This is a genomic window from Burkholderia sp. LK4 (assembly GCF_001043615.1).
In the GTDB taxonomy this organism is placed as follows: Bacteria; Pseudomonadota; Gammaproteobacteria; order Burkholderiales; family Burkholderiaceae; genus Burkholderia; species Burkholderia cepacia.
This window is the reverse complement of record NZ_LDUL01000061.1, coordinates 1-57671: the sequence shown is the minus strand read 5'-3', so window position 1 is coordinate 57671 and position 57671 is coordinate 1. Positions and strand designations below refer to the sequence as shown.

Genomic DNA, 57671 nt, shown 5'->3' with positions numbered 1-57671 from the left:
CGTCGCCGTCGCAGGCGACGGCATCGAGATCATCGACTCGACCGGCAAACGCTATATCGACGCGTGCGGCGGCGCGGCCGTTTCGTGTCTCGGCCACAGCAACCAGCGCGTGATCGATGCGATCAAGCGGCAGGCGCAGCAACTGGCCTACGCGCACACGTCGTTCTTCACGACCGACGTGGCCGAGGAACTCGCCGACCGGCTCGTCGAAGCCGCGCCGGCCGGCCTCGAACACGTGTATTTCGTGTCGGGCGGCTCCGAGGCGGTCGAGGCCGCGCTGAAGCTCGCGCGCCAGTATTTCGTCGAGAAGGGCGAGCCGCAGCGCCGCCATTTCATCGCGCGACGCCAGAGCTATCACGGCAACACGCTCGGCGCGCTTGCGATCGGCGGGAATGCGTGGCGGCGCGAGCCGTTCCTGCCGCTGCTGATCGAGGCGCACCACGTGAGCCCGTGCTTTGCCTATCGCGACCGGCAGGCGGGCGAAACCGACGAAGCGTATGCGCAGCGCCTCGCGGACGAGCTCGAGCAGAAGATCGTCGAACTCGGCGCGGACAACGTCGCGGCATTCGTCGCGGAGACGGTGGTGGGTGCAACGGCCGGCGCGGTGCCGCCGGTGCGCACGTACCTGAAGAAGATTCGCGCGGTGTGCGACAAGTACGGCGTGCTGCTGATCCTCGACGAGATCATGTCGGGGATGGGCCGCACGGGTTACCTGTACGCGTGCGACGAAGACGGCGTCGCGCCCGATCTGCTGACGATCGCGAAAGGGCTCGGCGCCGGCTACCAGCCGATCGGCGCGACGCTGGTGAGCGACCGCATCTACCGGACGATCGTCGACGGCTCGGGTTTCTTCCAGCACGGCCACACGTACCTCGGCCATGCGACCGCGTGCGCGGCCGCGCTCGAAGTACAGCGCGTGATTGCCGAAGAGAAGCTGCTCGACAACGTGAAGGCGCGCGGCGAGCAGTTGCGTGCGTCGCTGCGCGAGCATTACGGCGCGCATCCGCATGTGGGTGACGTGCGCGGCCGCGGGCTGTTCGTCGGCGTCGAGCTCGTGCGCGATCGCGACACCAAGGCGACGTTCGATCCCGCGCTGAAGCTGCATGCGGCGGTCAAGCGCGAAGCGATGCAGCGCGGGTTGATGGTGTATCCGATGGGCGGGACGATCGACGGCGTTCACGGCGATCACATCCTCGTTGCGCCGCCTTTCATTTGCACCGCGCAGCAGATCGACACGATCGTCGAGCGGCTGTCGGGCGCGATCGACGCGGCGCTCGCGTCGGCCGGCGCGTAAGTGCATTCGTTGAACGTTCTCCGGAGATCGCCATGACCAACAGATTGCCTCCGTTCGATCCCGCATCGGCCACCGATGAGCAGAAGGCCGTGCTGGCCGACATCCTCAGTGGCCCGCGCGGCAACCTGAACGGGCCGTTTCTCGGCTGGATCGCGAGCCCCGAGCTGGCCCAGCACGCGCAGAAGCTCGGCGCGTTCTGCCGTTATCGCACGGGCCTGCCGCTGCGCCTGTCGGAACTCGCGATTCTCGTGACGGCCGCGCGCTGGCGCTCGCAGGCCGAGTGGCACATCCACCATCCGATCGCGCTCGAAGCGGGGGTGCCGGCCGCGACGGCCGACGCCATTCGGCTCGGCGTCGCGCCGGCATTCGAATCGGACGACGATGCACTGATTCATGCGTTCGCGAGCGAGTTGTACGACACGCGGCGCGTGAGCGACGCGACGTTCGCGCGGGCGCAGGCACGCTTCGGCCACGAAACCGTCGTGAATCTCGTTGCATTGCTCGGCTACTACGCGCTCGTCGCGATGACGCTCAACACGTTCGGCATGCGTGCGGACGGGCAGACCGAATTGCCGTTTCCGGAGTAGGGGCGGCGTTCCGGCCGTGCCGGAGCGGGGCGGCGATACGTCTGACGAACATCGTGACGACCTGCTCCCGGCACAATGCAACCAAATGTATTCGTGCGGGATCGACGGCCGATCGCCGCGTATGATGGCTTGTTCACGTCGACATGATCGGTGAGCAAGCATGACGAGTACCCGCAAGACCTTGATGATCGCCGGTGGGCTCCTGGTAGCCGCGGCCGGCACTGCCTACGTGATGCTCCTGCGCGCGGACCACCGTGCGATCGAAGATTCGGGCATCGGCGATTCCGCCGCGCCGGTTGCCGTCGCACCCGCGAACAACGATCACGCGGTGCAGGGCGCCATCGCGCCGCCGGCCCCGGCGGCCCGGGCCGATACGGCATCGAAGCAGGCAGCCGTTTCCCCGCAGCCGCCCGCCCCGGCCCCGGCAACGCCCGCACCCGCACCTGCACCTGCACCTGCACCCGCGCGTGTCGGTGCCGCACCCGCATCCGTCCCCGCCGTTCCTGTCGTGAGCGAGAAAGCGCAGCCGAGCGCACCGGCGCCGAAGGTCAACGTCGTGACCGTCGATGCGCAGGATTCGACCCCGCCGGCCCCGGCGCCGGCTGCGAAGCTTGCCCAGCCAGTCGCCCCCGCGCAGGTCACGCAACGCGCACCGCGCAAGCGCGACGGTCTCGAACGCCACGCGGCCGCTGCGCCTTCCGCCACGAAATCCGAAACGCCGGAGACGGCCGCGCTCGTGAGGGAATCGGCGAAGCTCGACCCGTCGTTGCCGCCGCCGCCGATGTCGTCGACATCATCGATATCGTCGAGCGCCGGTTCGTACCGGCAGGGGAGTTCGTCGTCGGGCGCGAACCCGGTTGCCGCTGCGATGACCGAGCAACTGGTCAGGCAGTCGAGCAGTGTCAAGGCGTCGCCCTCGGCAAATGGCGATTCGACTGCGACCAAGTAAGCCGCGCAACTCGAGCGTGATGCTTGCGAACCTGATCGAACGGACGTGCCATGACGCGCAATGCCAATACACGATGACGTTTGACGCGAAAGCCGCGAAGGTTGCGGGAATGCGATTCGTCAGTTAAGGGCAATTCGCTGTTCGTCTGCGCCTCCAGGCGTCGACACAAAAAAAGGGCCCCGCACGCCGACCAAAGCATGCGGGGCCAAGAGAGACAAACTGTTGTGCCGATGTGCGACGCGCGTTACGCGGCGACCGCTTCCTCGGCCTGCGGTTGCGCGGCGGCCACCGGTGCGACGTCCTGCCGGATCAGGTGGTCGAACGCGCCGAGCGACGCCTTCGCGCCTTCACCCACCGCGATCACGATCTGCTTGAACGGCACCGTCGTCACGTCGCCGGCCGCGAACACGCCCGGCACCGACGTCGCGCCGCGCGCATCGACGACGATCTCGCCGTGCTTCGACAGTTCGACCGTACCCTTCAGCCATTCGGTGTTCGGCACGAGGCCGATCTGCACGAACACGCCTTCCAGATCGATGCGCTGCGTGTCGCCCGAGCGCAGATCCTTGTAGACGAGGCCGTTCAGCTTGCTGCCGTCGCCGGTCAGCTCGATCGTTTGCGCCTGCGTGACGACCGTGACGTTCGGCAGGCTGCGCAGCTTGCGCTGCAGCACTTCGTCCGCGCGCAGTTGCGCACCGTATTCGATCAGCGTGACGGCCTTCACGATACCGGCGAGGTCGATCGCGGCCTCGACGCCCGAGTTGCCGCCGCCGACCACCGCGACACGCTTGCCCTTGAACAGCGGGCCGTCGCAGTGCGGGCAGTACGCGACGCCACGGTTGCGGTATTCACGCTCGCCGGGCACGTTGATTTCGCGCCAGCGTGCGCCGGTCGCGAGGACGATCGTCTTCGCCTTCAGCACCGCGCCGTTCGCGAGGCGGATCTGGTGCACGTCGCCCGGAATCAGCGCGTCGGCACGCTGCACGTCCATGATGTCGACGTCGTACTGCTTCACGTGCTGCTCGAGCGCGGTCGCGAACTTCGGCCCTTCGGTTTCCTGCACCGACACGAAGTTTTCGATTGCCATCGTGTCGAGCACCTGGCCGCCGAAACGCTCGGCGACCACGCCCGTCGCGATGCCCTTGCGTGCCGAGTAGATGGCGGCTGCCGCGCCCGCCGGGCCGCCGCCGACGATCAGCGTATCGAACACCGGCTTGTTCTCGAGCGACTTCGCGGCACGTGCGCTGGCGCCCGTGTCGAGCTTCGCGAGGATTTCCTTCACGCTGCTGCGGCCCTGGCCGAACGAGGCGCCGTTCAGGAACATCGTCGGCACGGCCATGATCTGGCGCGACTCGACTTCATCCTGGAACAGCGCGCCGTCGATCGCGACGTGGCGGATGCGCGGGTTGATCAGCGACATCACGTTCAGCGCCTGCACGACTTCCGGGCAGTTCTGGCACGACAGCGAGAAGTACGTTTCGAACGCATAGTCGCCGTCGAGCGCGCGGATCTGTTCGACCACGTCGTCATCGAGCTTGATCGGGTGGCCGCCCGTCTGCAGCAGCGCGAGCACGAGCGACGTGAATTCGTGGCCCATCGGGATGCCGGCGAAGCGGATGCCGGCCGGCTTGCCGGGCTCGCCGATCGAGAACGACGGCTTGCGCTCGGCGTCGTCGCGGCGTTCGGTCACGGTTACGCGATCCGTCAGCGACGCAATCTCGTTCAGCAGCGCCAGCAGTTCCTGCGATTTCGCGCCGTCGTCGAGCGAAGCGACGAGTTCGATCGGGCGCGTGATTTTTTCGAGGTACGCTTTCAGTTGGTTCTTGAGATTGGCGTCGAGCATGGCGTTTCGGATTCCGTATTGATGATTCTGGTCGGGCACGTCGTGCCGGAGGAGGGCGCGGGCCGCATGCGGCGGCGGCCCGTCTTCGTGTGTCTCGCGCGCCTCGGGCGAGGCGCGCGGAGCGATCGTCAGATCTTGCCGATCAGGTCGAGCGACGGGGTCAGCGTTTCCGCGCCCGGCGTCCACTTGGCCGGGCACACTTCACCCGGGTGCGCCGCGATGTATTGCGCAGCCTGCACCTTGCGCAGCAGTTCGCCTGCGTCGCGGCCGATGCCGTTGTCGTGGATTTCGCACAGCTTGATCTCGCCTTCCGGGTTGATCACGAACGTGCCGCGCAGTGCCATCCCTTCTTCCTCGATCAGCACGTCGAAGTTGCGCGACAGCGTGAGCGTCGGGTCGCCGATCATCGGGTACTTGATCTTGCCGATCGTGTCCGACGTGTCGTGCCATGCCTTGTGCGTGAAGTGCGTGTCGGTCGACACGCCGTAGATTTCGACACCCAGCTTCTGGAATTCCGCGTAACGGTCGGCGAGGTCGCCCAGCTCGGTCGGGCAGACGAACGTGAAGTCGGCCGGGTAGAACACGACGACGGACCACTTGCCCTTGAAGTTCTCTTCCGAGACGGGCACGAAGTCGCCGTTGTGGTAAGCGGTTGCCTTGAACGGCTTGATTTGGGTGTTGATGATCGGCATCTGGTGAGTTCCTTTGCTTCAGTGGTGAGTGGAGTGTTGCCAGTATCCGGGTTCACCCTGAGCTTGTGAAATTGCTTGTTTCAATCCGGGGCATCGGGAATTTCTATCTGCTTCCGGCCCTTGATTGGGTGGGGGCGCCGGGCGATGGGCATCCATTCGAAGCAAGCGTGAGGGGGAAGATGTGCAGTCGCGTGGATCGATACCTTCACGATCCCGATGCAAAGCAGGGTGACGAGCGATTCGGCTGCGCCGTGCTCGGCGATCTCGCCGATTTTCCGTCGACGAACACGCGATGCTTGTTGCAGAAGCGCTTGAGGGCAAATGCGTCGCGCTGACGCATCTGCATGATTACCGCGCGTATTGGCTCAGATCCGATACGGCATTCGAATGCCGGGTTCGGTGGCGGGGAAGTCCTTTGTGTTGCGCGACACAAGCAGCAGGCCGTTGACTTGCGCCGATGCCCAGACGATCGCGTCGGGCAGGCGGATGCGGCGCTCCTGGCGAATGGTCACGGCGCGATTCGCAATCGTGCTGTCGAGCGCGATGACATCGAATGACGAGAGCCACGCGCGAGTCGTGTTTTCGTCATGTGCGGACGTGCCGACAAGAACCTCCATCCACGAGATGATGCTGATCGCACGATAGGAGTAGCGGGCCAGTTCGACGCGGGCCGATTCCACGCCGCCCAGGTAGTCGATCAGGATGTTGGTGTCGAACAGGGCTTTTACCATTCCGAGCGCATTTCCTCCTGATACGCCAGGCCGTCGACCGTGCGATCTTTCCAGAGACCGAATGCGTCGTCGGCGAGCGGGCGTTTGTGCAGGGCAATGTAGGCATCAATCGCGTCGCGAATGATCGCGGCGCGGGGACGACGTTCAGTCTCGACGATGGCGGCCAACTCGTCGAGCTGGCCATCTGACAGATCCACCAGAATCCGGCTCATGATAGCCTCCGATATATGATATAGATATCATATATACCTGATCCGGCGCTTGCAAGACTCGGGCGGGTGCGGTGGGTGCTGCGTTCGCGTCAACCGTTGCCCGGTAACGCGAGCAGGCACGTCGCTCACATCCCCGCCATCTTCCTCAGCCACTCCGCCAGCCGCCGCGCCCCGTCCGGCATGTCCGCGTCCTCGCGCGTGCACAGGTAGTAGTCGCGCCCGTCGTCGAGCGCGTGATCGAACAGTTTCACGAGCTCGCCATTCGCCAGTTCGCGTTCGACCAGCGGTGCGCGCAGCAATGCCGCGCCGAGATCCGCGCGCGCGGCGCTCAGCGTCAACTGGCCGTCCTCGAACATCGGCCCCACCGCGTGCGACACATGCCGCACCCCGGCGCCCTGCAGCCAGTTGACCCACGTGCTGCGATCCTCGTCGTGCACGAGCGGCGCGCGCGCGAGATCGGCCGGCGTGCGGAACGGCCCGTGGCGCTTCAGGAAAGACGGGCTGCACATCGGCACCATCGCGCCCGGCAGCAGGCGTTCACAGCGATAGCCGGGCCAGTCGCCGGTGCCGAAGCGGATCGACAGGTCCGACGCATCGCTGCGGTAGTTGCGGTGATGCGCGTACAACACCGTGACGTCGACGTCCGTGTTATCGGCCAGGAACGCATGCAGCCTCGGAATGAACCAGCCGATGCCGAGCAACGGAATCAGGCTGACGGTGATCTGCCGTAGCGACGAGCGGTCGCGCACGAAGCGCGTCGCGCTGCGCAGCACCGAGAACGCGGCGCTGATCGAGCGGTAGTAATCGCGGCCTTCGTCGGTGAGCGCGAGCAGCCGGCCCTCGCGCACCGTCAGCGGCGTCTGGATGAACGCCTCGAGCAGCTGCAGCTGATGGCTGACCGCCGACGGCGTGATGTCGAGCTCGCCCGCGGCTGCGGTCACCGACCCGAGGCGCGCGAAAGCTTCGAACGCACGCACCGCGCGCAGCGGTGGATCGTGCGGCAATTGTTCGATATTTTTCATGTGTCGAATTTTATCGAAAAATCAGGGTAAGCGACAACACAAAAATATCCTGTATTTACAGTGATATAGGTTAATGTGTGGCCAGCGATATAAGCATCCAACAATTGGGTATTTGGGGTTTGGGTGCTCAATATTTAATATTTTTCATGTTTTGATTCGATCCACCCATCCCCGCACATGAAAATCGCTTTCCTCCACGCCAGCCTCGCATTCTCGGCGGCCGCCCTGGTCGCTTCCGTTCCCGCCTTCGCGCAATCTGCGCCGCAGACGGTCCTGATCGGTCTCGCCGCGCCGCTCACCGGCCCGTCCGCGCGGATCGGCAAGGACTTGCAGAACGGCGCGCAACTCGCGATCGACGATGCGAACGCGAAGCATCCGACCATCGGCGGCAAGCCGGTCGTCTACAAGCTCGTCGCGGCCGACGATCAATCGGATCCGCGCACGGCCGTCGCGGTCGCGCAGCAGCTCGTCGACCAGCACGTGATCGGCGTCGTCGGCCACTGGAACACGGGTTGCAGCGTGCCGGCATCGCGCGTCTACCGCGATGCGGGCATCCCGCAGATCGCGCCGGCGTCCACCGGCCATCAATACACGCAGCAGGGTTATGCGACGGCGTTCCGCATCATGGGTCACGACGATGCGGGCGGCAACTTCACGGGCGCGTATGCGGTGAAGACGCTGAAGGCGAAGCGTATCGCGGTGATCGACGATCGCACGTCGTTCGGCGCGGGGCTTGCCGACCAGTTCATCAAGGGCGTGCAGGCGAACGGCGGGGCGATCGTCGATCGCCAGTACGTGAACGACAAGACGACCGATTTCAGCGGCGTGCTGACCGCGATCAAGGGCAAGCGCGCGGATCTCGTGTTCTTCGGCGGCCTCGATGCACAAGCCGCGCCGATCGCACGCCGGATGCGCCAGCTCGGTGTGAACGCGCCGTTGCTCGGCGCGGGCGGCTTCGTGAGCCAGACCTTCCTGTCGCTCGCGGGCAAGGACGGCGACGGCGTGACGGCGCTCGAACCGGGCCTGCCGCTCGACCGGATGCCGGGCGGCAAGGCATTCGACACGCAATACCAGGCGCGCTTCCGTGCGCCGATCGAACTGCATGCGCCGTTCGCGTACGACGCGGCGGCCACGCTGATCGCGGCCGCGCAGAAGGCCGGCACGACGCAGCCGGCGAAGCTGGTCGCGGCGGTGCGTGCGATCGACCGGCCCGGCGTGACGGGGCGGATCGCGTTCGACGGCGAAGGCAACCTGAAGGACCCGGCCTTCACGATCTACCAGGTGCGCGGCGGCAAGTGGACCGTCGTCGACGTGCTCGGCGGCTCGCGCACCGCAACCAAGTAAGCGAAACGACACGGCGCAACACAGCGCAATACATCGATAAAACGACCCGGACGATCCCCATGACCGAAGCGACCCAGACATCCGCCGCCGCACCCGAGGACACACGCCTCGGGATCCTCGCGCGGCGCCGCATCGAAGCGGAAATCATCAAGCCGATCTACGAGATCATGAAGCGCGAGTTCGGCGCCGAGCGCGCACAGGCCGTGATCGCGGAAGCCGTGCGCGGCGCGGCCGTCGACGCCGGCCGCACGTTCGCCGCGCAGGAGCCGGGCGGCACGAGCGTGAAGTCGTTCATCGCGCTGCAGGTGCTGTGGGAGAAGGACGATGCGCTCGACGTCGAGGTGCGGCGCGCGGACGACGCGCACTACGACTACGACGTGCATCGCTGCAGCTACGCGGAGATGTATCACGCGATGGGGCTCGGCGAGATCGGGCATCTGCTGAGCTGCGCGCGCGACAGCCATTTCATCCAGGGTTATGCGCCGGACATCGCGCTCACGCGCACGAGCACGATCATGCAGGGCGGCAAGCGCTGCGATTTCCGTTACGCACTGCAATCCGCGCCGGAGAACGGCGATGCGTGACGATCGCGGCAACGTGGATAACGAAAGCGCGCCGCGCGTCGACGGCGACCGCCTGTGGGCGTCGCTCGAACGGATGGCGCAGATCGGCGCGACGCCGAAGGGCGGCGTCTGCCGCCTTGCGCTGACCGACCTCGATCGCGAGTCGCGCGACCTGTTCGTGCAATGGGCGCAGGACGCCGGCTGCACGGTGCGCGTGGACCGGATGGGCAACGTGTTCGCACGCCGCCCGGGGCGCAATCCCGACGCCGCGCCGGTCATGACGGGCTCGCACGCCGATTCGCAGCCGACGGGCGGCCGCTACGACGGCATCTACGGCGTGCTAGGCGGGCTCGAGGTCGTGCGTGCGCTGAACGACGCGGGCGTCGAGACCGAGCGCCCGATCGACGTCGTGATCTGGACCAACGAGGAAGGCTCGCGCTTCGCGCCGGCGATGGTGTCCGCCGGCGTGTTCTCGGGTGTCTATACGCTCGAATACGGGCTGTCGCGCACCGACGGCGCGGGCAGGACGATCGGCGAGGAACTGGCGCGGATCGGCTACGCGGGCACCGAGCCCGTCGGCGGTTATCCGGTGCACGCGGCGTATGAACTGCATATCGAGCAGGGCCCGATTCTCGAACGGGCCGGCAAGACGATCGGTGTCGTGACGGGCGGGCAGGGGCAGCGCTGGTACGAAGTGACGCTCACCGGCGTCGACGCGCACGCGGGCACGACGCCGATGGAGGTCCGCCGTGATGCGCTGGTCGGCGCCGCGCGGATGATCGCGTTCATCGAGGTGCTCGGCCGTCGTTACGCGCCGGACGCACGCGCGACGGTCGGGATGATCGAGGCGCGGCCGAACTCGCGCAACACGGTGCCGGGCGGCTGCTTCTTCACGGTCGAGTTTCGTCATCCGGACGATGCGGTGCTCGACGAACTGGACGCGGCGCTGCGCGCCGAACTGGCGCGTGTGGCCGATGAAACGGGCCTCGGTGCGCAGATCGAGCAGATTTTCACGTATGCGCCGATCCCGTTCGCGCCGCGCTGCATCGACGCGGTGCGTGACGCGGCACGCTCGCTCGGGCTGTCGCACCTGGACATCGTGTCCGGCGCGGGTCATGACGCATGTTATGTCGCGCGCGTTGCGCCGACCGGGATGATCTTCGTGCCGTGCGTCGACGGGCTGAGCCACAACGAGGCCGAAGCGATTACGCCCGAGTGGGCGGCGGCGGGGGCGGATGTGCTGTTGCGTGCGGTGTTGCGGAGCGCGCAAGAGGCCTGAGCCCGAGCGTGACGGCAGCGGCCGGCGCCACGGTGTGCGCCGGGCCGTGCCGGTCTCGGCCTGGCGCCGCGAACGCGAAATTCGCGTCAGGCCGCCGGCGAATGCCGATCGATGTATCGGCGCATCACGTAAAACGCCGTATCGGTGCGCCCCGGCATCGTTACCATCTCACCATCGGCCGTAAAACCGAGCTTTTCATAGAACCGGTACGCCACTTCGCGTGCCGTACACCACACGAGCGCGGCCCCGTGCGCTTGCGCATGCCGCACGCATACCTGCACCAGCACGCGCCCGAAGCCCATGCCGCGCACGGCAGGGTCGACGGCCATTCCGCGAAGCCGCCATGCGGGCCGTGCCGGATCGTCGTCGCGCGGCTCCTCGCAGAGCGACGCGACCGCCACGATGTTCGACCGGCCGTCGCGCACGCCGACATGCAGCGTCGTCGGCGCATGGTCGCCAGCCAGTTCGCAGGCGTTCAGGTCGCCGTTCAGCAGGATCGCTGCCCGGAGCGGGTGCGTCTGCGCGGCGTCGATCGACGCGATGGTGAACAGCGGGTCGCCTGAAGTCATCAACGTTCCTCGTGCAATCGGCCCGCGCGTTATCGAGCGGCCTTGTGCCGTGCCATATACGCAAGATACGCAACGATCTGGTCGAGTTCCCGGTCGCTCAACTGGTCGGGCGGAAACGACGGCATGACGCGGCCCGGCCAGTCGCGCACCGATGCCGGGTTGCGGATGTAGCGGCGCAGCGCGGCCGGCTGGAAGTAGTCGACCGGGTTCATCGGCGTGTTCAGGTCGGGGCCGGCATGGCTGCTGCCCGCGCCGTCGAGCCGGTGGCACGCGAGGCATTGCGTGACGAACAGGTGCTGCCCCGCGCGGGCCGGGTCGTCGGCAGGCAACGCGGCATCCACGGCAAGCGACGGCCAGCGCGCGAGCGGCGACGATTCGATCGTGACGCGCACGATCTGGTACGGCCACTGCTCGCCGCGCACCGACGCGGCGTCCGGCCCGAGCCACACCAGATAGAACGGCCCCGCGCTGACCTGCTTGCCGGGCAGCTTCGGCCACGGATGGGCCGGGTCCTCGATCGCGAGCCACGGAACGGCGCGGGCCGGCGCACGGCGGCGCACGAGATCCAGCGGCAGTTGCGCGGCGAAGCCGTCGGCGGCGCGCGTTTCGAGCACGCCGTCGGCGGGCAGCGGCGTGTCGCCGAGCAGCGCGGCGAACGGCACCGCACGGAACGTCATCGGCCGGCCATACGCGATGTCGCGCGGCACACGGATGTCCGTCGCGTCGGGGCGTGCGAGCAGCGTCTGCCGGGTGAGGGGGCGGGCCGTGCCGTCGGTGTCGAGTTCGAGCGTGGACTGGGCCGACGCGCTTTGTCCGAGCAGGCAAACCGTCAGCAGCACGAGCGAAAACCACTGGCGCTTCAGCATTCGTTCTCCGGGAAGGGGCGTTCCGGCGGCGGCAGGAGGCGGGCGCCGCGGCCGATGGAAGGAATCGGGCGACAGTCTATCCGGTACGCGCGGCGCTGGCGACTGCGGCGCGGGGCGGGTGACCGGTTCCGCGCGACGGTGTATCGTGCTTCGTCACGCACCGGGTGCGGCCGGCCGCAACCGACGTCGGGCCGCGGGCCCGAGGATACCGTCGGCGCCGCGCGGCCGGGCGGCATTCAACGAGACCGGACAACACGCATGGACTCCCCGGCAGAGCGGGCGCTTGCCCATATCCGACGATCGTGGCCGCCGGCGCGGCAAGGCCAGGCATTTCCCGTCACGCTCAATTTTCATCCGGACATGCCGTTCGACGGTATGGGCACGCTCGAGCGGATCGTCCTCGATGGCATCTACCGGTCCCAGTTCGAGACGGCGACGAGCAACGGCGGCCTCACCGCGTATCCCGGCGGCGATCGCTGGCTGTGGGAAAGCCGGATGTTCGGGCAGGCGTACGATGCCGCCGACCCCGCGCTGCGGCCGAAGTACGGCGCGCTGAACCATCTGGGCGATCCCGTCGGCGGGTCGCGCCGCTTCGGGTCCTGTCATTTGCGCCTGCACGGCGACGCGCATCGGCGCACGACCTTCTGTTACCCCGACAGCCATTACCGGCCCGAGCATTTCGCGATTCACGATTGCACGGCGCTGATCGCGCTCGCAGCCGAAAACCGCGCCGGCCTCGATCCGCTGCTCGACAACTACATCGAGGCGCAGGTGCATGGCGTGGTCAGTCTGGAGGACGACGTCGACGCGATCGTGCTCGATCCGAGCTATCGCGATACGCCGGTCGAGGCCGCGGCGACGCGGTCGGGCTGCCGGATCGAGTGGCACGACGGCTTCCGGCTGTCGCTCGACCGGCTGGCCGAGTGCGCGCAATTCCGCGGGCAGGCGGCCGCCGACGCGATCGAACGCATCGCCGTCGACCGCATCGTGACGCCGGCCGTGCTCGGCCGCGCGCGCGACGGCACACTCGACTATCAGACGGCCAAATGGGTGTGGCATTGCATGGCGCGGTTTGGACTGGCGCGCGAAAACACGGACTGACCGCACTCATCCGGCATGCGCCGCGCGACACTTGTGCGTCGTCGTTTCAATGACTCGAACAAGGCACTGCGCTTTTCGGCATCGGCGTGTCACGCGCAGGCTCGAAATCGGCTTCGCGCGTGCCCGACGGCGTCAGCGACACGAAATGCATCGCGTTGCCGCGCGCCGGGAAACCGGCGATGCCCGTCATGCCCCACGGAATCGGCGAACGCTGCACACCGCCGACCGCGATGTCCGCCGGCCCGAGTGCCAGCGTCAGCAGCCGGCCGTCGCGGATCGGCACGTACGCATGCGTGCCGGACACCCCGATGCCGGATTCGCGCACCGACGCCGGCAGGCAGTCGAGCGTCGCCGTGCGGCGGCCGTCCGGCGCGATCAGCATCGCGATGCCGCGATCGTCCGCCGTCGTCGTGACGACGATGAAGCGGTCGATCTCCGGCACATACGCCGACGCGTAGACGTAGTACTGGATCGCGTCGTTCAGCGTTCCCAGCTTGTCCAGCTTCGCGGTGACCGGGTCGAACATCGCGTATTCGAGCGTCGCATCCGTGCTGCCTTCGATGAATTTCTGCCACACGAGCAGCGCGGCATGCGGCGAGCCCGCGACCATGGGCCACCACTCACGGCGGTGCGGCGCGACCGCGACGTGGTTCAGCACGCGCCCGGCCGCGTCGTAGGTCTTCACGTAGACGCCGTTGCCGGTGCCGAGGTTGTCGACGCCGCCGCCGTCGATCCAGTCGGCGGAATAGAACACGACGAAGCGGTCGGCAGCCGTGGCGACGTGCCCCGAGTGGCCGCCCGATTCGACGTCGTTCGGGTAGGGCTTGACCGGTTTCAGGTCGCGGCGGTACACGCCGTAGCGCTGGCTGACTTCCTGCGGCGCGTTCCAGCCGTCCTCGAACGTGACGAAGATGTCGCCGCGCGCGTTCTGCGCGATCGACACCGGTTCCTGCGCCTCGGGGCGGCTGATGAACGTATGGACGCGCAGCAGGTGCGACGCGCCGGGCAGCCATTCTCCGACGTACACGTCATGCGGCCAGTTGCCGTTGCGCATCGCGCCGCGCGGCACGATGCCCGAGCTGCTGAAGAACACCCAGCGCTTGCCGTTGCCGGCGTCGGCCACGCCGATGCCGTGCATGAAGCTGCGCGGATCGGCGGCCGGGTGGGGGGCCGGGGCGGCCGGCACGGCGACCGTATGCACGGCCGGCGTGGCGGCGACGGCCGGCGGCGCCGTGACGATGCCGCATGCGCCGCACAGCGCGGCCGCGACGCACCGCGCGACCGCCTGCGCCGGGCGCGCTCGCCACCTCATTCGACGGTCACCGATTTCGCGAGGTTGCGCGGCTTGTCGACGTCGGCGCCGCGCGCGCAGCCGACGTGATACGCGAGCAGTTGCAGCGGGATCACGTTGACGATCGGCGACAGCAGGTCGCTCGATTCGCGCACGCGGATCAGGTGCGTGTCGCGGTCGGCGTCGATGTCGAGTGCGCTGCCCGCCAGCACGTAGAGCCGCCCGCCGCGCGCGCGCACTTCGGCCATGTTGGACTTCAGCTTCTGGAACAGGCGGTCGTCCGGCGCGATCGTGACGACCGGCATCGCGCTCGTGACGAGCGCGAGCGGGCCGTGCTTCAGTTCGCCGGCCGCGTAGCCTTCGGCGTGGATGTACGACACCTCCTTGAGCTTCAGTGCGCCTTCCAGCGCGATCGGAAAATGAATGCCGCGCCCGAGGAACAGCGCGTTTTCGGTACGCGCGAACTTCGCGGCCCAGCCCATGATCTGCGTTTCGAGCGCGAGCGCGTGGCCGATGCGCTCGGGCAGCGCACGCAACTGCTTCAGGTGCAGCGCGACCTGCGCCGCGTCGAGCCGGCCGCGCAGCTGCGCGAGCGTCAGCGTCAGCACGAACAGCGCGACGAGCTGCGTCGTGAACGCCTTGGTCGACGCGACGCCGAGCTCGATGCCGGCCCGTGTCAGGAACCGCAGCGGCGCGTTGCGCGCGATCGTGCTGGTCGCCACGTTGCAGATCGCCATCGACAGTTCCTGGCCCATGTCGCGCGCACGCTCGATCGCGCCGATCGTGTCGGCGGTTTCGCCCGATTGCGAAATGCCGACGACGAGCGTGCGCGGATCGGCCACCGTGTCGCGGTAGCGGAACTCGCTGGCGATCTCGACCTGGGCAGGCACGCCCGCGATCGACTCGAGCCAGTATTTCGCGGTCAGGCCCGCGTAGTAGCTGGTGCCGCAGCCGAGCAGCAGAACGCTCCTGACTCTCGACAGTCGCGCGCGCGCGTCGTCGGTCGTGTCGAACAGCGCCGGCGAGATCGTGTCGATGCCGTCGAGCGTGTTGTCGATCGCCTTCGGCTGCTCGAAGATCTCCTTCTGCATGAAGTGCTGGTACGGGCCGAGCGCGGCGTCGCCTTCGCGCGCCTTCACCTGGCACAGCGGGCGCTGGGCGTCGTGTCCGCCCGAGTCGACCACGGCGATGCGCTCCGGCGTGATCAGCGCGACGTCGCCGTCCTCCAGGTAAACGAAGCGGTCGGTCAGGTCGCCGAGCGCCGCGCAATCCGACGCGAGGTAGTTCTGTTCGGCCCCGATGCCGATCACGAGCGGCGAGCCCGCGCGCGCGGCGACGAGGCGCTGCGGCTCGCGCGCGCTGAGCACGGCGATCGCGTATGCGCCGTGCAGCCGCTTCACCGCGCGCACGACCGCGTCGAACAGGTCGTCGCGATAGAGGCTGTGGATCAGGTGCGCGATCACCTCGGTGTCGGTCTGGCCGCGAAACGTGTAGCCGCGCTCGCGCAGCTCCGCGCGCAGCGCGTCGTGGTTCTCGATGATGCCGTTGTGCACGACCGCGATCGTGTCGCCGGACATGATCGGATGCGCGTTCATTTCCGACGGTGCGCCGTGTGTCGCCCAGCGCGTATGCGCGATGCAGGTCTGCGCCTCGAGGCCCAGCGTCAGCACGCGGGCCTGCAGGTCGGTCACGCGCCGCAGCGTGCGCTCGCTGCGCAGGCGGCCGTCGTCCTGCACGGCGATGCCGCACGAATCGTAGCCGCGATACTCGAGCCGGCTCAGCGCATTGACCAGTTGCGGCACCTGATTGTTCAGGCCGCTTGCTCCGACGATTCCGCACATGATTCACCTCGTCCGCAAAAACTGCAAAAGGTTGCCGGCCTGCCGGCACAGCGCGGCAGTGCGGCTTCAGGAGTGGCGCCGCGCGGCACCGATGCGGTCCCGTGCGCGGCGGCGCGGCTCCGCTGACCTACTCGCGGGGCGGCGGCCCCGCGTGGGCGACCCATTCGATGCCTGAAATCGAGCCGTTCGCGTCGTGCGACGCGACGAGAATGCGCGTCGTGCGGCGCGCGCCGCGCCGACGGGCGCCGGCCAGCACGGTCGGCGGCACCGAGCGCACCTTCGCGCTGGCCGAACGCCGCAGCATCTTCGACACGCGCAGCCGGAACGCCAGCGGATGCACGACGCGCCCGGCGATCAGCCACATGACGATGGTGCCCGCGATGATCGCGATGCTGGTCGCGTAGAACACCATCTGTTCGATCGGCATCTCGGCCGGGTTAAACGGCAGCAGGTAGCGATACGTATAGATGCAGATCGACGCCCATACGGCGCCCACCAGCGCGGGCCGCAGGAGCCGGAACCAGACGACCAGCGCGAGCCCGGCGACGCGGCCGCGTTCGGCGAGCATTTCGCGCGGCGTGCGCAGGGAGAGGTCAATAATCGGCGCGTTCTTCATGTTGAATGCCTCGGTCGGGGCTGACCCACACGGCCCGCTTGCCGCGGCCCCGCAGCACGACGGCCGGCAGGGCGACGACGGTAGTGATCATGCTGATCAGCCAGAAAGCAACGGGGTACCAGATGGTGTCCAGGAAGTACATCAGGAGTTTTTCGTCATACTGACGATCGATCATGCTGCCGATGATCAGTTGCAGGATGCAGGTCGCAACCAGCAACATCCCGTGCCAGTGCGGCACGACCGATACGTGCCAGCTCAGCGGCAGCGGATGGACGACGTTCACCAGCGCGAGCAGCAGGATGAACGACATCGAATAGGCCCACGCGATGCCGATCAGGTACTCGGCGAACAGCGGCCACATCATCATCTGCGTCGGCCGGGCGAGCGTGCTCGCGTATTTCAGCAGCACCTGGATGCCGCCTTTCGACCAGCGCAGCCGCTGCCGGTAGAGCCCCATCAGCGTCTCGGGCATCAGGATCCAGCTGAGCGCGTGCGGCTCGTATACGACGCGCCAGTCGCGGCATTGCAGCTTCCAGCTGATGTCGATGTCCTCGGTCAGCATGTCCGAGCTCCAGTAGCCGACGTCGGCGAGCGCGGTCTTGCGGAACATCGTGACGACGCCCGACACCGTGAAGATGCGGCCGTACACCTGCTGCGTGCGCTTGATCAGCCCGACGATCGACGAGAATTCGCCGACCTGCATGCGGCCGAGCAGCGACGTGCGTGTGCGGATGCGCGGGTTGCCGGTCACGGCGCCGACGCCCGGGTCGGTCAGGAAGTGCTCGAGCATCCAGCCGATCGCATCGTGCGCGAGCAGCGAATCGCCGTCGATGCACAGCAGGTATTCCGCGTTCGACACCGCGGCCGCGGTCGTGAGCCCGACCGCCTTGCCTTCGTTGCGCGCGTGATGGATCACGAGCAGCCGCGGGATCTCGACGGCCAGTTCGTTGAGAATCTCGCCGGTGCGATCCCGGCTGCCGTCGTTGACCGCGATGATGTCGTAGTTCGGATACTGCATCCCGTCCAGGTGTTGGATCACGCTGCGCGCGTTCGCGGCTTCGTTGAAGCAGGGCACGACGATCGAGATCTTCGGGATGCCGCTCGCCGCGATCGTGCGCGTCGACAGCACGCGCCCTTCCTCGAGCAGGAAGTAATGGACGACACCGCCGATCATCCACAGATACGACATGAAGAACGGGTAGTAGAAGACGAAATCCTGCAGGCGCTGGATGATGCTGTGGCTGGTCATGGCGTCTTCGTCCCCTGTGTCTTCTGCATCTGCATCAGCGCGTTGATCGAGGTCGGATCGAGGCGCGACTTCAGCGACATCACGTCGCGCATCGTGTCGAGATCCGGCTGGTTGTTCAGGAAGTTGTCCGGGTAGTAGCCGAAGTTCACCGCGCCCTTGCTGCGCAGGCGCCGCATCTGCGCGAGCAGCGCGGTGCCGCCGATGTCCTTGCGCGCGTGCCAGTCGTACGACTGCAGCTCGAACACGGTGCGCCTGGTGCCGAGCTGTTTCGCGCGGACGGCGTCGACGAGCTGGTCCATCCAGCGTTCGGGGTCCTGCGCCTGTTCCATGTACGGCATCGCCATCAGCGCGACGAAGTCGTAGGTGGCGAGGAAATCGTCGTAGTTCTGCGCGAACCACGCTTCCGATTCCGGCTTCAGCACCGGCAGCGCGAAGATGTTGCGCGCCGTCAGCACGTCGCCTGCGTTCTGGTTCGCGAGCACGATCTGTTCGAGCTGGCGCGTCAGGTCGATCAGGTAGCGGCTCTTCTGCCGCGTCCAGCGCTTCATCAGGTCGGGTGTCGCGCGGATCTTGCCGATGTCGGCCGGCAGGCCCCATTGCGCGTACGTGCTCAGCGCGTGCCGGCCGGCGTCTTCGTAATCGTCGAGCACGGCGTCGTCGCTGAACAGGATGCCGCTGAACGACGCGTACTTGCCGAGATCCTCGTAGATCTGCTCGATGAACAGCCGCGCTTCGGGGTCGAACGGGCTCAGGCGGTACACGCGCGAGCCGTTCTCGCGCGCCGGCGCGCCGCCGTATGCGCTGACGGCCTCGAGGCCGCGATGCTGGTCCGCCCGCGGCCGGAACGCGAGCACCGGCATCCACGCATACACCTGCACGTTCGAGCGCGTGCTGAGCTGCCAGGCGGCGCGCGAGAACAGGTCGCCGCGCATCGGCAGGTGCCGGTTCGGGAAATACAGCGATTCCGCGACACCCGTGCCCTTCGGGTCGGCGAATGCCTGCAGGTACACCGATTTCGGCTGCATCCGGTAGATGCGCTCGATCAGCTTGCCGAGATTCGCTTCCTGGCGCGCCGGATCGGGATCGTAGACCTGGTCGAGATCGACCTGCACGACGCGCTCGGGAATGTCGACGTCGCCGCGGTTGGAGGCCGGCTCGCGCATCGACCGCTCGAACCCGCCGATGTCGACGTCGTACATCATCAGGATCCGCCGCAACCGGTCGAGCGGCACGTCCGGCGTATTCGGGCCGGCGTCGAGGCTGAACTGGATGTCCATGCCGAGCGACGTCGAGATCTTGCGCACGGGCTGGTTTTCCGCGCCGTATGGCCAGACCATCGAGCGTGCGACGATGCCGGTGCGTTCGCGGATCTGCCGCACGCACGTCTGCAGGTCGTCGTGCACGCGCGCTTCGAATTCGGCGTCGGTTTCATAGCGTTTCTGGTCCTGCAGGTAAAGGTGCGACGTGGTCGCCGGCAGTTCGTTGCCCTGCGGATTCGCGACCGCGCCGTGATGAAGGTTGTGGGTGTGGCAGCCGAGCTCGACGAATTCCGACTGGCCGACCTTCTTCACCTGGTCCCACGTCATGAAGTAGTCGCGCGGCATCTGGATCTTGTCGCTGATCTTGATCGGCGTATCCAGCGGCGCGTCGATCCAGGCGGTGACGATGCCCATCACGGCCGGATACTTGAAGCGCTCGAGCAGCGGCAGGACTTTCGTGTAGTGGCTGCTGTAGCCGTCGTCGAACGTGAGCAACACCGCGCGCGGCGGCAGCGGCTTGCCGCCGTGCCGCGACGCTTCGATCTGCTTGACCGTGATGGTGTGATAGTTGTTGGTCTGCAGCCACGAGAAGATGGCCGTCAGCGTGCCGGTGTCGACCGCGAACGGATCGACCATCGTCGACGACGAGAACGTCGCGAGCAGGTTGTCGCGCACGTCATGCAGGCAGATCACGCGGAACGTCTTGCCGTCGACCGGATCGGACGGCGGCAGCAGGTCGATCATCTTGGCATTGGTCACGCTCGGGAACAACGAACAGGCCGCAAACGTACCGAGGCATCCGCACATGAAGGTCCGTCTGGATTGCATTGTGCGATCTCCTTGCTAGAACGGCAGGTTGACCGACAGGAAGCCGGTTTCGGAGCGCTCGCGCTGGCCGTCGTACGCATGACTGCTGATTTCGACGCCGTAGGTCAGCGTGATGTCGTGCTTGAACGTCCACGCGTGCTCGAGGCGCGCGGTCCACAGCGGGCTCGTGCCGAAGCCGCGCTCGTTGTACACACCGCCTGACGCCGACAGGCGCTGCTGCAGCGACATGTCGCCCTTCTTCCACAGCGTCAGCTGGTGCATGACGGTCGCCGCGGCCGCATAGTCGCGGCCCGGGTTGAAGTAGGGGGCGTCCTGGCGCGTGTTGCTGTCGGTGCCGAGGTCCAGCGACACGTTGACGAGCTGGTTCGCGGACGTGTACACGCGCTGCGTGCCCGTCGCGGAAATCTCCTGGTGCAGGTTCGAATCGCTGTAGCGGCTCACGCCGTAGCTCAGCTTGACTTCGCGGCGGTCGCTCTGCCGATACACGATCGAGACGTTCGCGGAGCGGCCCCAGATGTGCGCCGCATACGCCTTCCACGGCAGCGAGTTGTCGTTGGTGTCGAGCCCGGCGCCGACCGTCCAGTAGTCGTTCAGCGCGTACGCGATCGACCCGCGGCCGCCGGTTCGGCCGTCCGAGCCGAACGAGCGCGTGACTTCGCCCAGCACGGTGAGCGGCCCGTGCCGGTAGTCGCCGCCGACGCCCGTGCGCGTGCGGCTGACGCTGCCGCCGTCGGTCTGGGCATGGCCGAAGAACGTATGCGAGAAGGCACGCCAGTTGTCGCCGAACGGTTGGGAATACACATAGCTGTCCGACGTGAAGCTGTTGTCGGCCAGTGCGCTGTTGCCGTGCTCGAAGCTCAGGTCGGTCGTGAACACGGGGCTGCGGTACGCCTTGTAGTCGCGCTTGAACCCGCGCACGGCGCCGCTGTCCGGGAACGTGTTGCCCAGGGTCTGGTCGACGTTCCTCGCGCTCGCGTAATCGTCCGCCGTAAGCGATGCGCGGCCGAGCCCCGCGAGCATCTCGACGCTGTCCGGGTGGTCGGTCAGCGACGCGCGATACATCGCGATCGCCTGGCGCGGATGCGACTGGCCCGAGACGGCGTCGGCATGCGCGGCGCGGACTTCCGCGTTGAACGGCACTTCCTTCTCGAGCTTTTCCAGCGAGGCGATCCCTTCGTCCACCCGGCCCGTATAGATCAGGTATTGCGCGCGCAGCCGGTAGTAGCGCAGGTAGTCGTCGTTTTCCGGCCCCCAGGTGCGCACGTCCTTGGCCGGCGGCAGCGATTTGCCCATGTCCTCGAGCACCTGGTTCGCATCGGCCGCGCGTCCCTGGTCGACGTACGACCAGAACAGCCCCTCGCGCAATTCGATCGGGCGCGTGCGAGCGCCGTACTGGAAGCCGCGCGTCGCGATGTCGGCCTGCGGCGCGGTCGCCTGCTTCAGCGCGCGCTGGTATACCGCGTTGGCCTTGCCCGGTTCGCTCAGGTACAGGTACGCGTCGCCGACGGCCGCCAGTGCGTCGATCGAGATCTCCGCGTCCGGCGGAATCGTCTCGAACGTCGCGACGGCCTGCTTCATATCCCCGCGTGCCGCCAGCGCTACCGTCCGGTCGCCGGCGAGCGCCGTCCTGACCGGCGAATACTCGGGCGTGGACGGCATCCGCTTGTCGAGGTCGTTCGCGGCGGCGAGCGCGCTGTCGATCCCGTCGAAGCGGTCGGGGCTCGTCATCGAGCGCGACTTGTCGCGTCCGCCGCGCACCTGCTGGCGGATCGACAGTTCCTCGAGCCGTGCGAGATCGACCGCGGAGAACACGTCGGGGCGCGCTTTCGCTTCCTCCAGCGCCTTGACCGCGCCGCCGCTCGACGCGAGACCGAACACGTCGTTGCGGACCGTGGCCGGATCGGCGGTGCGGAGGTCGGGTATCTGCGCGTTCGGCGCCTGGGCTTCGGGTACCTGGGAGGCGGGCGGCTGCGCGCCGGGGGTCTGTGCATTCGGCGCCGGCATGCCCGGTGTCGACGGGCTCGACGTCGGCGCCCCCGGCGTTTGCGGACCGGGCGGCTGGCCGGACTGTGGATCGGACTGTGAAGCGGCGGGCGTTGACGCGTCGGGCATCTGCGCACTCGATGCCTGCGCGATCAGCGTCCGCGCATTCGGCGGTTGCGCATCCGGCGCGGGCGAACCCTGTACCGACGCGTCGGGCGGCCCCCGATCCGGTGCGCCGGCAGACCCGGCGATTTCACTGATGCGGCCGCCCGACTCGGTATCGCCTTCGGCGGAGAAGCAGGGGCCGGACGCGACGAGCAGCAATACCAGTGGCGCATGCAGGAGGATCCGCCGGTTGGACGGAGCGACGGCCGTGCAGGATTGTTGATGATTGTTGGCCACGAGGTGTCCTCCTTTCGAAACGATCACATCGGTGACACGCGTGACGACGCACGTCGTCGCGTGTCGCGCGGCCGGGCTGCGAGTTCCCGGCAATGCGGCGCCGGCTCACAGCCGGTTGCGGATCGCCTGGCCGAGCAACGCACGCGATTCGCTGTTCGTCGGGTCGATCGCGAGCGCGCGGCTCGCGTTTTGCTCGACACAGTTCCATTCGTCGATCACCGCACACGAGCGCGCCTTCGCCAGCGCACGCGCGCTTTCCAGTTCCGCGTGCGTGACGCTCGCCGTCTGCATGCGCGTGGCGTCGGTGCGGTACGTCCGGGGTTTGGGCGCGAAGTCCATCCGCTTGTCCGTGCCTGCCAGCGTGTCCGCATGCGGCGGCCGATGCGTGGCGCCGTGCCGCGTGGCGGCGCGACCGGAGGCGGTTGCCTGCTGCGTATCGGCCGCGAGTGCCACCGGTGGCGCATGCGACGGCCGCCGGTGCGTCGCGACGGCGCGGGAAGCGGGGTGCGGCGCGGGTTCCGGTGCGACCGTGAGCGTGACGGGCGGCACGGTCGATACCTCGGGTGCTGCCGACGCCGACGCGGCCTGCCAAGGCGGCGCGGGCGGTGTGGCCTGCGCGCGTGTCGACGCCGGCACGGGCGCGACGGATGTGCCGGACGACGCGCTCGCGCGGGAGGCCAGGGTCACGATCGCGTTGCGATACTTTTCGACCGCGGTTCCGATTGCGCCGGAGATGTCGTGCGCCACGCTCGGGTGGCCGACTGTCGTGTCTCGCTCGGCATACGCGAAGAGGCCGAAGATCGTGGCAAACGCGACGAAGCTGAGTGCTGCATTCTTTCCCGGGCCCCAGGAGGGTTTCGGCTGGGGGGCGGGCGAGCGGTCCGGTCGTTCGGCAGGAGGCATGCAATGCTCCTCGATTCGATGCGCGGCGGTGAATGGCGTGATCGGGGCGGGGTCAGGCGGGACTTACCATCGCAACTGCGTGGTGAGTGCGCCCGTTTCCACGATCGCGAACTGGGTGGCTCCCTGGTACGTTCCCTCCACCCGGTAACTTGCGTCGGGCACGCTGAACAGGCAGCGCGACCCGGACGCGTTGAACTCGACGAGCACGCGTCCATGGCGGCGCAGCCGCACCTGCACATTGGCAAGCGGCTGCCCGGTGCTGGCCGAAGCAAACGACACGCCCAGGTTGTACGGCCGGCCGTCGGGAGGCAGCGGCGCCGTGCCGTCGATCCGCGCGTCGCCGCAGATATACGAGATCACGTAGCGCCCGTCGCCCGGCCCCGACGCAGGCGTCTGGGCCGTTGCATTCATGCAGAGCGCGGAGAGGGCGGCGCTCAGGAAAGGGCGAGCGTGCTGTCGAATCGAGGAAGGCATTGCAACCTCCGTTCCGGAATCAATGACGAGTATTTATTCCGAGTCAAATCTGCCAGCGTTCTTTTTGCGACACGCTATTGATACACGATGGATTGCGAACCAACAATCGCGTGTGGCCCGAATGGGACGGCGGTGAAATATCCTATTTACATAGGATAAGGACGGATTTGTTTGACTCTCTTAATACTGAAGAAAGTCGATATTGCCGAATATGAATATTGCTATTCGGTAGCGATGATCCCGCACGCATTGAATCACGTCTGTCGTATCGACATTCGTGCCGAAAAATAACGACTGATAAAAGAAATGTTTGCGGCTGTGTGTGCGGCGGATCGATGTCGGTTCGGGTACAGGTCGAGCGAAATGAAAAGGGCGGCGTGACGTTGTTAGTATTTTAGAGTGTTGCGGGTGAATCGAAACTTTTAATTTGTTCTGTAACAGGGTGTTTCTGTTCTGATAATCAGATGGAATATTCCGGTGCATCGTGCCGGATGTAAAATAATCAAGTCATGAAATGCAAACGTTTGCGATTCCACTGATAACGATTACCGGTCTGTCGCGTTATTTTTCGGATTGCGACGGGATCGCTATTTGCTGCCGGAAAAGCGGGTCGCGTTCGCCGGGAAGCGGCGCGGATGCATGCGCACACCGCATGGCTGAAATTTGCCCTCGCGTTCGCGTCGTCGCCGGACACGACGCGAGCGCTAACGCAATCAAGATCACAATCGCGAAGATCAGCGGCTGGCGCCCGCGCTGCGCCGCGCGATGCGCATCGCCGGCGCGGATGCCTGTTCGTCCGCGCCGACGGCACCTTCGACCGCCGCGCGCGGCCGGTTCATGATGTACGTCCACAGTTGCTCGGCCGCGAGCCCGCGCTTGCGGGCCGACCGATACAGGCGGATCTCGAGTTCGGTGATCCAGTCGCCGGAACCCGCGCATACGAGCGTGCCTTCCGCGAGCTCCTTCGCAACACAGCTTTCCGGCAGCCAGCCGATCCCGTGCCCGGCCACGACCATGCCCTTCAACGCTTCGGACATGTGCGTCTCGAAGCACCGGTGCACCACGTACGGCTCGGTTGCGTTCAGCAGCAGCATCTCGACGATGTTGCCGAGGAACGCGCCCGACGAATACGCGAGCAGCGGCAGCGGTGCGTCGGGTGTGCCCGGCAGCTGGAACACGGGCTTGCCGCGCGCATCGGGCGTCGATACGGGCAGGATCCGTTCGACGCCGAGGCTGACGAACGGGAAGTGGTTCGGGTCGAGCACGATCGGCAACTGCGGATGGTGATAGCCGAGCAGCAGGTCGCATTCACCTTCGACGAGCTGCTGCACGCCTTCCGGCACGTTCACCGCGTTCACGCGCGCGGTCACGTGGCCGACCTCGCCGTTGAGCTGCTTGAGCCATTCGGGGAACAGCGTGAAGACGAGCGTATGGGCGACCGCGAAACGCACGACCTGATCGCTGGCCGCGAACTGGTCGTAGCCGTTCACGAGATTGCGCGCCGCATACATGCTGCGCAGGATGTCCGCGGCGAGCCCGCGGAACATCTGGCCGGCCGGCGTCAGCGTGATCGGGTTGATGCTCCGGTCGACCAGCTTCGCGTCCATCCAGGTTTCGAGTGCGGCAATTCGTCTGCTGAATGCCGACTGCGTGAGGTGCCGGTGACGTGCGGCCCGGGAAAAACTCTTGGTATCCGCAAGGCTCAGGAAATCTTCCAGCCACTTTGCTTCCATTTCGATCTTCGCTTTTTATAGTCGGGCGCCTGAAGGGCGGCACCCCGTGCTGCACCAATTTTCTAGCGTACCGCGCCTCGCGTGGGTCGGCCCGATGTTTTTTTTCGATCGGTGTCAGTCGAAATATGCATGGGCGTTGTCGGCGGGATTACGGCTGCATAGCGTTGAGGTGCCGGATCCGGCTAACCGGACAGTTCACAGCATCGAACTGCCGGCGCGCCGCAGACGGTACTTCCCCCAGGGCCGGTTGCGCCGTGTGCGTGCCGGCCCGCCTCCATTGTGGCGGCCCGGTGCCGGGTCGCGCCGTTTTTTGTGCAGTGCAGATTGCACATTCGTGACACGCGGGGGAACTATGTTCGGAAGTCGCGGCGCAGCATCGGCCGTGCGCGCCTGCGACGCACCGTCGTCGCACGTCGCGCCGGGCGCTGCACCACCGTGGTGCGCAATGTCGGCCGGGCGTGCCTGGCACGGCGCAAAAAGGGGGGATTATCGAGGGAGCCCGCAAGGCACGTTCCTTGCAACGCAGTCGTTACGCCGGTCCGGCATGCGCAATGCCGGGGAAACGATCGATGGAGAAAAAGATCGATGAAGCCATTCGATGAAATGCTGCAATCCGGCGACATGGTAAGGGCGCCTTACGCGCGCCTGAAGCAGTGGCTCGACACGCAGAACCCCGCGAGCCTCGCCCAGAAAGCCCACGACGCGGAAGGCGTGTTCCGCAAGACGGGCATCACGTTCGCCGTCTACGGCGACGCGGAGGCCGCCGAGCGGCTGATTCCGTTCGACATCGTCCCGCGCATCATCTCGGGCACGGAATGGAGCCGGCTGTCGCTCGGCATCGAGCAGCGCGTGATGGCGCTCAACGCCTTCCTCGACGACATCTACCATCGTCAGGAAATCGTACGCGCCGGCATCGTGCCGAAGCACCTGATCGCGCACAACGAAGCGTTCATCCCGGAGATGATCGACTTCCGGCCGCCCGGCAACGTTTACACGCACATCATCGGCGTCGACATCGTGCGCACCGGCGAAAACGAGTTCTACGTGCTGGAAGACAACGCGCGCACGCCGTCCGGCGTGTCGTACATGCTGGAAAACCGCGAGACGATGATGCAGCTCTTCCCGGAGCTGTTCCAGCAGGTGAAGGTGCGCCCGGTCGAAACCTATCCGCAGATGCTGCGCCAGTCGCTCGCGGCCGTATGCCCGCCGGGCGGCAACGCCGACAACCCGACCGTCGCCGTGCTCACGCCGGGTATCCACAACTCCGCGTACTACGAACATTCGTTCCTCGCCGACCAGATGGGCGTGCATCTCGTCGAAGGCAGCGACCTGCAGGTGATCGACGGCCGCGTCGCGATGCGCACGACCGAAGGTTTCCAGCCGATCGACGTGCTGTATCGCCGCGTCGACGACGCGTTCCTCGATCCGCTCACGTTCCGCCCCGATTCGGTGCTCGGCGTCGCGGGGATCATGGACGTCTACCGCGCGGGCAACATCACGATCGCGAACGCGCCCGGCACGGGCATCGCCGACGACAAGGCGATCTACTCGTACATGCCGGAGATTGTCGAGTTCTACACGGGCCGCAAGGCGCTGCTGGAGAACGTGCCGACCTGGCGCTGCGGCGAGGCCGACAGCCTGAAGTACGTGCTCGACCATCTCGACGAACTGGTCGTGAAGGAAGTGCACGGCTCGGGCGGCTACGGGATGCTGGTCGGGCCGGCCGCGTCGAAAGCGGAGATCGAGGCCTTCGCCGCGAAGCTGCGCGCGCGCCCCGCGAACTACATCGCGCAACCGACGCTCGCGCTGTCCACGACGCCGATCCTGACCGACGCCGGCCTTGCGCCGCGCCACGTCGACCTGCGGCCGTTCGTGCTGGTGTCGGACCGGATCCGCATCACCCCGGGCGGGCTCACGCGGGTCGCGCTGAAGGAGGGATCGCTCGTCGTCAACTCGAGCCAGGGCGGCGGCACCAAGGACACCTGGGTGCTGGCCGACTGAGCCGGATGCTACCGCGCGCGCCGGAGCCGGCGCGCGAACCGAACGAAGACGGAGTGGACACGAGATGCTTCTGGGACGTACTGCAAGCGGTCTCTACTGGATGTACCGCTATATCGAGCGCGCGGAGAACATCGCGCGCATCGTCGATGCCGGGTTGCGGATGGCGCTCACGCGCACGTCCGACGCGCCGGCCGAATGGTCGTCGGTGCTCGTCAGCTCGGGCACGGATGAAGGTTACCGGCAGAAATACGACGCGTATGCGGCCGATACCGTGACCGACTACCTGTTGCGCGACCGCGACAACCCGTCGAGCGTGCTGTCGTGCATCGAGGCGGCGCGCTCGAATGCGCGGATGGTGCGCACGGCGCTTACGCGCGAGGCGTGGGAGAGCGTGAACGGCGCTTGGCTCGCGCTGCGCCGCGCGCTCGCGCAGCCGGTGCCGGAAAGCGAGCTGCCGGCCGTGCTCGACCAGGTGAAGCGCGAAACCGCGCTGATCCTCGGCAGCTTCTACAGCACGATGCTGCGCAACGAGATCTTCGATTTCGCGCAGATCGGCGCGTTCGTCGAGCGCGCCGACAACACCGCGCGCATCATCGACGTGAAATACCACCTGTTGCTGCCGTCGGTGTCGCACGTCGGCACGATCCTCGACAACTACCAGTGGGAGACGATCCTGCGCTGCGTCGCCGCGCACCGTTCGTACCGCTGGGTGTACGACGTGCAGTACAAGCCGATGAACATCGCCGACTACCTGATCCTGAACGGCCGCATGCCGCGTTCGCTGCGCTATTGCTACGGGCGCGTCGTGTCGAGCCTGAACCTGCTCGCAAAGGATTACGGCGTGACACACCCGTGTCACGACACGGCCACGAAGATCCTGCAGATGCTGTCCGATACGTCGGTCGAGCGGATCTTCAAGAGCGGCCTGCACGAATTCCTGACCGACTTCATCGGCCGCAACAACAGCCTCGGGATCGAAATCGCCCAGGCTTACAACTTCGACTGAGACTTGCCATGCGACTCGCCATTCGACACATCTCGCGTTATCAGTTCGACGATCAAGCCACCCATGCGCTGCAACGGCTGCGGCTGCGCCCGCAATCGGGCCCCGGGCAGACGGTGCGCGCGTGGCAGGTCACGATCGACGGCGTCGAGCCGTCGCTGTCCTATGCCGACGGGCTCGGCAACCGCATCGACCTCGTGCGGCACGAGCGCGGCGCGAAGGCCGAGATCGTCGTCGTCGCGGCCGGCGTCGTCGAGACGCAGGACCGCGCCGGCATTCTCGGCAATCCTGAAGGCTATGCGCCGCCGTGGATCTTCGAACGCGAGACCGCGCTCACGAAGGCCGGCGACTCCGTGCGCGAGCTCACGGAAGCGCTGCCCATCGACCCGCGCGGCCTCGACGCATTGCACTGGCTGATGACGGAAGTGCATGACCGCATCGCGTATGCGCCGAACCTGGCCGCCGACGCGCCCGTCGACGCGGAAACCGCGCTGCAAAGCGGCGAGGGCACGAGCCGCGATCATGCGCATGCGTTCATCGCGGCCGCGCGCGTACTGAAGATTCCCGCCCGCTATATCTCTGGCTACGTGCTGGCGGACAGCGCGATGCAGCGCATCGCCGACGCGAAGCAGAACCTGGGTGACGACGAGGCGGAAGAAGCGCTCGCGCTGCAGAGCGGCGAGGGCATGCAGCAGGTGCTCGGCGCGTCGCACGCCGCGCAATCGCAGGGGCTGCCGCAGCCGTCGCTCGGTGCGCAGCCGCAAGCGACCGGGCTGATGCAGCAGCCGGCCGGCCATGCGTGGGCCGAGGCCTATGTCGAAGGGCTCGGCTGGGTCGGGTTCGATCCGTTCATGAACCGCTGCCCGGACGAGCGCTACGTGCGCATCGCGGTCGGCCTCGACTATCGCGACGCGCAGCCGGTGACGGGGCTCGGCGCGACGGCCGTCGGCGTCGAGATCAGCGTCGTGCAGACACCCGAGCTCGTCTGACCCGACGCGCGCTTTCGCCGAATCCGCCAGGCCGGGCCGCCGCGTCGCGTTGAACGCGACCCGGCGCGCGGCCGGCCCAACCCGAACCGAGCTCCCATGTCCATCCACGTCGCGCTGCATCACACCACCCGCTATCGCTACGACCGGCTCGTCAACCTCGGCCCGCAGGTCGTGCGGCTGCGGCCCGCGCCGCACTGCCGGACGCCGATCCTCGCGTATTCGATGACGGTCGAGCCCGCGCAGCACTTCATCAACTGGCAGCAGGACCCGTTCTCGAACTATCTCGCGCGGCTCGTGTTTCCGGAGCGCACCGAGCACTTCGAGATCACGATCGATCTCGTCGCCGAGATGTCGGTGTACAACCCGTTCGACTTCTTTCTGGAGGCGAGCGCGGAGCAATACCCGTTCAGCTATGACGACGCGCTGAAGACCGAACTCGCACCGTATCTCGCGTGCGACCCGCAGACGAGCGCGGCGCCGCTGTTCCGCGCGTACGTCGAAGGCGTCGATCGCACGCCGGCCGGCACCGTGAACTTCCTCGTCGCGCTGAACCAGCAACTGCAGCGCGACATCGGTTATCTCGTGCGGATGGAGCCGGGCGTGCAGACGCCCGAGCAGACGCTCGAGCTGGCGTCCGGCTCGTGCCGCGACAGCGCATGGCTGCTCGTGCAGCTGTGCCGCCATCTCGGCATCGCCGCGCGTTTCGTGTCCGGCTACCTGATCCAGCTCACGCCCGACGTGAAGTCGCTCGACGGCCCGAGCGGCACGTCGGTCGACTTCACCGACCTCCATGCATGGTGCGAGGTGTACCTGCCGGGCGCCGGCTGGATCGGCTTCGACCCGACCTCGGGCCTGCTCGCGGGCGAGGGCCACATTCCGCTGGCCTGCACGCCGCAGCCGACGAGCGCCGCGCCGGTCGAGGGGCTGATCGACGAGTGCGAGGTGTCGTTCGAGCACGAGATGACCGTGACGCGCGTGTACGAATCGCCGCGCGTGACGAAGCCGTATACGGATTCGCAATGGGACGCCGTGCTGGCGCTCGGCTCGCAGGTCGACGGCGCACTTGCGGCCGGCGACGTGCGGCTCACGCAGGGCGGCGAGCCGACCTTCGTGTCGATCGACGATCGCGACGGTGCTGAATGGAACACCGACGCGCTCGGCCCGACCAAGCGTGGTTACGCGACCGAACTCGTGCAGCGGCTGCGCGCCGAGTACGGCGACGGCGGCTTCCTGCATTTCGGGCAGGGCAAGTGGTATCCGGGCGAGCAGTTGCCGCGCTGGGCGCTGTCGATCTTCTGGCGTGCCGACGGCCAGCCCGTGTGGCACGACCCGTCGCTGTTCGCCGACGAGCGCGAGCCGTCCGCGTATACGACCGACGACGCGAAGCGCTTCATCGATGCGCTCGCCGCGCGGCTGAACCTGACCGGCGAATTCATCCGGCCCGGCTACGAGGACGTGTGGTACTACCTGTGGCGCGAGCGCCGGCTGCCGGTCAACGTCGACCCGTTCGACTCGCGCCTCGACGACGAGCTCGAACGCGCGCGGCTGCGCAAGGTGTTCGAGCAGCAGCTCGACAGCGTGGTCGGCTACGTGCTGCCGGTCAAGCGCGTGGACACGGCGCCGGGCCTCGACGGGCCGCGCTGGCAGACGGGGCCGTGGTTCTTCCGCGACGAGCGGATGTACCTCGTGCCCGGCGATTCGCCGATGGGTTATCGGCTGCCGCTCGATTCGCTGCCGTGGGCCAGCCGCGCCGACTATCCGTATCTCGTCGAGCGCGATCCGTTCGCGCCGCGCGACGCGCTGCCGGAAGCCGCCGCGATCCGCGCGCGCTACGCGGGGCCCGCCGATGCGCCGCGCTACCTGTCCGGCGTGCATCGCGAGGCGTCCGCGCAGACCGTGATGCAGTGGCGCGACGACGGCGCGGCCGGGAACGGTCGGCCTGCCGCGCGCGACCCGGGTCGCGTTCCCGAGCGCTTCGAATCGGCCGCATGGATCACGCGTACCGCGCTGTGCGTCGAAGTGCGCAACGGCATCCTGTACCTGTTCATGCCGCCGCTTGCCGCGCTCGAGGATTATCTCGACCTGCTCGGCGCGATCGAGCTGACCGCGCACGCGCTGGGCGTGAAGCTCGTGCTCGAAGGCTATCCGCCGCCGCGCGACGCGCGGCTGAAGCTGCTGCAGGTCACGCCCGATCCCGGCGTGATCGAGGTGAACATCCATCCGGCCGCCAACTTCGACGAGCTCGTCGACCACACCGAATTCCTGTACGCCGCCGCGTGGCAGTCGCGGCTGTGCAGCGAGAAATTCATGGTCGACGGCCGCCACGTCGGCACCGGCGGTGGCAACCACTTCGTGCTCGGCGGCGCGACGCCGGCCGACAGCCCGTTCCTGCGTCGCCCGGACCTGCTCGCGAGCCTGATCGCGTACTGGCACAACCATCCGTCGCTGTCCTACCTGTTCTCGGGGCTGTTCATCGGGCCGACCAGCCAGGCGCCGCGCGTCGACGAGGCGCGCAACGACCAGCTCTACGAACTCGACATCGCGTTCGCCGAGATCCAGCGCAACAAGCTGCTGTTCGGGCAGGACATGCCGCCTTGGCTGGTCGACCGCGTGCTGCGCAACCTGCTGATCGACGTGACGGGCAACACGCACCGCAGCGAATTCTGCATCGACAAGCTGTATTCGCCCGACTCGTCGACCGGCCGGCTCGGCCTGCTCGAACTGCGTGCGTTCGAGATGCCGCCGCATGCGCGGATGAGCATCGTGCAGCAATTGCTGCTGCGCGCGCTGGTCGCGCGTTTCTGGGCCGCGCCGTACACGACGCCGCTCACGCGCTGGGGCACCGCGCTGCATGACCGCTTCATGCTGCCCGAGTTTCTTCAGATGGATTTCGACGACGTGCTGGCCGAACTGCGCGACGCCGGTTTCGCATTCGATCCGGCGTGGTTCGCGCCGCACTTCGAATTCCGCTTCCCGCTGTTCGGCCAGATCGCGGTGAACGGCATGCAGCTGTCTCTGCGCGGCGCGCTGGAACCGTGGCACGTGATGGGCGAGGAGGGTGCGCCCGGCGGCACGGTGCGCTACGTCGATTCGTCGGTCGAACGGCTCGAAGTGCGCGTGACGGGGCTGAACGACAACCGCCACGTCGTGACCGTCAACGGCCGCGCGTTGCCGCTGCAGCCGACCGGCACCGTCGGCGAATACGTCGCGGGGGTGCGCTACAAGGCGTGGTCGCCGCCGTCCGCGCTGCATCCGACCATCGGCGTGCACGCGCCGCTCACGTTCGACATCGTCGATACGTGGCTGCAGCGCTCGCTCGGCGGCTGCCGCTACCACGTCGCGCATCCGGGCGGACGCAACTACGCGACGTTCCCGGTCAATGCCTACGAAGCGGAGAGCCGCCGGCTCGCACGCTTCGTCGAGATGGGGCATACGCCGGGGCGGATGGAGGTTGCGCCCGCCGCGCCGAGCCGCGAGTTCCCGTTCACGCTCGATTTGCGGCGGCCGTGACCGGACGATGACGAGGCGGACGACGATGCGCGGTGTGCGGTCTCCCGGCGAATGGGGTGATGGCCGCCCCGCCGGAATGCTAGGATGCGGGCAGATCGCGGCCACGCGCCGCAGCAGCCTGCCGCTGGTGCGGCCGGGCGCATGCCCGGTTGCACCCTGAAGACGGAACGACACCGTGCCGCCCATGAACACCGACCATCTCGCCGCCCTCGACGCGATGCCCACGCTTTTCGATACCGGCGCGCAGCCGGATGCCGCGGAACTGGCCGCCGCGCTCGCGGCGCCGGCGGCGGCCGGCCGCTACGACGAACTGCGTGGCAGCGCGGCCGGCCTGAACGCGCCTGCGCTCGCGCCCGCGTGGCGCAGTTTCTTCACATCGATCGGCAGCGACGGCGTGGCCGACCTCGATCGCCGCGCCGACGCGCTGCACCGGCGCATGCGCGAGAACGGCCTGTTCTACCAGCTGCACGAGCAGCGCGCCGGTGACGGCGCGGCCGGCCCGTGGTCGCTCGACCTGCTGCCGCTGATCGTCACGCCCGAGGACTGGGTCGCGATCGAGCGCGGCGTGCTGCAGCGCGTGCGGCTGCTCAACGCGACGCTGGCCGACCTGTACGGGCCGCAGACGATCCTCGAGCGCGGGCTGCTGCCGCCCGCGCTCGTCACCGGGCACCCCGGCTACCTGCGCGCGATGCGCGGCGCGAGCGTGCCGGGCGACACCTGGCTGCACGTGGTCGCGTTCGATCTCGCGCGTGGCCCGGACGGGCAGTGGCGGATCGTCGCGCAGCACACGCAGGGCGCGGCCGGCCTCGGCTACCTGCTCGAAAACCGGCTGATCGTGTCGCGGCTCTTTCCGCGCGGGTTTCGCGGGCTGCGCGTGCAGCGGCTCGCATCCGCGTACCGCGCGCTGCTGCAGAGCATGCAGGCGCTCAGCCCGGCCCGCAAGAACTCGCGGATCGTGCTGCTGACGCCGGGGCCGCACAGCGCGACGTATTTCGAACACGCGTATCTCGCGCGCTACCTCGGCCTCACGCTCGTCGAAGGCGGCGACCTGACCGCGCGCGACAACCGCGTATTCCTGAAGACGCTGAGCGGCCTCGAACCCGTGCACGGCATCCTGCGGCGCGTCGACGACGCGTGGCTCGATCCGCTCGAACTGCGGCCCGATTCGATGCTCGGCGTGCCGGGGCTGCTGCAGGCCGTGCGCGCGGGCAATGTGCTGCTCGCGAACGCGCCGGGCTCGGGCTTCCTCGAATCGCCGGCGATGCTCGGCTTCATGCCGCGTCTCGCGGAAGGGCTGCTCGGCGAAACGCTGACGCTGCCGGCCGTGCATTCGTGGTGGTGCGGCGAGGCGGCCGCGTGCGACGACGCGTTGCCGCAACTCGCGCGCGCCATCGTGAAGGCATCCTATCCACCCGAGGTGCAGCCCGGCGGCCCGCTCGAGCCGGTGATCGGCGCGCGGCTCACGCAGGCGCAGCTGGCCGAGTGGCGCGCGCGGATCCTCGCGCGGCCCGAACACTACACGGTGCAGGCCGACCTGCCGCTGTCGCAGGCGCCGACCTGGCCGCGTCAGGACGCGCCCGACGGCCACGGCGGCGCGCGCATCGTGCCGAAGCCGGTGCTGCTGCGCGTCTTCGCGCTCGCCGACGGTGCGCAGCGCTGGCGGCTCCTGCCGGGCGGGTTGTCACGGGTCGGCACGCGCGACACGCTGTTCAATGCACCGATGCCGCGCGGCGGCAGCACCGTCGATACATGGGTGATGACCGAAGGCATCGTCGATTCGACGACGCTGCTGCAGACGCATCTCGGCCCCGACGACCTCGTCGAACGGCCGCGCGCGATCGCGAGCCGTGCGGCCGAGAACCTGTTCTGGCTGGGCCGTTATACCGAGCGCGCGACCAACCTGATGCGGCTCGCGCGCGCGGCGCTCGAACGGCTGCGCGGCGAGGACGACGTCGACAGCCCCGCCCACCTTGAGCTGCTCGACACGCTGTGCCGCGACACGGGCCTGATCGCGGCCGATGCACCGAACGCCGTCGATGCGCCGCGTGCGTTCCAGCATGCGCTCGCGACGTCGCTCACGCGCGGCGCGGATCGCACGTCGGGCATCGCGTCGTGCCTGTTCGGGATGCGTGGCGCGGCTGCCGCGATCCGCGAACGGCTGTCGAGCGACCAGTGGCGCCTGATCGACGACGCGACCCAGTTGTTCGCGGACAGCGCGGGCCAGCCGGAAGCCGAGGAGCAGATCGGCAACGACGCGCTGCAGTTGCTGGAGCGCCTCGGCCTGCTGCTCGGCGCGATCACGGGCGCGCAGACCGACAACATGACGCGCGACGACGGCTGGCGGCTGCTGTCGATCGGCCGGCAGATCGACCGGCTGGACTTCCTGTGCAGCGTGCTGAAGTGCGCGTTCGACGAAGGCGCCGTGCACCGGCAGGACGGCTTCGAGCTCGTGCTGGAGTTGTTCGACAGCACGATCACGTTCCGTTCGCGTTTCCAGCGCGGCTTCGATGTCGCGCCGCTGCTGTCGCTCGTCGTGCTCGATACCGACAATCCGCGCTCGCTCGGCTGGGTCGTGCAGGCGCTGCGGGGCCGGCTGACGAAGGTCGAGCGCAGCGAAGGTTATGCGTTGTCCGAACTGGCCGAGACGGTTCCGGACGTGCCCGCGTGGTCGCTGCACGAGCTGTGCGAAACCACCGACGGGGGCCGGCACGGCAAGCTGCTCGAAGCGCTCGACACGACGGCGAAGGCGGTCTGGGAACTGTCGAACCGGATCGGCGAGCGCTATTTCAGCCACGTACGCGAGGCGGGCAGGACGTTATGGTGACGACGAAGGGCGCGGGGAAAGCCCCACCGGGTTCCGGCGATGCACGGAACGCATCGGCATCGGCATCGGCATCGGCCGCGAAAGCGACGACCGCCGAGGTCGCGCCGGGCCGGTTGCTGCGCGTCACGCACGACACCGAATACCGTTACGCGGCGCGCGTCGAATCGGCGCAGCACCAGGCACGGCTGCAACCGCTCGCGACGCCGCGCCAGCAAGTGCTGTCGTTCGCGCTCGACATCGATCCCGCGCCGGAATCGGTCTGTACCGAGATCGACGCATTCGGCAACGCGCGCGCATCGTTCGCGTTGAACCTGCCACATGACGCGCTGCTCGTGCGCAGCCGCAGCACGGTACGCGTGACGCCGCCCGTTTGGTCGCGCGGTGCGCGCGGCGCGCCGCCGCCCGCCATCGCGCATCCCGACGCGAAACAGGCGACTGCGTGGGAAGCCGTGCGCGACCGCCTGCGGTTTCGCGCAGGGCAGCCTTACGACGCCGCGAGCGAATTCGTGTTCACTTCGCCGCATGTCGCGTGCGACGCCGAACTCGCCGCGTATGCGGCCGCGAGCTTTACGCCGCAACGGCCGCTCGTGCAGGCTGCCTGGGACCTGATGCGGCGCGTGCATGCCGATTTCGCCTATACGCCGAACAGCACCGACATCACGACGTCGGCGCTCGATGCGCTGCGCTTGCGCAAGGGCGTGTGCCAGGATTTCGCGCACGTGATGATCGGCGCGCTGCGCTCGCTCGGGCTGGCCGCACGTTACGTGAGCGGCTACCTGCTGACGCAGCCGCCGCCCGGGCAGCCGCGGCTGATCGGCGCCGACGCGTCGCATGCGTGGGTCGAGGTGTACGACCCGGCATGGCCCGAGGACAACGGCTGGCTGCAGCTCGATCCGACCAACGATCGCGCGCCGGGCGACGACTACGTGATGCTGTCGATCGGCCGGGACTACGCGGACGTGACGCCGCTGCGCGGTGTGATCCGCGGCGGCGGTGCGGATCAGGAGCTGAAGGTCGGTGTGACGGTGGAGCCGCTCGACACGCCGTAATGTCGCCCGATGCCGCGTGCCCGCGCGCATGGCGGCTTAAGTCTTCGTTAATACTGCACGCCTAGCATGGCCATGCCGGCGAACGGATCTGGCTCGATTCGGGCGCCGGCGGCACGCGCGGGTGCGTCGGCGTCACGGCGCCGCACCGTCGCGCAGGGCCATTCCCTTGCAACGGCGGCGGATCATGATCAAGACTTTCGACTACACGCTCGGCAGCGAGACGATTGCGCTTTGTGCGAGCTTCGGCGCGGGGCCAGCGTGGCGCCGCGTGCTCGTGAGCCGTGCGGATTCGATGGAGACGCTGGTGGTGCTCGACGCGCGCGGCCTGTCGGGCTTGCTGAAGGTGGCGACCGAAGCGCCGGAGGGGCTGCTCGACGACGCGATCCGCAAGGTCGGCGACGAGCAGCTCGTCGAGCGGGCGATCAGCGGCAGGGCGATCGTCGAAACCGTGCTTTGATTGCACGATGCGGCGCGGCGCAGCGTGTGCCGGCAGGCATGGCCGCACACGCCGCATCGCATCCTGTCGTGTCGGTTACGCCGCGAACCGGTCCGTGGCCGCGATCAGCGCCTCCAGGATCCCCGGTTCGTTGTACGCATGCCCGGCACCGGGCACGATCTCGAACGTCGCATCCGGCCACGCCTTCGACAGCTCCCATGCGGTGCGGGCAGGCGTCGCGACGTCATAGCGGCCCTGCACGATCACGCCCGGAATGCCGGCGAGGCGATGCGCGTCACGCAGCAACTGGCCTTCCTCGACGAAACCCTGGTTCACGAAGTAATGATTCTCGATGCGCGCGAACGCGAGTGCGTAGTGGCCGTCCGCGAAGTGCGCGGCGAGTGCGGGGTCGGGCAGCAGCGTGATCGTGCGGCCTTCCCAGATGCTCCACGCGCGCGCGGCTTCGAGCTTCGCGGCTTCGTCGTTGCCGGTCAGCCGGCGATGGTAGGCGGCCATCAGGTCGCCGCGCTCCGCTTCCGGAATCGGTGCAAGGAAGGCTTCCCACAGGTCGGGGAACAGCCACGACGCGCCTTCCTGGTAGTACCACAGCACTTCCGCGCGACGCATCGTGAAGATGCCGCGCACGACCAGCGCACTCACGCGCTCCGGGTGCGTTTCCGCATACGCGATCGACAGCGCGCTGCCCCACGAGCCGCCGAACACGAGCCACTTTTCCGCGCCGACCATCTCGCGCAGGCGCTCGATGTCGGCAACCAGATGCCATGTCGTGTTGTTCTCGAGGCTCGCATGCGGCGTCGAGCGCCCGCAGCCGCGCTGGTCGAACAGCAGGATGTCGTAGCGCTCCGGATCGAACAGGCGGCGATGGTCGGCGCTGCAGCCGGCGCCGGGGCCGCCGTGCAGGAACACGGCGGGCTTGCCGGCGGGGTTGCCGCAGCGCTCCCAGTAGATGCGGTGGCCGTCGCCGGTGTCGAGATGGCCGTGGGCGTAGGGTTCGATCGGTGGGTACATGGGAGGGGACCGTAAGGAAGGGTGGCAGGAATTATGCGCGAAATATTCTGCGGGTGATGCGGCATACCGGTCGTTTCGTCGTTTTGATGCGGTGCCGCGGCGACAGGCGGGGCGACGCGCTGGCGCCGGATTGCATGCTGGCCGGCGCCGTGCGTGGATCCGAGCGTTTGCGCTAATCTGCGGGTTCTGTCAAAAAAATACATAACAGGGCCGAAATGATTCGCGAAATGGAGGCGGTGCTCGACTACTGGCATAGCGTCGAATTTTTCAATAGCTACGATCTCGACGATCAACTTGAACAGGCACGCAGGCGTCGCCAGGATACGATCTGCATACATGCCGACGAGACCGCGCGCGAGTGCTGGGACGCCGCGATCGGACAACCAGGTGAACTGTACCTCGTGCCGTTCGACGTATCGCTCGCGACACGTCTGATCGAAGCGCATGTGGCCGAGCGCGCGACGGCGCGGACTGTCATCGAACGGATCCGCGACGAAGAGATGGCGCCCGAGGGGCTGACATGCTTCGCCAAATTATCGATCGGAGCAGGCGGGCGATCGAGCGGCGACGCGTTGAGCGTTTCCGCGTTGCCGTGGGCCCTCGGACGGCTGCGTGAGGGCGAATTGACGGATCTCACCGCGGTCGCATTCGACGCGGACGCCGCAATGCTCAAGCGGGAGTTCGACATGCTGCTCGGTGGCGGTATGACCGAGATCGACTGCGACATGCTGATCGAGATGGCGCGGCGTCTGCAAACATGGGCCGGCTTGGAGCCGGGCGACGGGCTGGTCGCATGGATGGCGATCAAGGCTGGCAACCACGGCAGGCCGGTGCGAGAGCGGCTTGCGGTGCCTCGCACGGACTGCGCGGTACCGCAAGCCGTGCCCGACGAGCCGGATGCGGCAGAGGGCGATGCGCAAGAGGACGACCCGGGCGACGTCCTGCCTATCCTGAACAGTTTTTACGTGCGGGATCTGGCAGACGCGCGGCGAACGCTCGATTCCGAATCGCCGCCGCGTGCGTTGCTTGCTTATTTGGCTGCTCGAGATTCATCGAAGACGGACCTCGATGCGTATCCGGCCGGCCAGCGGGAAATCGCCGATTCACTGCGTCCAATGCATGGTATCGCCGGGCGCTGGCCGTCGGCGCCCGCACACGTGCAGTCGCTGATGCAGCAGTATTCGCTGAACAAGATGAAGATGCTGCGCGTCGGCGACATCCTTGCCGTCAACGGTCCGCCTGGAACCGGCAAGACAACGCTGTTGCGCGATCTGATCGCGCATCTGGTCGTCGAGCGCGCGTCCGCGCTGGCCGCATTGCCGGATTGGCGGGCCGGCCTGTCGGGGGAAAGCGTCACAGTCGATTTCGGCGGGAAAGGCTATCAGGTTCCCGCGCTTTTGCCCGCGTTGACGGGCTTTGAAATCGTCGTTGCATCCACCAACAACGGGGCGGTCGAGAATCTGTCGCTCGAATTGCCGCAGAGCCGTCACGTCGATGCGGGCTTGCGAAGCCGGCTGTCCTACTTCGGTCCGGTTGCGACGAAATACGCGGGCAGTCACACGTCGAAGCCGTGGAAGCTCAAGGAGCCGGTGTGGGGGCTGGTTGCGGCTGCGCTCGGCAAGCGCGCCAATCGCTGGTTGTTCAGCAACATCTTCAACAACTATGCGGCAACGCCCGACGACAAGCCTGGCGACTTGTTCCTTTCCAACAGCGACGTCGATTTTTCGAGTTGGGATGCGGTCGGTGCGACGACTTACTGGCGCTACTTGCATCACTGGCGCAAGGGGGGCGTCGAACGCGTTCCGTTCCAGACTGCCCAGCGCAATTTCGACGCTGCGCTGAAACAATTCGAGTTCGCACAGCATGAGCTCGATCAGCTTGATGCGTATCTGAACGCGATTGAAGAGGCGTGGCCGCAGGTCGTTGAATGCTGCCCGGCCATCGCGCCGTTCAGCCGGTGCGGGCTGGAGCGGCAGCGCCGGATGCTCGACACGCACATCGATCGGTTCCACGAGGATGCGCGGCAGTTCGAGCGTCGACTTGGCCCGTCGTGGCTGCGCTGGGCGTCAAAATGGCTCCGGCGCGACGCGTATCGCGGCTGGATCGCGGCGACTCAAGCCGCGACCGTATTGCGCAGGGTCAGCGACGATTTCAGGGAAGCCGAGCAGATACAAGCGAAATACGATGTTCCGCTCTGGAGCGGTGAAGACCTCGCATTCGGCGCGGAAATCGAGCGGGCCCGTAGTCAGAAACGTGCGTTCTGGCAAACGGAAGCCCTCAATGCACTGAGAAACGAACTATTTGCTTCGGCGATGGCATTGCACGAGGCGTTTTTCCTGACCGTTCACGCGGAACAGCCACGCTTCAATGAACTCGTTTACGCATTGTCGAACCTGCTGTCGCGTCCGCCGATAAGCGGTGCGAGCACACTATGGCAGTGGTTTTTCATGCTGACGCCAGTCGTGTCAAGCACGTTCGCGTCGATTCGCAAGCAATTTGCCGGTGTCGGGCCTGAAGGGCTGGGCTGGCTGGTGATCGACGAAGCCGGGCAAGCGGTGCCACAGGCTGCCGTAGGGGCGTTGATGCGCGCGCAACGGGTCGTGGTCGTCGGCGATCCGCAGCAAATTCCGCCGGTCGTCATGCAGTCGACGCAATTACTCGCGAACCTCGGCGACCACTGGCTCGGCACGCGCCGCGCGCGCTACGCGGTTGACCATCATTCCGTCCAGACACTGGCGGACCGTGTGTGTGCATTCGGCGTGAGAAATCCGACGATGCCCGAACAGTTCATCGGTGTGCCGTTGATTATCCATCGGCGCTGCCACGATCCTATGTTCAACATCGCGAATGCGATCGCATATGGCGGGCGCATGTTGCATGAGCAGAAGACGTGGTCGACCGATGCGTATCTGCCTGCGCCGCATCCCGTACTGGGCGCCAGCGCCTGGTGGGACGTGCGTGGCGCGGCGGAGGCGGGATCGAAGTACGTCGCGGAACAGGGCGAGCGGGTATTCGACGCGCTGACGCGACTTTACCGGCAAGCGATGGATGAAGCGGGTGCGAGTACGATGCCCGACGTGTTCATCATCACCCCGTTCAGGCAGGTCAAGCACGGGCTCGTCGATCTATTGAGCGACCGCGAATGTTGGGAGCGTGCGCTGGCAGGCACCAGAAAACCCGTGCCGACCGACCTGGCGGAATGGATCAGGAAGTGTGTGGGAACGGTACACACGTTTCAGGGGAAGGAAAGCGAAGTGGTCTTTTTCGTGCTCGGTTGCGATTCGCGGCACGAAGGTGCGATGAACTGGGCATCGGCGGAGGCGAACTTGTTGAACGTCGCCGTTACGCGCGCGAAGAAATACCTTTATGTCGTCGGTGATCGTGTGCTTTGGGGAGAGAAGCGGCATTTCGAGGTTGCGCAGCCATTGCTGGAGCAGAACGTTCAACCGCCCGGTTTTCGGGCGGTGGGCGGCCGGGTGATGGAACGGCGTTCAGGCAGCGTGGTGCCCCCGGATTTTTGAAGCAATTTCATTCCGATATTTTTCATACAAAATCCCGGCGGCATATCGGCGTGCCGAAGCGAGGGCGGCGCTGGTCTGCTGCCCATCCACCGTGCCGACGGAAACCAGCCGATGAACCATCGCGTCACGCAGTTGACCGGATTGCGCGCCGTCGCGGTGGCGATGGTCGTGGTCGGACACGCCGAGCACGTGCTGCCCGGTGGCTACACGGGCTGGTACGCGCCGTTGCGGCTGATCGCCGACGGCCGGCTCGGCGTGCTGATCTTCTTCGTCCTCAGCGGCTTCCTGATCACCAACGTGCTGCGCGCCGAATTCGCGCGCACGGGCGGCATCGCGCTGACGTCGTTCTACGTGCGTCGCGCGCTGCGGATCTGGCCGGCCTGCTACGTCTACCTCGCGGCGGTCGCGATCGTGGCCTTCGCCGGCTGGTTCGACGTCGATCGCCGGCAGTGGCTGTATGCGGCGCTGCACCTGTGGAACTACTCGGCGTGGTTCGGACTGACCGGCGACAACGCGTTGCATCCGGACGGTGCGTGGTATCTCGGCCATTTCTGGTCGCTCGCGCTCGAGGAACAGTTCTACTGGTTCTGGCCGCTGCTGTTCGTGTACGGCATGCGCCGCGGCGGTACGCGCTGGCTGGCCGCGTTGATCCTGGTCGTGCCGCTGGTGCGCGCCGTCACGTACTTCGTGGCGCCCGCGCTGCGCGGGCAACTCGGGATGATGCTTCACACGGGCGTCGATCCGATCCTGATCGGTTGTTATGCGTCGCTCAACCGCGAACGGCTCGAAGCGTGGATCCGCTCGTGGCGCGGCGGGACGCGTATCGTGACGGCGATCATCGTGGTCGTGCTGATCGGCGGCCCGCTCGCCGAACATCGGTTCGGTGGCTTCTGGAATGCGACGTACGGCGTGACGCTCGAAGCCGCGCTGATCGCAATCGTGATCGTCGTGCTGAATTTCCGCAGCGAATTCTGGTGTGCGCGATGGTTGCGTGCGCAGCCTGTCGTGTTCGTCGGCACGATCTCGTTCAGCCTCTATCTGTGGCAGCAGCCGTTCGCGAATCCGGATCTGCCGGTTGCGCATGCGTTTCCGCTTGGGATCGTGTGGGCGCTGATGGCGGCGACGGCCAGTTACTTTCTCGTCGAGAAGCCGTTCCTGCGGTTGAAGGATCGGTATACGGCGCGTGAGGCGCGGCGAGGGCGGGAGGAAGCGCGGCGGATGCCGGCGTCGGGCGAGGCGATCGGGGCGAAGGTGGTGGAGTAGATGGGTGGGGCGGTGTTACTGCGGCCCCGCTTACCGTTATTTGAATCGCTTCTTTGAGGCAGGCGAATACCAGAAGTCCCGGTACATATCGCTCCCGTATGATTTGCCGTCGTATTTGACGACCGTGCGCACGGTGCGTTTTCCCGCGTCCGGTTGCTTATCGTCGTTGCTTTCCGCGTTCATCACGTGTGCCGTAATCGACAGGTCCGCAAAGCCGTTGTGCGACGTCTTCTCGACCGCAATCGTCATGCGGGCGGACTCGCTGCGCAGGTCACTGGTATCGGGGCCGCACGCGGTACCTGTGGTAGCAACCCAGCCATTGAGATTGGTGCCAAACACGGGGCGGATGCGAGCGCCTTCGCGAATCCACAGGGTCAGTTCGTTCTCCATGTAGGCATCCGGGCAGCTCGGTCCGTGCGCGGTGCTGCTGAACACGACACCAAACGCCCGCACATCGGGCGACAGCCGGTAGGGTGCTGTATCGATGCGATAGCTGTGCTCGCCGATCTGTATCGCCGCATCTTCCTGGATCACCGACTTTTCGGCCGCCATGACCTTGCCGCCTTCGACGAGCGCGACGACCTGCAGCTTGTTGCTTTTGTCCGGGTTCTTGCTTTGGGGAAGCGAATCGAATGCAACGGCCGCGACGGTCGTTTCGGGGGCATTCGGCATGACCTTGCATGCCGATGCGACGACGAGCCGGTTCGCGTCGCGTGCGGCGAGGCGTGCGCTTGCGACGCCGGCCCAGCGAGCGACCGAAACGACGGTCGCGTCGTCGCAAGCCTGGTTGTCTGCCGCCTGAACGGCGGTGGCGGCGGCGAGCGCCATCAGCGGGGCGAAGCGGAGGATTTTCGTAGTCACGATGGAAAGGGTTTTCACAGACTTTCGTTGCATCGATGGGTCGAATTCGCAACCCAGAGCCGTCGTCGGTAGCACAGTCACAGGGGCGACAGGGTTCAATTCGGTTGCAGGAAGTCCGTAATTGGCTCTCTTGTCGACCGACTGCACTTGACCGCGGAAAGTCGTCACTCAGAATACTTCAAGATTTTTAGTCCAGTCGCTTCAGATTCCTGCTTTACGAAGTAATCCATATTTGATGACTAACGGACAATTGGCGGATTCACGGGGTGTAAAAAGGCAGCACGAATGCCCGGAAAATTTGCGGGGTCAAGAAGTAGTGCGATTACCGCAGCTTCATTACGAAACACGGACATCCATACCGACCAGTGGCCCATGGCACGAGCCCAAGGTATGACGTCTGCCGGCGTCCTAGTGCCAGCCAGGACTTCATTCCTCATGCCCTTTGCTCGTTCGAATGCGTCGGTACGGTTGCTCATGGCACCTGGTCGATTTAGCCCGCACAGCTTCCTAGTCGCGACAGCGGCGGCTGTAACCGCACCAACGGTACCATTTGATCGATAGTGAAACACCTTATAGGATTCATTGTGATCCGGAAAAACATAGCCTTTTCGATCTGGATTGAATGCCTTTTTGAAATCTCTATTGCATGTTGGGCAGGCAAGTAATAAATTATCCCAATCAGTGATTTTTCCGGACTTGGATTTTGGTTCGACATGCTCTACATCAAGATCGCCGTCCTTTTTTTCACAATAGGCGCAGTAAGAGCCATATCGTGCTAGCAGATCAGCTTTGTAGCTCTGGTAAGTCGAATATTTTTTACTGTTTGGCAGGCGCTTAAGTGGTCGCATTATTTTTCGTCCATCTTAGAAGTATTGCGCTCGGCGCGAAGTAAAGCTACGAAAGCTGGGTCTCGATTGTAACGAATTTCAAATTCATCCAAACGAGCTTTCGCCTTGGCAATTTCTTCAGGATCTCCTCGTGGAGTGGTCTTGAGTAAAGTGAAATATTCCTCAGCAGCTGCAACTTGCTCAAGGTAATAGGGGCTGCGCTCCACGTCAGACATGCCCATATACTCCTCGGCAACTTCTGGGATACTTTTTTTCAAATAATCTCCCACATCTCGCTGTTGACCGGAGTCGAGATCGATTATGCGGGCATGTCGCAAACTTTGGACAACAAACGGAGAATGAGTGGTGAAAACAAATTGAAGTTTTGGAAAGGCGGCGTGTAATTTTTCGACAATGCAACCTTGCCATTTTGGATGCAGATGCATGTCGGTTTCATCCACTAAAGCCATGCCCGGAGATTCGCTGAAAACCTCCAGGCCAAGGTGGCGATTCAAAGAGTAAATCCGGTAGATAATATCAAGTCCCATTGAGAGGACGCTCTCGTAGCCACTGCTAAGGAGCGACACGGGACAAAATCCGCCCGACTCGTGGAAGCGGACGAAAATTTCGTTTGTCTCGGGGTCGTGACGAATGTCATCTAGCGGGCAATCCGCCGATTGAAAGAGTGATAGAAGACGGGATTTAACCAGAGTTAGGATGTCTCCGGTGTTTCCGATATTTTCGAGAGCTCTGCTTTGCAGTCCGGCGAACCAGCGCTCTGCTGCCCATTGACTGCTTTCTTTGTTTAGGGAATTAATATATCCCGCATTCAAATCTGCCAGAGCTCGCTTCAAGTTGGCTGTTTCTTTCTTTTGAGTGCCTAGTCTGGCAACTGAATAGTAACCCAAAAAAGGTCGTGTTACGTGAGTTCCTCGTTTCACTTCGGCGTACGCGTCCGCTCCTAGATGCTCAATCTGTCGGGCTTCAGATTTTCGAGTTTTCCCTGATAGAGATAGGCGGTCTCGGCACCAATCAATCACTTTCCCGTGTACCTCGCCCTTGGCGTTTAGTTCGGATGGCGTGTGATAGATACGTTGGGTTGAACCATCACTGTTGAAGCGAAGTTCCTGGCGGATGTCGTCATTTTTAATTGTCAATGAGCTTACGCCATCGACGCCCAAGAAGTAGCTGCCTGCCAGTATTGCGAGTGCATCCAAGATTGCTGATTTGCCGGTGGCGTTGTTGCCTAACAAAACTGTAATCGACGGGTGCAGGTCATACTCCGCCTGCTCGATTCCGTGGAAATTTCGAATTGCAATGTGATCGATGCGCATGCGTGACTAGGCTCAGTCAATAACTACGTTACTAAAATGTGTCGTCCACTGATTATCTCCTGAAATGAGGATTTGGACGAGGGTGGCGAGGCAGAACATGGACGTGGCCTGACCGAAGATGACGACGTCGTCGTGGAGCGCCTGCAAGGGGTGGGTCGCATAACGTTTGCGGTCTATCTGCGGGCGGTCCCGACGGTGCGTGTCCCACATCGTTCTTATCGCAGAGAGCAAGACTGTCGCCTACTTAAGACGCAGCACAATACCAACGATTCTTTGCGATTCTTGATTGATGTACCTAACGGGCGAGACGGCCGCTTACCGCTGTCGATCAACCGTCGGAGCGTTCAAGTAAAGTGTGGTGAATATGGGGGGCTTGCTGGCTGATGCCAATGTGTCAGGCGTTTCCGACAAATGTGCGACGAAGAAAAAAGGCCCTTCCGAGAAGGGCCTTTCATGGACGAAGGTGCGAGCGCCGCTTACCGCGTCAGCGCCGTGAACCCTTCCAGCAACCGCTCGACATCAGCCGCCTGAATCGCGCCCATCGTCGAGATCCGGAACAGTTCCTTCGACAGCCCGCCTTGCCCCGCGTAGATCACGAAACCACGCGCCTTCAAGCCGTCATGCAACGTCTCGTACGTCACACCCTGCGGCAGCCGATACGCGCGCAGCACGACCGACGATTCACCTTCCGGCAGCACGAGCGGCATCCCGCGCGCCGCCAGCCCGGCCTGAGCCTGATCGGCGAGCGCCTTGTAATGCGCACGACGCGCACGCCAGCCGCCAGCCTCGTCAAACTCGCGCAGCGCCTCGACGAGCGCGTAATACGCATGCACGGAAGGCGTGAACGGCGTATTGCGCTGATCCTGCAGCTTTGCCAGGCGACCGAGATCGAGGTAGTAAGTGCGGCTTGCAGCCTTCGCGAGCGCACTGCGGCGCACGATCACGAACGCCGCGCCCGGCACGCCGTGCAGGCACTTGTTCGCGGTCGCGGCCACCGCATCGATGTCGCCGCCGGCGAAGTCGATCGCTTCCGCGCCGAAGCTGCTGACGCCATCGACGAGCATCTTCACGCCGCGCGAACGGCACACCCCGGCAATCGCGCCGAGATCGTTCAGCCGGCCCGTCGTCGTCTCGTGATGAATCACGGCGACATGCGAGTACCCACCCGCATCGAGCCGTGCGGCGATCTGCACGAGATCGGGCGCCTGCATCCATTCATGCTTCAGCACCTCATGGGCGATCCCGTACTGCGTCGCGATCTGCGTGATCCGCTCGCCGTACACGCCGTTCTCGATCACCAGCAGCTTGCCGTCCTGCGGCACGAGTGCCGCGATCATGCTTTCCACGGCGGCCGTGCCCGAACCCGTCATCAGCACGGCGGCCCATTCGGCCGGATCGAGTTCGTACGCGGCAACGAGGCGCGCACGTGCTTCGTCCTGCAGATCGAAGAATTCGCTTTCGCGATGGCACAGGTCAGGTTGCAGCAGGCTGCGGCGCACGCGTTCGGTGAGCGTGACCGGGCCGGGGTTCAGCAGCAGCATCAATGGGCTCCTTCAACGTGGGCTTCGGTCTGCGCGGCGCCGATGTGCCGCATCAGACGGGTCTTGACCTCGACCGGCGTGACGGTCGGGCGGGGCAGGCCGTCGGGCACGCCGGTGCGGATCGCCAGGCGCACGAACTGCGCACCGTCGCTCGACCCGGCCAGCGCCGTATCGAGCACGTCGAGCGTGTCGCCTTCGACCGCCGACGCATAGCCGCATGCCGCCGCGACACCCGCGAACGACACGTGCTGCGACACCGTTGCCTGGCCGCCCGTCGATTCGTGCGCGCCGTTGTCGAGCAGCACGTGCGTGAGGTTCGCCGGGCCGTAGGTGCCGAGCGTCGCGAACGCGCCCATGCGCATCAGCGCGGCACCGTCGCCGTCGACCGCAACGACCTTCAGGTCGGGGCGTGCGAGCGCGAGGCCGAGCGCGAGCGGCGTCACGCAGCCCATCGAACCGACCATGTACAGCTGGTTCGGGCGATCGTCGATTGCGTAGAGTTCGCGGCCGCAGAAGCCGGTCGATGCGAGCACGACGGTCGAATCGACCGGCGTGTGCGCGATCACGCGCTGCAGCGCATCCTGGCGGGTCGGCCACGCTTCGGCCGACGCGGCGCGCGACGACGCTTGCGCGGCGACATGCGCGCGCGGCCTAGCCGCCGGGTTTGCCTTCAGCTCATACGGCGCGACGCTGCCTTTCTGCATCACGAGCGCGTACGGGCGGCCCGTCGCGTCCATGTGCGCGATCGCGCGGTCGAGTGCCGGGCCGACCTGTTCGGGGTCGGTCGGGAACGTCTCCCACGGGATCTCCATCGTGTCGAGCATCGCGGGCGTGATCGGGCCCATCAGCGCGTGCTGCGGCTCGTCGGATACGCCCGGCTGGCCGCGCCACGTGACGATCAGCAACTGCGGCAGGCGGAACGTCCAGGTCAGCGACGTGAGCGGGCTCACCGCGTTGCCGAGCCCCGAGTTCTGCATCATCGCGATGCCGCGCTTGCCGCCGAGCGTCGCGCCCGCGATCAGCGCGACCGCGTCGCCTTCGTTCGCGGCCGACACGTAATTCAGCGTCGGGTCCTGCAGCACGTAATTGATGAACGGCGTCAGGTACGAGCAGGGCACACCCGCGTACCAGTCGAAACCGCGCTCGCGCGCGGCCTCGACGAACTGTGTCGCTTCGATCATTGCGCGCCCCCGTTGCCGGTGCCCGGTTCGGACAGCGGCGTCTGGCCGTGCGCGAAGTCACCCGCGCGGCGGAAGTCTTCGAGATCGTTCACACCGCGCCAGTGGCCGTGCACGTACTGCACCTCGATCTTCTCGCCGGCGGCGATCAGTTCGTTGAGCAGCGACGGGATGTCGAGCGTGTCGAAATCGTCGCGCGCCTGCAGCGTCGCGAGCATCGCCTTCAGGCGCTCGACACCGGCACCGCGCACGTTCAGCAGGCCGATCCAGCGGCCGTGCGGCGTGCCCGTGGCGACGTCGCTCGATACGCGTTGCAGGTAGGTCTTCTGGCCGAACAGGCCGCGATCGTCCGCCGCCGAGCACAGCGCGAAATCGCGCACGCTCTGGTTGGTTTCCGTCAGCGACGAATCGACCACCACGCTGAACTCGGCCTCGCTCTCCGCGAGGTCGCGCACGATGTAGCTGCGGAACAGCAGGTCGCCGTACGAGATCACGGTGTCGCCGGTCAGGCGTTCGGCCGCACATGCGAGCGACGCGAGTTCGCCCGTCTGCGCATGGCGCTCGTTGACCACGAGCTTGATGCCCGACGTGTCGATCGCGTCGGCGCGATAACCGCCGACCACGGTGATGTCGTTCACGCCGTGCGTCTTGAAGCCGTCGACGAGCCAGCGCAGCAGCGGCTTGCCGGCGACCGGCAGCATGACCTTCGGCTTGTCTTCGGTCACGGCTTCGAGGCCCTTGCCGCGGCTCGCGGCGAGCACGATCGCCGCGTTCGACGCGCGCGACGACGACGACAGGTAGATGCGCTCGGCCGCCGAGTATTCGTCAGCGTCCTGCAGGCGGAAGATCTCGTTGACCGATGCCACGCGGTCCTCGACGTTGATCAGCGTTTCGCTCTCGTGGATCTCGCGCGCGGTCGCCTGCATCGCGGATGCCGACGCGCGGATCAGGTGGTTCGCCCAGATCACGGTGCTGATGCCGGCCTGGCGGAACACGTCGGTCGGCGTGCTGTAGTACTTGGTCGGTACGATCACGAGCGGCGCCTTGCCGCTCCATTCTTTCGCGAACTGCAGGATCTCGTCCGGGCGCGACAGCTTGCTGTGGATCAGGATCGCGTCGGCACCGGCTTCCGCATACGCGTTCGCGCGGCGCAGTGCCTCGTCCATCCCCCAGCCTGCGATCAGCGCTTCGACACGCGCGACGATCGAGAAGTCGGGATCGGTCTGCGAATCCTTGCCGGCCTTGATCTTGCCGCAGAATTCGTCGATTTCCGCGAGCGGCTGGCGCTCGCCGCCGATGAAGCTGTTGGTCTTCGGGAACTGCTTGTCCTCGATACAGACGCCGGCGATGCCACGCTGCTCCAGCTTCTTCACGAGGCGGCGCACGTTGTTGAAGTTGCCGTAGCCGGTGTCGCCGTCGAGCAGGATCGGCAGGTCGCTCGCGTCGGCCATGAATTCGAGCACGTCGACGACCTGGGTCCAGCTCGCTTCGTTATTGTCGCGCACGCCGAACTGCGCGGAGATCGCGAGGCCCGACGCCCAGATGCCCTTGAAGCCGGCTTCGCGGACGATCCGTGCGGACAGGCCGTTGTGCGCTTCCATCAGGAATTCGAGGTCGCTGCTGACGAGCATGCGGCGCAGGCGTGCGCTGCGCGATTCGGTGAAATTGGGTTCGCGTGCGTTCATCATGCAGCTCCTGCGGTGGTGCGTTGAATCAGGGGGAGGATTTCTTGCGTGGCGCGGGCGACGTCGTTCGGGAAGTCGATCTCGATCCACGGCGAACCGGTGACGTCGGCGACGTCGAACGAATGACCGCCTTCGAGCAGCAGGTCGCGCACGGCTTCCTCGTGCGGCATGTTCGCGCGGCCGCTGTCGACGTAGCCCGCGACGATCTTCGCGAGGCGGCGCGCAGTGCCTTCGGTGAAGCGGAAGAAGCCGACCGATTCGCCGATCGTGTCGTACTCGAGGTCGACCGCGAGTTGCTTGCGCAGCTCGACCGGCACGCCGTTCTTCAGGCACAGCTTGACGGGTTCGTCGCCGGCCTCGAAGTCGCGGTCGATCAGCAGGCGATCGACCGCCTTGTCGGAATCGGCCACCAGCGCATGCAGGATGTTCTCGTCATACAGCACGTCGGCGTCCATCAGCAGCACGTCGCCGCCGCGCGTCATCGCATCGGCGACGGTATGCACGGTCAGCACGCTGCCGAGGTCGTAGCGGTCGTTGATCACGATCTCGGCCTGGCGGCCGAGGCGCTTCAGTTCCTGCTCGACCTTCTCGGCCTGGAAGCCGAGCCCGAGCACGATCTCGTCGACGCCGGCGGCGTCGAGTACACGCAGATGGCGCTCGAGCAGCGAAACGTCGTCGAAGCGCAGCAGGCACTTCGGGAACTGCGCCTCGGGCGGTTGTTGCAGGCGCAAGCCGAGGCCTGCCGCAAGAATGATGGCTCGCATGGGTTCTCCAACCAAAAAGCCGGCGGATCTGAACGATCAGTCGGCGAGCGGCTGCGGCGCACGGCGCCGCTGCCAGTTTCTTTCACTGAAATGCAGATAGAGCAGGCCGGGCAGGCCGAGCGCGAGTTCGCGCGCGCGCTTCGCGAGCGACAGCGCGAGCGCCGCGTCGGGCGGCAGTCCGACCAGCGGCGCGAGCAGCAGGTAGCCGCCTTCCTGCGCGCCGAGCGAGCCCGGGATCGCGAAGGCCGCGCCACGAATGGCCTGGCCGACGCTCTCGAGCAGCAGCGCGTCGAGCCAGCTCACCGGGTGCCCGAGAAAGTGCAGCGCGAGCCACACTTCCGCGGTGCCGACGATCCAGCCGACGAGACTCAATGCGAACGTCTTCGCGACCTTCGCACGATCGCGGTACAGCGCGCCGACCGCGTCGTCGATCGCGTCGGCGCGGGTTGCCAGCGACGACCAGTCGCGCGGGCCGAGCAGCTTCGATGCGAGGCGCAGGCCGCGGCCGAACAGCCCGCGCCGCTGCGCCGCGTAGAACAGCGCGGCGAGGGCGCCGAGCACGCCGGTCGCGATCAGCGCGGGCGTGCGCAGGTGCGCGACCGATTCGTGCGTGGCATACAGGCTGAACGCGGCGATGCCGATCAGCGCGAACGCCATTTGCGCGAGCGCCTGCATCGTCGTGCTGACGGTGACGGCGGCTGCCGCGTCGGCCATCCGCGTGCCGCGCTGCGCGAGGTGGCGCACCATCAGCACGGGGCCGCCGATCTGCCCGGCGGGCAGCAGGCTGTTCACCGATTCGCCGACCCAGCGCGCGCGCAGTGCATTGCCGAGCTCGGCGCCGGGTTGGCCGCGGCGGAACATCACGGAGATCGCCATCGCGTCGATCACGAGCGGCACGACGTGGAACGCCGCGACGAGCGCGAGCCCCCAGCCGGCCGCGAGGAACGTGGACGCGACCGCGCCGACGCCCTGCCATGCGAGGAGTGCAACGAAGAGTGCGGTCCCGAGGGACAGCAGGATCAGGCCGGCGCGTGTCATGACCCGGTCGTGCGCCGCGCTGCCAGTTGCTTGAACACCTGGCGGAAACCGAAATACGCGATCGCGTCCTTCATGTTCGAGATGAAGCGCTTCCACGGCCGCATGCCGGGGTTCGTCACGTATTCGAAGGTGAGCGACACGCGCATCTCGTTCTGGCCCAGCGGCGTGATGCGGTGGCGCAGCTTGTCGCCATCGAACAGCACGATGCCGCCGTCGGCGATCTGGACGGAGCCCGGTTCGTCGGCCACGTCCGGGTTGCGCGTGTGCAGTTCGTAGTCGAGCCGGCACGACGATTCGTCGATCACGCCGATCAGCAGCGTGTAGCGGCGGCCGTCGTAGTACGACGTGTCGTAGTGCCAGCCGATGTGGTCGCCGGGCTTCGTGTAGTAATACAGCGCATACGCGTGCGGATCGTCGTCCGGCGACAGCATCAGCTTGTCGCCCGTGACCTTCTCGAGGAAGGAGATGAGTGCCTTCGAGCGATACAGCTCGGCGATGTACGGCGCCTGCTCGTCGATCGTATGACGGCTCACGCTGCCGCCCTGCTTGTGGCCGGGCAGGTAATTGCGGTTCAGGCCGGCCTGCATCGCGCGGGCGGCATCCGCGAGCTTCGCGTGCGCGTCGGCCGGCAGGAACGCGTCGAGATACAGGAACGAGCCCTGGCGCGTGTAATCGCCGCGCAGGTTGTCGAGGTCGAGGCGGCCGACGCAGTCGGCCACGGTGCGATCGGGATCGGCCGCGGCCGCGCGCGCAGGCGCGGGGCGTGCCGGGCTCAGCACGGAGTCGTCGCGCGTGCTAGGAGTCATTTGGAAGCCTGGATTTCAGTTGGATTCTGCGCGACGTTGCCGCGCCGGACGATGCGCCACCAGTCGATCACGACCCATGCGGCGAAGAGCGGGGCGCCGATCGACGCCGCGAGCAGGAACGGCTCGACGCCGTCGAAGAGCGTCACGAGCGGCAGCAGGTACAGCACGTCTTCGGTTTCGAAGCCGCCGGCGAACGCCTGCTTGGTGCCGGCCTTGCCGGCGATCGATTCGATCCGCATGCGCAGGAAGAAGATCAGCGCGACGGCGGCGCCGGCCACCGCGCCGAGCAGCACCGGCGACGCGGCCATCTGGCCGCCCTGGGCGACGATGCCGAGGCCCATGCTGACGAACAGCGCGATCGTGACGAGCGCGTCCGCCGCGAGGTCGTAAAAATGACCGATCTTGCTGGATTTCCCGCTGATGCGGGCGAGCTCGCCGTCGGTGTGGTCGACGAAGTTCGACAGCACGATCAGGAACGCGCCTGCGTTGCTCCAGCCGAAGCCGCCGTGCGCGAGGCACCAGGCGCCGGCGAGGCCGATCAGCAGACGAACGGTGGTGAGGTGATTCGGGGTGACGGGCGTGTCGACGAGCGGTCGGACAAGCGAGCGCGCGAGCCGCGCATCCCAGGTGCGTGGCAGGGGCGGTTCGGAACGTGTGGCGGTTTTTCTTTGGTCCATCGGCGAAATATATACGGAATTGTAATTTGTTGCTTTTTATTCGATCAATGTCCTGACATGAGGGAGTGTTACCGCGTCTTGCGACGATCGGCCGACCGAAAAACGCGTGCGCGAAAGGGCGGCTGAACGGGGCTGCGGGATCCGTATTCCAGTGTGGCTCGCATGGCGTGCCTGTCAAGGACGGACGGGCCTCGGAGGCCGGTGCGGCGGTGTTTTTCGCGCATCCCGGCGGGGGACGCGCGGCGCGTGCGAGCTTGACGTGCATCAGGCCGGCACAACCGGCATCAGGTGACAATTGGCCGCGCCGGATACGGCATCGACCATTGCCGATCGACAGGCGATGAATCGCAGTGGAAATCCGTCGATTGACGTGTGCGGATTGGTGATCGTCGACCGGTCGTTGTGTCCGATACTTTCGTGCACCTTTCATGTGCATTCGAATTGAACGGGGCGCCTGTCACAGAACGGCCGTTCGATACGCGGCAAATCCGGCAACGATCTTTTTCATACGGTGGACATTTCGCGGCGACCGCCTCTGAGATACTCCGACCATGCCTGTGGTGCCGGCCGCCCGTCGCGGCCACAAGGGCTTCATGTCGCTCAGGAGACACCCCCAGCGACGTCAACGACAGACCAGAGCATCAGAAATCCAGCCATGTCTTCATCACGCATCCTCGCTCCCGCCCTGCGTTCGCTCGTCCGCACCGCCGACGAAGCCGCCGCGCTGATCCGTCCCGGCATGACCGTCGCCATGAGCGGCTTCACGGGGTCGGGCTATCCGAAGGCCGTTCCGGCCGCGCTCGCCGCCCACATCGACGCGGCCCACGCGCGCGGCGAGGACTTCCGGATCAACGTGCTGACGGGCGCGTCGACCGCACCGGAACTCGACGGCGCGCTTGCCCGCACCAACGGCATCTCGATGCGCCTGCCGTACCAGTCCGACCCGACGCTGCGCGACAAGATCAACGGCGGCGAAGTCGACTACCAGGACGTCCACCTGAGCCACGTCGCGCAATACGCATGGTTCGGGCTGTACGGCGATCTCGATGTCGCGATCGTCGAAGTCGCGGGCATCCGCGAGGACGGCCTGCTGATTCCGTCCGCCTCGATCGGCAACAACAAGACGTGGCTCGAACGCGCGAAGCACGTGATCCTCGAAGTCAACTCGCGCCAGCCGCTCGGCCTCGACGGGATGCACGACGTCTATTACGGCACCGCGCTGCCGCCGCACCGCAAGCCGATTCCGCTGACGAAGAGCGACGACCGGATCGGCGAGCCGTATCTGCGCTGCCCGGCCGACAAGATCGTCGCGATCGTCGAGACCGACGCGCCGGATCGCAGCAACGCGTTCTCCGCGCCGGACGCGACGTCGAACCAGATCGCGCACCAGCTGATCGATTTCCTGCGGCACGAAGTGAAGCGCGGCCGCCTGCCGGAAAACCTGCTGCCGCTGCAGTCGGGCGTCGGCAACATCACGAACGCGGTGCTCGCGGAGCTCAGCTCGGCCGGCTTCTCGAACCTGACCGCGTACACCGAGGTGATCCAGGACGGCATGCTCGACCTGCTCCAGGACGGCACGCTGAGCTTCGCGTCGGCCACCGCGCTGTCGCTGAGCCCGGCCGCCGTGCAGCGCTTCGCCGACGAAATCGCGACGTTCCGCGAGAAGATCGTGCTGCGCCCGCAGGAGATCAGCAACCATCCGGAACTCGTGCGCCGTCTGGGCTGCATCGCGATGAACGGGATGATCGAGGCCGACATCTACGGCAACGTGAACTCGACGCACGTGATGGGCACGAAGATCCAGAACGGCATCGGCGGCTCGGGCGACTTCGCGCGCAACGGCTACCTGTCGTGCTTCATGTCGGCGAGTACCGCGAAGGGCGGCGCGATCTCGCGGATCGTGCCGATGGCGAGCCACGTCGACCATACCGAGCACGACGTCGCGGTGGTCGTCACCGAGCAGGGCCTCGCCGACCTGCGCGGCCTGTCGCCGAAACAGCGTGCACGCAAGGTCATCGCGACCTGCGCGCATCCCGACTACCGGCCGATGCTCGAGGATTACTTCGAGCGTGCGTCGCGCGAGAGCTTCGGCAAGCACACGCCGCACCTGCTCGCCGAGGCGCTGTCGTGGCACGAGCGTTACGTGCGTACGGGAACGATGAAGGCCTGACGGTCCGGCCTGCGACGGGCGCGCGCCCGTCGCATCGTCAATCCATCGCCGCGTGCGCGATCTCCACGCTCGCCGTTTTCTGCGGCGGGCGGATCAGCAGCAACAGCGGAATCATCAGCAGCGTCGCGACGAACATCAGCTTGAAGTCGTTCAGGTAGGCGATCATCGATGCCTGCTGGTTGATCGTGCGGTCGAGCAGCGCGATGTCGAGACGGCTGCCGGCCATCGCCTGCACGGCCGGGTTGAACGGCGTGATCTGCGCGGCGAGATCGGCGTGCGACACCTGCGTGTTGCGCGTCATCAGCGTCTGCACGATCGAGATGCCGATACTGCTGCCGATGTTGCGCATCAGGCTGTAGGTGGCCGTGCCGTCCGCACGCAGGTCGGGCGGCAACGTCGAGAACGACAGCGCGCTCAGCGGCACGAACACGAGCCCCAGCCCGAAGCCCTGCACCACGCCCGGCCACACGATGTCCGCTTCGGACAGCACGACCGTGTACTGCATCATCTGCCATAGCGCGAGCGCGGAAATCGACAGCCCCGCGAGCAGCAGCATCCGCGCATCCACGTATTTCAGCAGCCTGCCGACGAACAGCATCGCGATCATCGTGCCGGCGCCGCTCGGCGCGGTGACGAGACCCGTCGTCGCGACCGGGTAGCCCATCAGGTTCTGCAGCATCGGCGGCAGCAGCGCGCGCGTCGCGTACAGCACCGCGCCGACCACGAAGATGAACAGCGTGCCCGTCGCGAAGTTCGGGTCGCGCAGCAGTTCCGACTTGAAGAACGACGCCTTGCCGACGGTCGCGGTATGCACGAGGAAGAACGCGAAGCTGAGCGTCGCGACGATCGCCTCGATGCGGATCTCGTACGAGCCGAACCAGTCGAGCTGTTCGCCGCGGTCGAGCATCGCCTGGAACGCGCCGATCGCGAGCGCCAGCGTCGCGAAGCCGAACGCGTCGAATTTCACGTGCGGGCGCGGCGCGCGGGCGGGCAGGAAGGTCATCACGCCGGCCAGCGCAAATGCGCCGATCGGCACGTTGATGAAGAACACCCAGCGCCAGTTGTAGCTGTCGGTGAGCCAGCCGCCGAGCGTCGGGCCGAGGATCGGGCCGACCATCACGCCCATCCCCCAGATCGCCATCGCCTGGCCTTGCTTCTCGCGCGGGTTGATGTCGAGCAGGATCGACTGCGACAGCGGCACCAGCGCGGCGCCGAACACGCCCTGCAGCAGGCGGGCGCCGACGATCTGCACGAGTGTCTCGGACAGCCCGCACAGCGCGGATGCGACCGTGAAGCCCGCGATCGACACGATCAGCAGCCGCTTCACGCTGAGCCGGTCGGACAGCCAGCCGGTGAGCGGTGTCGCGATCGCCGCCGCGACGATGTAGGAGGTCAGCACCCACGTGATCTCGTCCTGCGACGCGGACAGCGTGCCTTGCATGTGCGGCAGCGCGACGTTCGCGATCGTGCTGTCGAGGGTCTGGATCAGCGTGGCGAGCATGATCGACAGGGTCAGCATCGGCCGGTTCAGGGC

General features: G+C 66.3%; 45 protein-coding genes (1 of these 45 running past the window's edge). 17 read left to right on the top strand and 28 right to left on the bottom strand.

Annotation, left to right across the window (positions count from 1 at the left end; all coding sequences use genetic code 11):
* From VK92_RS27990 to VK92_RS27980, 3 genes are all read left to right on the top strand, one after another.
* Positions 1 to 1294 carry the 3' portion of an aspartate aminotransferase family protein gene (locus VK92_RS27990; protein ID WP_048026022.1) on the top strand. 41 nt of this gene lie to the left of the window's left edge, so the window shows 1294 of its 1335 coding nt (coding positions 42-1335); its start codon lies beyond the left edge, outside the window; its stop codon occupies positions 1292 to 1294.
* Positions 1295 to 1326: 32 nt separating this feature from the next.
* Positions 1327 to 1881, top strand: coding sequence for a carboxymuconolactone decarboxylase family protein (locus VK92_RS27985; protein ID WP_021160894.1), 555 nt, complete (start codon positions 1327 to 1329; stop codon positions 1879 to 1881).
* 160 nt (positions 1882 to 2041) lie between these two features.
* Positions 2042 to 2830 carry a hypothetical protein gene (locus tag VK92_RS27980; RefSeq protein ID WP_048026023.1) on the top strand — a complete coding sequence of 263 codons (789 nt, stop codon included), beginning with the start codon at positions 2042 to 2044 and terminating at the stop codon, positions 2828 to 2830.
* A 244-nt stretch (positions 2831 to 3074) separates the two neighbouring features.
* Here VK92_RS27980 and ahpF read toward each other — a convergent pair whose 3' ends face one another.
* From ahpF to VK92_RS27955, 5 genes are all read right to left on the bottom strand, one after another.
* Positions 3075 to 4673: an alkyl hydroperoxide reductase subunit F gene (gene ahpF / locus VK92_RS27975; RefSeq protein WP_048026024.1), complete on the bottom strand. Its 1599-nt coding sequence runs from the start codon at positions 4671 to 4673 to the stop codon at positions 3075 to 3077.
* Positions 4674 to 4801: 128 nt separating this feature from the next.
* Complete coding sequence (gene ahpC, locus VK92_RS27970) at positions 4802 to 5365, bottom strand: alkyl hydroperoxide reductase subunit C (RefSeq protein ID WP_006488685.1); 564 nt, start codon at positions 5363 to 5365, stop codon at positions 4802 to 4804.
* Between the two features lie 365 nt (positions 5366 to 5730).
* Positions 5731 to 6096, bottom strand: a complete 366-nt coding sequence (locus VK92_RS27965) for a type II toxin-antitoxin system VapC family toxin (protein ID WP_048026025.1) — start codon at positions 6094 to 6096, stop codon at positions 5731 to 5733.
* Positions 6090 to 6308, bottom strand: coding sequence for a ribbon-helix-helix protein, CopG family (locus tag VK92_RS27960; RefSeq protein ID WP_048026026.1), 219 nt, complete (start codon positions 6306 to 6308; stop codon positions 6090 to 6092). Before VK92_RS27960 ends, VK92_RS27965 begins: the two co-directional genes overlap by 7 nt.
* A gap of 125 nt (positions 6309 to 6433) precedes the next feature.
* Positions 6434 to 7330: a LysR substrate-binding domain-containing protein gene (locus tag VK92_RS27955; RefSeq protein ID WP_048026027.1), complete on the bottom strand. Its 897-nt coding sequence runs from the start codon at positions 7328 to 7330 to the stop codon at positions 6434 to 6436.
* A 177-nt stretch (positions 7331 to 7507) separates the two neighbouring features.
* Between VK92_RS27955 and VK92_RS27950 the strand changes: the two genes are divergently transcribed.
* The 3 genes from VK92_RS27950 to VK92_RS27940 are packed head-to-tail and all read left to right on the top strand — an operon-like array spanning position 7508 to position 10516.
* Complete coding sequence (locus VK92_RS27950) at positions 7508 to 8674, top strand: branched-chain amino acid ABC transporter substrate-binding protein (RefSeq protein WP_027791290.1); 1167 nt, start codon at positions 7508 to 7510, stop codon at positions 8672 to 8674.
* A 59-nt stretch (positions 8675 to 8733) separates the two neighbouring features.
* On the top strand, positions 8734 to 9258 hold the full coding sequence (locus VK92_RS27945) for an L-2-amino-thiazoline-4-carboxylic acid hydrolase (protein ID WP_021160901.1): 525 nt from the start codon (positions 8734 to 8736) through the stop codon (positions 9256 to 9258).
* Positions 9251 to 10516: a Zn-dependent hydrolase gene (locus VK92_RS27940; RefSeq protein WP_048026028.1), complete on the top strand. Its 1266-nt coding sequence runs from the start codon at positions 9251 to 9253 to the stop codon at positions 10514 to 10516. The genes VK92_RS27945 and VK92_RS27940 overlap by 8 nt, the downstream gene beginning before the upstream one ends.
* Before the next feature lie 86 nt (positions 10517 to 10602).
* Here VK92_RS27940 and VK92_RS27935 read toward each other — a convergent pair whose 3' ends face one another.
* Both VK92_RS27935 and VK92_RS27930 read right to left on the bottom strand, forming a co-directional pair.
* Positions 10603 to 11085, bottom strand: a complete 483-nt coding sequence (locus tag VK92_RS27935; RefSeq protein ID WP_048026029.1) for a GNAT family N-acetyltransferase — start codon at positions 11083 to 11085, stop codon at positions 10603 to 10605.
* Between the two features lie 29 nt (positions 11086 to 11114).
* Complete coding sequence (locus VK92_RS27930; RefSeq protein ID WP_048026030.1) at positions 11115 to 11951, bottom strand: c-type cytochrome; 837 nt, start codon at positions 11949 to 11951, stop codon at positions 11115 to 11117.
* Between the two features lie 258 nt (positions 11952 to 12209).
* Here VK92_RS27930 and VK92_RS27925 point away from each other — a divergent pair, with 258 nt between their 5' ends.
* Positions 12210 to 13052 (top strand): DUF3626 domain-containing protein, encoded by an 843-nt coding sequence (locus VK92_RS27925; RefSeq protein WP_048026031.1) that lies wholly within the window; start codon positions 12210 to 12212, stop codon positions 13050 to 13052.
* Between the two features lie 46 nt (positions 13053 to 13098).
* Here the strand turns inward: VK92_RS27925 and VK92_RS27920 are convergent, their stop codons facing one another.
* The 9 genes from VK92_RS27920 to VK92_RS27880 all read right to left on the bottom strand — a co-directional run bounded on the left by VK92_RS27920 (position 13099) and on the right by VK92_RS27880 (position 25631).
* Positions 13099 to 14364 carry a hypothetical protein gene (locus VK92_RS27920; RefSeq protein WP_048026032.1) on the bottom strand — a complete coding sequence of 422 codons (1266 nt, stop codon included), beginning with the start codon at positions 14362 to 14364 and terminating at the stop codon, positions 13099 to 13101.
* Complete coding sequence (gene glmS, locus VK92_RS27915; RefSeq protein ID WP_048026033.1) at positions 14361 to 16184, bottom strand: glutamine--fructose-6-phosphate transaminase (isomerizing); 1824 nt, start codon at positions 16182 to 16184, stop codon at positions 14361 to 14363. The genes VK92_RS27920 and glmS overlap by 4 nt, the downstream gene beginning before the upstream one ends.
* A 127-nt stretch (positions 16185 to 16311) precedes the next feature.
* Positions 16312 to 16800, bottom strand: coding sequence for a hypothetical protein (locus VK92_RS27910; protein ID WP_048026034.1), 489 nt, complete (start codon positions 16798 to 16800; stop codon positions 16312 to 16314).
* Positions 16778 to 18049 carry a poly-beta-1,6-N-acetyl-D-glucosamine synthase gene (pgaC, locus tag VK92_RS27905; protein WP_048026035.1) on the bottom strand — a complete coding sequence of 424 codons (1272 nt, stop codon included), beginning with the start codon at positions 18047 to 18049 and terminating at the stop codon, positions 16778 to 16780. Before pgaC ends, VK92_RS27910 begins: the two co-directional genes overlap by 23 nt.
* Positions 18046 to 20136: a poly-beta-1,6-N-acetyl-D-glucosamine N-deacetylase PgaB gene (pgaB, locus tag VK92_RS27900; RefSeq protein WP_048026036.1), complete on the bottom strand. Its 2091-nt coding sequence runs from the start codon at positions 20134 to 20136 to the stop codon at positions 18046 to 18048. The genes pgaC and pgaB overlap by 4 nt, the downstream gene beginning before the upstream one ends.
* Before the next feature lie 15 nt (positions 20137 to 20151).
* Positions 20152 to 22521 (bottom strand): poly-beta-1,6 N-acetyl-D-glucosamine export porin PgaA, encoded by a 2370-nt coding sequence (pgaA, locus tag VK92_RS27895; RefSeq protein WP_063778373.1) that lies wholly within the window; start codon positions 22519 to 22521, stop codon positions 20152 to 20154.
* Between the two features lie 105 nt (positions 22522 to 22626).
* The gene (locus tag VK92_RS27890; RefSeq protein WP_048026037.1) at positions 22627 to 23424 is read right to left on the bottom strand and encodes a hypothetical protein; all 798 of its coding nucleotides are present in this window, start codon (positions 23422 to 23424) and stop codon (positions 22627 to 22629) included.
* 63 nt (positions 23425 to 23487) lie between these two features.
* Positions 23488 to 23898 carry a hypothetical protein gene (locus VK92_RS27885; RefSeq protein WP_021162100.1) on the bottom strand — a complete coding sequence of 137 codons (411 nt, stop codon included), beginning with the start codon at positions 23896 to 23898 and terminating at the stop codon, positions 23488 to 23490.
* Positions 23899 to 24632: 734 nt separating this feature from the next.
* The gene (locus VK92_RS27880) at positions 24633 to 25631 is read right to left on the bottom strand and encodes a LysR substrate-binding domain-containing protein (protein ID WP_048026038.1); all 999 of its coding nucleotides are present in this window, start codon (positions 25629 to 25631) and stop codon (positions 24633 to 24635) included.
* 585 nt (positions 25632 to 26216) lie between these two features.
* Between VK92_RS27880 and VK92_RS27875 the strand changes: the two genes are divergently transcribed.
* From VK92_RS27875 to VK92_RS27845, 7 genes are all read left to right on the top strand, one after another.
* Positions 26217 to 27632 carry a circularly permuted type 2 ATP-grasp protein gene (locus VK92_RS27875; protein WP_021162097.1) on the top strand — a complete coding sequence of 472 codons (1416 nt, stop codon included), beginning with the start codon at positions 26217 to 26219 and terminating at the stop codon, positions 27630 to 27632.
* Positions 27633 to 27696: 64 nt separating this feature from the next.
* Positions 27697 to 28638 (top strand): alpha-E domain-containing protein, encoded by a 942-nt coding sequence (locus tag VK92_RS27870; protein WP_021162096.1) that lies wholly within the window; start codon positions 27697 to 27699, stop codon positions 28636 to 28638.
* 8 nt (positions 28639 to 28646) lie between these two features.
* The gene (locus VK92_RS27865; protein WP_021162095.1) at positions 28647 to 29624 is read left to right on the top strand and encodes a transglutaminase family protein; all 978 of its coding nucleotides are present in this window, start codon (positions 28647 to 28649) and stop codon (positions 29622 to 29624) included.
* A 96-nt stretch (positions 29625 to 29720) separates the two neighbouring features.
* On the top strand, positions 29721 to 33134 hold the full coding sequence (locus tag VK92_RS27860; protein WP_048026039.1) for a transglutaminase family protein: 3414 nt from the start codon (positions 29721 to 29723) through the stop codon (positions 33132 to 33134).
* 217 nt (positions 33135 to 33351) lie between these two features.
* Positions 33352 to 35958 carry a circularly permuted type 2 ATP-grasp protein gene (locus VK92_RS27855; protein WP_048026059.1) on the top strand — a complete coding sequence of 869 codons (2607 nt, stop codon included), beginning with the start codon at positions 33352 to 33354 and terminating at the stop codon, positions 35956 to 35958.
* On the top strand, positions 35952 to 37007 hold the full coding sequence (locus VK92_RS27850; protein ID WP_048026040.1) for a transglutaminase family protein: 1056 nt from the start codon (positions 35952 to 35954) through the stop codon (positions 37005 to 37007). The genes VK92_RS27855 and VK92_RS27850 overlap by 7 nt, the downstream gene beginning before the upstream one ends.
* A 184-nt stretch (positions 37008 to 37191) precedes the next feature.
* Positions 37192 to 37464: a hypothetical protein gene (locus tag VK92_RS27845; protein ID WP_048026041.1), complete on the top strand. Its 273-nt coding sequence runs from the start codon at positions 37192 to 37194 to the stop codon at positions 37462 to 37464.
* A 75-nt stretch (positions 37465 to 37539) separates the two neighbouring features.
* Here VK92_RS27845 and pip read toward each other — a convergent pair whose 3' ends face one another.
* Complete coding sequence (gene pip / locus VK92_RS27840; RefSeq protein WP_021162091.1) at positions 37540 to 38472, bottom strand: prolyl aminopeptidase; 933 nt, start codon at positions 38470 to 38472, stop codon at positions 37540 to 37542.
* A gap of 227 nt (positions 38473 to 38699) precedes the next feature.
* Here pip and VK92_RS27835 point away from each other — a divergent pair, with 227 nt between their 5' ends.
* Both VK92_RS27835 and VK92_RS27830 read left to right on the top strand, forming a co-directional pair.
* Entirely contained in the window at positions 38700 to 41993 is a 3294-nt protein-coding gene (locus VK92_RS27835) for a DEAD/DEAH box helicase (RefSeq protein WP_197092558.1), read from the top strand.
* A 111-nt stretch (positions 41994 to 42104) separates the two neighbouring features.
* On the top strand, positions 42105 to 43256 hold the full coding sequence (locus VK92_RS27830) for an acyltransferase family protein (RefSeq protein ID WP_048026042.1): 1152 nt from the start codon (positions 42105 to 42107) through the stop codon (positions 43254 to 43256).
* A gap of 36 nt (positions 43257 to 43292) precedes the next feature.
* On the opposite strand, the gene VK92_RS27825 is transcribed toward VK92_RS27830, so the two are convergent.
* The 10 genes from VK92_RS27825 to VK92_RS27780 form a co-directional block, all read right to left on the bottom strand.
* On the bottom strand, positions 43293 to 44084 hold the full coding sequence (locus tag VK92_RS27825) for a multidrug ABC transporter ATPase (protein WP_226127122.1): 792 nt from the start codon (positions 44082 to 44084) through the stop codon (positions 43293 to 43295).
* Positions 44085 to 44356: 272 nt separating this feature from the next.
* Positions 44357 to 44965 carry an HNH endonuclease gene (locus tag VK92_RS40785; protein ID WP_082160925.1) on the bottom strand — a complete coding sequence of 203 codons (609 nt, stop codon included), beginning with the start codon at positions 44963 to 44965 and terminating at the stop codon, positions 44357 to 44359.
* On the bottom strand, positions 44965 to 46278 hold the full coding sequence (locus VK92_RS40780) for an AAA family ATPase (RefSeq protein ID WP_081075874.1): 1314 nt from the start codon (positions 46276 to 46278) through the stop codon (positions 44965 to 44967). The genes VK92_RS40785 and VK92_RS40780 overlap by 1 nt, the downstream gene beginning before the upstream one ends.
* A gap of 476 nt (positions 46279 to 46754) precedes the next feature.
* Positions 46755 to 47819, bottom strand: a complete 1065-nt coding sequence (locus tag VK92_RS27810) for a 2-aminoethylphosphonate aminotransferase (RefSeq protein ID WP_048026046.1) — start codon at positions 47817 to 47819, stop codon at positions 46755 to 46757.
* Positions 47819 to 49000 (bottom strand): phosphonopyruvate decarboxylase, encoded by a 1182-nt coding sequence (gene aepY / locus VK92_RS27805; RefSeq protein ID WP_048026047.1) that lies wholly within the window; start codon positions 48998 to 49000, stop codon positions 47819 to 47821. Before aepY ends, VK92_RS27810 begins: the two co-directional genes overlap by 1 nt.
* Complete coding sequence (gene aepX, locus VK92_RS27800) at positions 48997 to 50682, bottom strand: phosphoenolpyruvate mutase (RefSeq protein ID WP_048026061.1); 1686 nt, start codon at positions 50680 to 50682, stop codon at positions 48997 to 48999. Before aepX ends, aepY begins: the two co-directional genes overlap by 4 nt.
* Positions 50682 to 51446, bottom strand: coding sequence for a phosphocholine cytidylyltransferase family protein (locus tag VK92_RS27795; protein ID WP_048026048.1), 765 nt, complete (start codon positions 51444 to 51446; stop codon positions 50682 to 50684). The genes aepX and VK92_RS27795 overlap by 1 nt, the downstream gene beginning before the upstream one ends.
* 36 nt (positions 51447 to 51482) lie before the next feature.
* Entirely contained in the window at positions 51483 to 52484 is a 1002-nt protein-coding gene (locus tag VK92_RS27790) for an HpnL family protein (protein ID WP_048026049.1), read from the bottom strand.
* Positions 52481 to 53290, bottom strand: coding sequence for a HalD/BesD family halogenase (locus VK92_RS27785; protein ID WP_048026050.1), 810 nt, complete (start codon positions 53288 to 53290; stop codon positions 52481 to 52483). Before VK92_RS27785 ends, VK92_RS27790 begins: the two co-directional genes overlap by 4 nt.
* Positions 53287 to 53967, bottom strand: a complete 681-nt coding sequence (locus tag VK92_RS27780) for a CDP-alcohol phosphatidyltransferase family protein (protein ID WP_021162080.1) — start codon at positions 53965 to 53967, stop codon at positions 53287 to 53289. Before VK92_RS27780 ends, VK92_RS27785 begins: the two co-directional genes overlap by 4 nt.
* Positions 53968 to 54622: 655 nt before the next feature.
* Between VK92_RS27780 and VK92_RS27775 the strand changes: the two genes are divergently transcribed.
* Positions 54623 to 56137, top strand: a complete 1515-nt coding sequence (locus VK92_RS27775) for an acetyl-CoA hydrolase/transferase family protein (RefSeq protein ID WP_048026051.1) — start codon at positions 54623 to 54625, stop codon at positions 56135 to 56137.
* Between the two features lie 37 nt (positions 56138 to 56174).
* Here the strand turns inward: VK92_RS27775 and VK92_RS27770 are convergent.
* Positions 56175 to 57671: DHA2 family efflux MFS transporter permease subunit (locus VK92_RS27770; protein ID WP_048026062.1), on the bottom strand; the 1497-nt coding region annotated here is incomplete at its 5' end.

Coding starts and splice junctions, on each gene's coding strand:
- VK92_RS27930 (WP_048026030.1), bottom strand. CDS start 11,951: ATGCTGAAGCGCCAGTGGTTTTCGCTCGTGCTGCTGACGGTTTGCCTG.
- VK92_RS27935 (WP_048026029.1), bottom strand. CDS start 11,085: ATGACTTCAGGCGACCCGCTGTTCACCATCGCGTCGATCGACGCCGCG.
- VK92_RS27920 (WP_048026032.1), bottom strand. CDS start 14,364: ATGAGGTGGCGAGCGCGCCCGGCGCAGGCGGTCGCGCGGTGCGTCGCG.
- pgaC (WP_048026035.1), bottom strand. CDS start 18,049: ATGACCAGCCACAGCATCATCCAGCGCCTGCAGGATTTCGTCTTCTAC.
- VK92_RS27960 (WP_048026026.1), bottom strand. CDS start 6,308: ATGAGCCGGATTCTGGTGGATCTGTCAGATGGCCAGCTCGACGAGTTG.
- VK92_RS27985 (WP_021160894.1), top strand. CDS start 1,327: ATGACCAACAGATTGCCTCCGTTCGATCCCGCATCGGCCACCGATGAG.
- VK92_RS27855 (WP_048026059.1), top strand. CDS start 33,352: ATGCCCACGCTTTTCGATACCGGCGCGCAGCCGGATGCCGCGGAACTG.
- pip (WP_021162091.1), bottom strand. CDS start 38,472: ATGTACCCACCGATCGAACCCTACGCCCACGGCCATCTCGACACCGGC.
- VK92_RS27875 (WP_021162097.1), top strand. CDS start 26,217: ATGAAGCCATTCGATGAAATGCTGCAATCCGGCGACATGGTAAGGGCG.
- VK92_RS27890 (WP_048026037.1), bottom strand. CDS start 23,424: ATGCCTCCTGCCGAACGACCGGACCGCTCGCCCGCCCCCCAGCCGAAA.
- VK92_RS27980 (WP_048026023.1), top strand. CDS start 2,042: ATGACGAGTACCCGCAAGACCTTGATGATCGCCGGTGGGCTCCTGGTA.
- VK92_RS27850 (WP_048026040.1), top strand. CDS start 35,952: ATGGTGACGACGAAGGGCGCGGGGAAAGCCCCACCGGGTTCCGGCGAT.
- VK92_RS27945 (WP_021160901.1), top strand. CDS start 8,734: ATGACCGAAGCGACCCAGACATCCGCCGCCGCACCCGAGGACACACGC.
- pgaB (WP_048026036.1), bottom strand. CDS start 20,136: ATGCAATCCAGACGGACCTTCATGTGCGGATGCCTCGGTACGTTTGCG.
- VK92_RS27880 (WP_048026038.1), bottom strand. CDS start 25,631: ATGGAAGCAAAGTGGCTGGAAGATTTCCTGAGCCTTGCGGATACCAAG.
- aepY (WP_048026047.1), bottom strand. CDS start 49,000: ATGATCGAAGCGACACAGTTCGTCGAGGCCGCGCGCGAGCGCGGTTTC.
- VK92_RS27910 (WP_048026034.1), bottom strand. CDS start 16,800: ATGAAGAACGCGCCGATTATTGACCTCTCCCTGCGCACGCCGCGCGAA.
- VK92_RS40785 (WP_082160925.1), bottom strand. CDS start 44,965: ATGCGACCACTTAAGCGCCTGCCAAACAGTAAAAAATATTCGACTTAC.
- VK92_RS27790 (WP_048026049.1), bottom strand. CDS start 52,484: ATGACACGCGCCGGCCTGATCCTGCTGTCCCTCGGGACCGCACTCTTC.
- VK92_RS27965 (WP_048026025.1), bottom strand. CDS start 6,096: ATGGTAAAAGCCCTGTTCGACACCAACATCCTGATCGACTACCTGGGC.
- VK92_RS27885 (WP_021162100.1), bottom strand. CDS start 23,898: ATGCCTTCCTCGATTCGACAGCACGCTCGCCCTTTCCTGAGCGCCGCC.
- VK92_RS27795 (WP_048026048.1), bottom strand. CDS start 51,446: ATGCGAGCCATCATTCTTGCGGCAGGCCTCGGCTTGCGCCTGCAACAA.
- VK92_RS27865 (WP_021162095.1), top strand. CDS start 28,647: ATGCGACTCGCCATTCGACACATCTCGCGTTATCAGTTCGACGATCAA.
- ahpF (WP_048026024.1), bottom strand. CDS start 4,673: ATGCTCGACGCCAATCTCAAGAACCAACTGAAAGCGTACCTCGAAAAA.
- VK92_RS27955 (WP_048026027.1), bottom strand. CDS start 7,330: ATGAAAAATATCGAACAATTGCCGCACGATCCACCGCTGCGCGCGGTG.
- VK92_RS27845 (WP_048026041.1), top strand. CDS start 37,192: ATGATCAAGACTTTCGACTACACGCTCGGCAGCGAGACGATTGCGCTT.
- ahpC (WP_006488685.1), bottom strand. CDS start 5,365: ATGCCGATCATCAACACCCAAATCAAGCCGTTCAAGGCAACCGCTTAC.
- glmS (WP_048026033.1), bottom strand. CDS start 16,184: ATGTGCGGAATCGTCGGAGCAAGCGGCCTGAACAATCAGGTGCCGCAA.
- VK92_RS40780 (WP_081075874.1), bottom strand. CDS start 46,278: ATGCGCATCGATCACATTGCAATTCGAAATTTCCACGGAATCGAGCAG.
- VK92_RS27950 (WP_027791290.1), top strand. CDS start 7,508: ATGAAAATCGCTTTCCTCCACGCCAGCCTCGCATTCTCGGCGGCCGCC.
- VK92_RS27825 (WP_226127122.1), bottom strand. CDS start 44,084: ATGGCGCTCGCCGCCGCCACCGCCGTTCAGGCGGCAGACAACCAGGCT.
- VK92_RS27780 (WP_021162080.1), bottom strand. CDS start 53,967: ATGGACCAAAGAAAAACCGCCACACGTTCCGAACCGCCCCTGCCACGC.
- VK92_RS27785 (WP_048026050.1), bottom strand. CDS start 53,290: ATGACTCCTAGCACGCGCGACGACTCCGTGCTGAGCCCGGCACGCCCC.
- VK92_RS27775 (WP_048026051.1), top strand. CDS start 54,623: ATGTCTTCATCACGCATCCTCGCTCCCGCCCTGCGTTCGCTCGTCCGC.
- VK92_RS27830 (WP_048026042.1), top strand. CDS start 42,105: ATGAACCATCGCGTCACGCAGTTGACCGGATTGCGCGCCGTCGCGGTG.
- aepX (WP_048026061.1), bottom strand. CDS start 50,682: ATGAACGCACGCGAACCCAATTTCACCGAATCGCGCAGCGCACGCCTG.
- VK92_RS27810 (WP_048026046.1), bottom strand. CDS start 47,819: ATGCTGCTGCTGAACCCCGGCCCGGTCACGCTCACCGAACGCGTGCGC.
- VK92_RS27860 (WP_048026039.1), top strand. CDS start 29,721: ATGTCCATCCACGTCGCGCTGCATCACACCACCCGCTATCGCTACGAC.
- VK92_RS27925 (WP_048026031.1), top strand. CDS start 12,210: ATGGACTCCCCGGCAGAGCGGGCGCTTGCCCATATCCGACGATCGTGG.
- VK92_RS27835 (WP_197092558.1), top strand. CDS start 38,700: ATGGAGGCGGTGCTCGACTACTGGCATAGCGTCGAATTTTTCAATAGC.
- VK92_RS27940 (WP_048026028.1), top strand. CDS start 9,251: ATGCGTGACGATCGCGGCAACGTGGATAACGAAAGCGCGCCGCGCGTC.
- VK92_RS27870 (WP_021162096.1), top strand. CDS start 27,697: ATGCTTCTGGGACGTACTGCAAGCGGTCTCTACTGGATGTACCGCTAT.